The sequence below is a fragment of the Parabacteroides sp. PH5-46 genome (assembly GCF_029892785.1).
Classification (GTDB): domain Bacteria; phylum Bacteroidota; class Bacteroidia; order Bacteroidales; family Tannerellaceae; genus DFXE01.
On the sequence record NZ_JARXXA010000007.1, the window covers coordinates 115,343 to 173,013 of the forward strand.

The following is a 57,671-nucleotide window of genomic DNA, read 5'->3' on the forward strand; positions in this document are numbered from 1 at the left end:
GCAAACGGGGTAATCGTAATTACAACCAAAAGCGGTAAAGAATCCCAGGGATTAGGAGTAACATACAATACGAGCCTTATAGTACAACCCTGGCTGCTAAAAACCCCTGATTACCAATATCGCTACGGGGGAGGTGAAAACTTCGAATATGAATATGTAGACGGCGCCGGTGGAGGTAAATACGACGGATCGGGCTATTGCTGGGGGCCTCTGCTTAATCAAAGGGATCCATCAACGGCTAGTGGATACACAGAAATCGCACAATATAGCAGTCCCATCGACCCTGTTACCGGAAAGAGAATCCCTACCCCCTGGGTTGCCAATAAGAACTTTTTGAACGACTTTTTTGAAACCGGACGGATCTTCACCAATAATGTGTCCATCAGTGGAGGGAATGAAAAAGGGAACTTCAGATTATCATACACCAACCTGGACCAGAAAGGTATAGTACCCAACACAGATCTGGCCCGTAATACATTTGCCTTAAACGCAGGTTACAACCTGATGAAAAACCTTCGTGTGGATGCAAATGTGAATTATGTGATCAACAAAAGCGACAACATGCCTCAAACCTACTACTGGGACAAACCTATCATGTACACCTTCATGTGGTGGGGAATGAATGAAGATGTTAATGCCCTGAAAAACTATTGGAAAACAGGACGAGAAGGCGTAGAACAAAATACATTCAACATGTGGTTAGACAACCCTTATTTTACGCAATATGAAAACACACAAGGACAACTCAAAAACCGTATCTACGGAAACATTACCCTCAGCTACCAGATCATTCCGGGATTAACATTAGTAGGAAGAACAGGTACAGACTGGTATGATGACAACATTACCGTAAAACGTGCTTACAGCTCCCAAAACTACAAAAACGGGATGTATTCCGTAAGAAACAGAATCTATCAGGAAAGAAATACAGACTTCTTGCTAACTTGGGAACAGGCTTTAACTGATAAAATAAGCTATAAGGTATCTGCCGGAGGAAACCGGATGAGCCGTAAAACCCGTTATACGATTTCAACAGCTCCCGAACTAAGTATCCCCGGACTATATAATCTGGGTAACTCCAAGTCTACGCCTTATGTAGAAGAAACAAACACAGAAAAAGCCGTAAACAGCATTTACGGTATGGGACAGATATCATACGCTAATATGTTATTCTTAGATGTTACAGCTCGTAACGACTGGGCAAGCACATTACCTTCAAATGATAATTCATTCTTCTACCCATCTGTTTCTCTGAGTGGTATCATCACGGAAATGGTTAAACTACCTGAAGCAATTTCATTCTTCAAAGTAAGAGGCTCCTGGGCACAGGTAGGTAATGACACCGATCCCTATCAGCTACAGCAAATCTATAGCTACGGAACCAAATGGGGAACTCTCTTTACAGCTTTTGAAGAAGGAAAACTATATAATAGCTCCTTAAAACCGGAAAAGATAAACAGTTATGAAGTAGGCCTTGATTTCAGAATGTTCAACAACCGTCTCGGCTTTGATTTTGCTTATTATAATACGGTTGCTACCAACCAGATTCTATCTATGGAGATAGCGCCTACGTCAGGTTATTCGTCACGCAACATCAATGCTGGGAAAATTGAAAGCCGAGGATTTGAAGTTGTTATGAATGCCACACCAATAAAGCTGAAAGATTTTACATGGAATGTGGCTCTCAACTGGTCTACCAACCGTGCGTATGTACGTGAGTTGGCAGAAAGAATCACCACTTACGATATGGGATGGCCGGCACAGGCACGTGTAGGACAGCGGATGGGAGACCTCTACGGATGGGGTTTCAAACATGCTCCCGACGGACAGATCATTTATCAGGACGGTTTACCTGTATGGGAAGATGAAATCAAACATTACGGCAACTACAATCCCGATTGGATGGCCGGGATGAAAAACTCGTTCTCTTATAAAGGTTTCACACTTTCTGGCTTGCTGGATTACCGTAAAGGTGGAAGAATCTATTCCGGAACATTGGCTAAAGGTATGGAAGGAGGCGTATTGGCCGAGTCGGCTATCGGCAACCAACGAGAAGAAGGTGTCATTGGCGAAGGCGTCATGGAAGTATATGACGCCTCCGGCAACGTTTCGTATGTGCCGAACGACGTAAAGGTAAGTCTTCGCGACTGGATCGGGCGTTATCACAGTCGGGATGCTTTTGAAACCAACAGTTATGATGCATCTTATATAAAACTGCGTGAACTGTCTTTGTCTTATACGATCCCACGGATAAAGCTAAGTTCGTCTTACGCTTTGCGCAATGTCATGGTATCTGTTGTAGGACGTAATCTGTGGATGTGGGCAAAAGCCAGACACATTGATCCGGAAACAGGAACTAACGGAGCTGAAGACGTACAAATCCCTACTCCTAAAAGTGTTGGGATTAACCTGAGCGTATCTTTCTAACCATTTAATTTATACGTATATGAAAGCAAAAATATATTTATCCGTACTATTCGCATTATTCGTCATTCTGTGCTCTTGCACAAAGGATTTTGAGGATATCAATACAAATGAAAACCAACCGGAATCAGTTGTTCCGGACATGATATTGCCATACATCATTTATCAAGGTGTGGATGTAGGCCCAAACAATAGCGTAGTAGTACAGCATATGGCTGTGCGTGACTGGTTAGTTTCTTTAGGTCGTTACGACTGGTGGTCTACTCCCTATTGGGATTATTCCTTACTCCGGAACGTGAATAACCTGATTGTAGAGGCCGAAAAGCTTGAGCATGATAATTTCAAAGGTATAGGATTGATATTCAAATCATATCTATTCTCTCGGACGACTGATGCAGTGGGTGACATCCCATACTCCGAAGCCCTTAAAGGCAAGGAAGGTGAATATACTCCCACCTACGACACACAGGATGTTGTCTATCAAGGATTATTGAGCGATCTGGAAGAAGCCAATGCCTTATTAGACCCACAGGGAACAGCAATCGGAGGTGATATCCTCTATGACGGAGATATTCTTAAATGGAAGAAGTTCGCCAATTCCCTTCACCTTCGTCTGCTGATGCGTGTTTCAGACAAAATGCCGGATGCTCGTGCTAAAATAAAGTCTATCGTGGATAATCCGTCTAAGTATCCTATCTTTGAAAGCAACGACGACATGGCTGCTCTTACTTATCTACCTGACGCCCCGAACCGTTACCCGAATTATAATGCAATAGGGTATGATGCAGGAGAGGTAATCATGGGAAAACCCCTGGTTGATATTATGCTTAAATACAATGACCCTCGTATCCATATCTTTGCACGCCCCACAGCAGCCTCGGTTGAAGCCGGAACTCCTGAGTACGTAGGCGTACCATGCGGAATGAGTAAGGAAGAGGCTATTGCCTATAATGGAGGTATTGAAAACCAGTCTCTGATCAGCCAGCGCTATAACCGCGAACCCAATACGGAAAAAGGTATTTATATGGCTTATTCCGAGCTGCAATTCATTTTGGCCGAAGCAGCGATGAAAGGATGGATCAGCGGTAGTGCGGAAACATACTATAAAAATGGAATCAGAGGTTCTTTTGAATACTATGGTGTTTCCGGAGAATACGATGCGTATATCACAGAAGCGGAAGTTGCCTTTAAATCACAAAACGGTTTGTCACAGATCGGTATACAGAAATGGATCGCTTTCTTCTTCAACAATGGATATGAAGGATTCTTCGACTGGAGAAGAACAGGCATTCCTGCATTGGAGCCGGGCACAGGAAATCTGAATGGAGGTAAAATACCTGTCCGCTGGAAATATCCCGACTCTGAACAGAACTTCAATAATGATAATTATAAAGCTGCATTAGCCAGACAAGGGGAAGATAACATAAACACTCCGATATGGTTAACTAAATAATTTAAAGCCCGTTAATGTTTTATTGGATAATATATTAACGGGCTATAAAAACGCACGCATACGTTTCATAAATCGCACGCATGCGTTTTTTAAATTGCAGCCATGCGTTTTTTAGATCGCATGGCTGCAATTTTTGCATCACAAAATATATTGTCAGATATGTATGTTTTTGATTCCTCTCTCCTCTCCTATTTGTTTATAAGACAGCAGGTCTTCTTTGGTAAGAGGGGTGATATGTGGATACGGGTAGGCAAGGCCCATCTGACGGTATTTATCCGTCCCCAGTGTATGGTACGGGAGAAGATGAACCGTTTGGATGCCGGTTTCAAGCGCCAGATCGAACAAGGATTGCATGAATGAAATATCGTTATTAAAGCTGGGGATTACAGGGGTCCGGAGAATGATCTTTTCCGGTGAATGGGAAGCTATATAGTGCAGATTCCGAAGAATCAGATCCATATCAGCTCCGGTGAATTGCTTTAGCTTTGTTTTATCGGTATGTTTGATATCAAACAGGAAGAGGTCTACCCATGGTAGCGCGCGTCGGATTTGTTGTGGTGGCACATGTCCGCAGGTTTCAACAGCCGTATGGAGGCCTTCCGCGCGGCAGTTTTCAAGCAAGGCGATAAGGGCATCTGCTTGCATGAAGGCTTCGCCGCCCGAAAAGGTAACGCCTCCGCCGGAGGTCTGGTAATACTCCTTGTCGCGACGCACGACATCCATAATGGCTGCAACAGACATTTGTTTTCCGGCAAACCTGATCGCATTTTGCAAACAGGAAGCAGAGCAGGTTTGGCAACCTACACACTGCAGGCGATTGAAGACAGGCCGTCCCTCTTCCCATCGGATAGCTCCATGGGGACATACGTTGAAACAATTCCCACAAGCAGTACAACGGTTTTCAAGATAAAGAAGCTGGGTCTTTTGTTGCTGTGATTCGGGGTTGGAACACCACGAACAACGCAGCGGGCAACCCTGAAGGAAAACGACTGTCCGGATACCCGGCCCATCGTGTATGGCAAAGCGTTCGATCTCAAGGATGGTCACCATCATACAATACGCGACTTAATAGTTCTTCCTGTATATTAGGTGATAAATCCACAAAAACGGCAGAGAAACCACTTACACGTACGATCAGATCGGGATAGTTTTCCGGGTGTTGCATGGCATCTTCCAACACACCTTTATCAACAACTGTCACCATCAGATGGCAGCCGCCTTTGTTGAAATAGGTGTGGAATAGCTGCTTGATCAACGCTCGGTTCTCATTGAACATCGCCGGAGTGAATTTGATATTCTGCACCGAGCCTCCATGATAGCGGGGATCAAACGTTGTCAGGGAATTCAACAAGGCTGTCGGGCCGGAGACATTAGCTCCTCCCTGCGGATTGTTGGCCGGATTCATATACATGCCACTGAGGCGCCCGTCGGGAGAGGCTGCTGTGCGATTCCCCCATTCGGTATTCAGTTGGTTATTACTAATTACAATCAGGAAATATTGCATGCCGATCCGTATGCCCCGGTCGCGTACTCCTTTAGCTACGAATTCGTACAGGTCATTAGCCATGCCATCGGCTGTATCCAGATCATTTCCATACTTATCGCAGGAAAGACAATCTTTCCGCAGCGCGTCATAACCTACAAAGTCTGCCAACATGGCGTCATGCAACTGACGAAGCGTATATTTCTTCCGCTCAAATACCAAATCTTTGATAACCCAAAGCGAATCGGAGGTGTTGATATTTCCGTAGGTTTCATTGGTTCCGCCCAAATATCGTACCCCTCCGTCTAACAGTGTTTTTCCACGGGCAATACAATCATCTGTCAGCAGACTGTTGAACAGGAAACCTACCTCCTTATTCATCAACTGATAAGAATAGTATTGTGTTTCTACCGAAAGGTCCAGATAATGATCGAGCAGGGCCTTGTAGCCATTGTAGAAGTCCTCAAAGCTATGGTATTCTTCCGGTTTCTTTACGCTTGCTTTGCCTGCTTTGTACTTACCGTCTACCGGGTCTATTCCCTCGTTCATAAAGATGGTGAGAAGCTTCAGCAGGTTGATGCATATGTTAGGTGTTCCCGTGCTCTGCCCTTGAATAACAAATTCGGTACATCCAAAGGGGACATATTGCTCCGCTGTTTGCTCGTCGATACGCATCCCGAATGCAACAGCCGGCACGTTTACATCATCATTATATAAGGTAGGATAGGTAGCTCCTGCACCTAAGGCATCCAGAGCTGCATCCCAGATTTCTTCGGAAGTGTCTTTATCAAAACGGAGTGTAAACTGAGGTTCCACATAGCGGCAATTACGAGCTACACGCATAGCGTAATGCAGGAATACATCGGCTTCTTTCGGATGCTTACGTCCCTTTCCGCCAACGATCACACGTCCATTAACCGTTGTACGCCGGTTTTCTATTAATGTCCAAAGGGAATGGACATAGCTATACGCCTCTTCGTCCGTCAGTCGCCCGGTTTCCAGATCAGCAGCCAGGTAAGGGCCCAAATAGTCGTCCAGCCGTCCGTAATTGATTACACCCGCCAGCAAAGCATAGAGCCAGATCAACTGCAAGGCTTCATGGAATGTTTCGGGGCGATCTTCCTTTATATTTTCCAATCCGTCGTAGATCGTCTGCAACTCTTTCCGGCGTTTATCATCGGCTGTTTTCATCTGCTGCAGAGCGTCTTGTTGCAAATGCGTTGCACAAGCGACAAAAAGATCCAGACAGGCCAAACCAGCTTCATAAAAACTATTTCCGGGTTGTTCAAGCAAGCCTTTTTCTATTTCCCGTCGTAAGCCGCCAATGCCTTTGCCCAGCAACTTCGGGTAATCAAGCATCATACCGGAGAGGCGGGCCGTTGCAATCATCGGATATTCGCAATCGATAAACATGCCTATGGTATCATCCGTAAGGATATCTTTATTGAATAAGGTCTTTACGTCATGATCCAGCCAGTAATCGTATAAAACATCCACCCGTTTGCGGTCGGCTGCTTCCAGTTTGTCCCGGAAAGCCGCCAGTTTCTTAAACACACAATAATGGCCTACCCCTCCTTCTGATGTTACTGAACCGAAACCAATCGGGAGAAAATCAATCCGCCCGGCAATCCGGTCATTGGACATAATGGAGCGAAATAATGCGGGGTACAAAACGCGCAAGCAGGCTATTTCACGTAGTTCTTTGGGCATACCCGTACAGGAACAATGCACGGCTGTGTATTGTTCCATAACTTCCAACTGCCTGTCGGGTGATTTCTCGCAAGGAAATTTCTTACTAACCTCTACATTCTGCGTATGTTCCACATTAAATCGCGCCATAGCCTTTGGTCTAAAATAATACAATTGAGATATTAATGCTTTTTTCTTTCTTCCGATCGCCAGTCGTTTTGATACCCGCTCAACAGGTCTGTAAATCGTTTTGTTATCAGGTGCGGACGTGTAATAGCACTCCCCACTACCACAGAATGCGCGCCAAGGTACAGGCATTTCATGGCTTCTTCCGGCGTATAGATATGCCCTTCCATAATCATGCAGGCTTTATCGCCAAAGTCACGACACATCCGGGCAAACTCGCGCAGATCAGGTTGTTCGATGTGTTTGGTCTCCGCTGTATAGCCATAAAGCGTAGGTCCTACGATATCTGCCCCCATCTCCACGGCTCGCCGGCATTCTTCATAATTAGCTACATCGGCAAAGACAAGCGCTTCGGGTAATTCCCTCTTCAGCAGTGGTAGCAACTCATAAGCCGGACGACCTTCATGGGTAATCTGGCTGGTACAGTCTATAGCAATGATCTCTGCCCCGGCTTCCCAAACAGCAACAGCCGCTTCCAATGTAGGAGTGATAAAGACGTCTGTATCATCGTGCCAGATCTTCCACAAACCGATCAGGGGAAGATCTACTTCTCTCTTAATGGCTTTGATTTGCTCCGGCATATTCGCCCGAAGCCCCACGGCACCACCCCATTGGGCGGCTTGTGCCATTTTAACGACAAACTCTTCTGAATAGACCGGATCGTCCGGTTGCACCTGACAAGAGACAATCAAGCCGTTTTTGAAAGAGTCTAGTATAGCTTTGTTCTTTTGTTTCATTTTTGCATTGTTTTTTCAAGGAAAGCGGCACCTATGATCCCGGCATCATTACCCAACTCGGCACAAATCACACGGGGGATTCCTATTTCTTCAGCCGCAAACGTACTGGTATATAATTGCTGGTTCAATGGCTCAAGCAAGAGATCTTCCGCTTGCGCCATACCTCCGCCCAGGATAATCACTTCCGGACGGAAAATGGTAATGAAGGTTGAGATTCCGGCTGCCAGATGACAGATATATTCATCTATGATTTCAACCGCAAGCGGGTCTTTCCGGCGAGCTGCCTCAAATACAATTTCCCCGTTGATGCCTTCTTTGTCTTGTCCACATAGTTGTAATATTAATGTATCAGGACGCGTATCGACAGCCTCTTTTGTCTTGCGGATCAAAGCGGTAGACGAACAATACGATTCCAGGCATCCTTTTTGCCCGCAAGTGCAACGGATTCCATTATAAACCAGCTTCGTATGCCCCAGTTCTGCTCCCATATTGTCGAAGCCTGCGTATATTTTCTTATTCATCACGATACCTCCTCCCACACCGGTTCCCAGCGTCAGCATCACAGCATCCGTATATTTACTGGCAGCCCCGGCCAATACTTCGCCGTAAGCCGCACAGTTGGCATCGTTCTCAATATAGATCGGCAGGGAAATGTGCCTGGACAGATGGTCGTAGACCGGTACATTTTTCCAACCGAAGTTATTGGCATGTACCAGTAAGTTGGTTTTCGGATTCACATAGCTCGGCATTCCTATCCCCCAGGAAGAAATATCGTCTAACGTAAGCCCTGCATTGTACAATGCTTTCTTACTAACTTCAGCCATATCGAAGGTAACCTCTTCGATGGGCCGTCCGGCTCGCGTAGGGATGCTTTCTTTATGGATGATGCGATAATCTGCATCAACCACCCCGGCTACCATATTGGTACCGCCCAAATCAAATCCCAGGTAGAATTTCTGATCTGCCATGTTTTTTTCTTTTTCCGACAAAAGTAACCGAGAGTGGCAGCGCGCGCAATGTTCTTTTATGGGGAAAAAGATGGATTATATTTGCAGAGGAGTTTGACTAACTATATAATGAGCAAATAATTCCGGCTCACGTCTTATTTTATTTCGCTCGTGAGCAAAAATATTTGGGACACATGCTATATTTTCGTACCTTTGCGCTCTCATTTGCAATTTAATAGGTATACATAATATGATTACTGTCAACAACCTGGACTTACAGTTTGGGAAACGCATTCTTTTTCAGGATGTCAATATGAAATTTACGCCGGGCAACTGCTATGGTATTATCGGAGCAAACGGTGCCGGCAAATCTACTTTTCTCAAAATCCTTAGCAAAGACATGGACCCCACCCGGGGAACCGTCAGCATGGGGCCGGGCGAACGTCTGTCCGTATTAAGCCAGGATCACTTTGCTTTCGACGAATATACGGTACTGGATACGGTACTGATGGGACATAGCAGCCTTTGGGAGGTTATGAACGAAAAAAACATGTTGTACGCAAAACCGGACTTCAGCGACGAAGATGGAATCAGAGTGTCTGAACTGGAAGAAAAGTTTGCCGAAATGGAAGGCTGGAACGCCGAAAGTGATGCCGCCAGTTTGCTAAGCGGATTGGGTATCAAGGAAAACCTGCATTACAGCATGATGAAGGACCTGAGCGGTAAGCAAAAGGTAAGGGTACTGCTGGCACGGGCGCTTTTCGGTAAGCCGGACAACCTGCTGCTGGATGAGCCTACCAACGACCTCGACCTGGAAACGGTAAGTTGGCTTGAGCAGTATCTTTCTAATTTTGAAAATACAGTATTGGTAGTAAGCCACGACAGGCACTTCCTCGACTCGGTTTGTACACATACGGTGGATATTGACTTTAATAAGCTGCAACTGTTTGCCGGTAACTACAGCTTCTGGTACGAATCGAGCCAGTTGGCCCTTCGCCAGCAACAGCAACAAAATAAGAAAGCGGAAGAAAAGAAGAAAGAACTGGAAGAATTTATCCGCCGCTTTAGTGCCAACGTAGCGAAGTCTAAACAGACTACGAGCCGCAAGAAGATGATTGAGAAGTTGAACATTGAGGAAATCCAACCTTCTTCACGCCGCTATCCGGGGATTCTTTTCACGCCTGCACGCGAACCGGGCAATCAGATACTGGAAGTAAAAGGCCTTACCAAAAGTATTGAAGGAGAAATACTGTTCCGCGACTTGAATTTTAATGTTGAGAAGAACGATAAAATTGTATTCATCAGTCGCGACCCTCGCTCTATGACAGCTCTTTTCCAGATCATTAACGGAGAAGAAAAGGCAGATGCAGGAACATTCCAATGGGGGCAGACAATTACAACGGCTTACCTTCCGCTGGATAATGCCAAATATTTCAATTCGGATTACAACCTGATCGAATGGCTCAGCCAGTTTGCCGCCGATACAAACGAAGTGTTCCTGAAAGGCTTCCTGGGCAGGATGTTATTCTCGGGCGAAGAATTGCTGAAAAAGGTAAACGTCCTTTCCGGAGGTGAAAAGATGCGTTGTATGATTTCACGCATGATGCTGAAAGATGCCAATACATTAATATTAGATACACCTACCAACCATTTGGATTTGGAGTCTATCCAGGCATTCAACAATACGCTGCAAGGGTACAAAGGAAATGTGCTGTTCTCCAGCCACGACCATGAGTTTATTCAAACGGTAGCGAACCGTGTGATAGAACTAACACCCAAAGGCATCATCGATAAGATGATAGAATACGACGATTATATCTCCGATCCGGCCATTGCCGAGCTTCGCGAGAAACTCTATGCCGAATAAAATCATATTCGTATGAAGAAAAGACTGCTTTTCGTCATAGCTGTATTTATAACCTGGCTGCCGGTTTTTGCTATTCAGAAACCGGTATTCATGCTTTATCACAGCAATCTGGCTACTGATTGTACCTGGATAGATTGGCTGAAAGTAGTTCTTCACGGATTAAAGCTGGATTGTACGATGGCTGGCTATCTTACAGTCATCCCCTTGCTTTGTACTCTTGTTTCCGTATGGATGCCCGGGGCATACCTGCGAAAAATACTGAACGTTTACTTTGCCGTCATGGCTACCCTGGTAGCAGCCATCTTTGCTGTAGACGTAGCTTTGTATGCTTTCTGGGGATTCCGCATAGATGCAACCGTTCTTTTTTATATGCAATCGCCGGCAGATGCCATGGCCAGTGTGCCGCTTGGCTTATTTATCCGGCAGATATTCCTCTTTCTGGTATATGCTTTTGGCATTTACTGGATATTCAGGAAGCTGATTGTTCCGATATTGCCCGAAGAGCCTGCCGGGAAAAGGATACTTCATACATGTATATTCCTGCTACTGGGAGGTATTCTCTTTTTACCGATCCGGGGAGGGGTTACTACCTCTACGGCCAATGTAGGGATGGTATATTTCAGCAACAAGCAGTTTTTGAATCACGCTGCGATCAATCCGGTATTCAGTCTGATCGCTTCACTTAGCAAACAGCAGGATTTTGCGGCTCAGTTCAACTTTTTCCCCGAAGACGAACGACAGGAATTATTCGAGCAACTGATCGTACCTGCGGACAGTCAGCTGTTGCCGGCTGAAAAGGCATCGCTATTAAATACCAAACAGCCGGACATCCTGTTGATCTTACTGGAAAGTTTTTCGGCCAATACAATAGAAGCACTGGGTGGAGAACCGGGTGTAACGCCTCATCTGAACCGCCTTTCGGAAGAAGGTATTTTATTCACCAACCTGTATTCCAATTCCTTTCGGACAGATCGCGGACTAGTGGCTATACTAAACGGCTATCCGGCTCAACCGACTACTTCTATCATGAAGTATCCGGCCAAAAGCCAAACGCTGCCTTCCATATCCCGCAGCCTGGTAGAAAAAGGATATACGGCAGATATGCTGTATGGCGGAGATATCAACTTCACCAATATGCAGAGCTATTTCTTCAGCGCCGGGTACAGTTCGATTGTGGCAGACCGTGACTTCCCGCTTTCCAGCCGTCTCAGCAAATGGGGAGCCAATGACGATATTACTTTTGCTCACCTGTACAAATCGTTGGTAAGCAAGGAAAAGAAAAGCCCTTGGCTCAGCACCTTCCTGACTCTCAGCAGCCATGAGCCGTTTGAGGTTCCTTATCATCGCCTGGAGCATCCGTACCTGAATTCCATCGCATTTACCGATAGTTGCCTGGGGGACTTTATCGACAAACTAAAGCAGACACCGACTTGGGAAAACCTGCTGGTTATCCTGATTGCTGACCATGGTTTCCGCTATCCCGATCAGTTAAAAGAAAACGAGCCACTAAGATTCCACATCCCCATGCTCTGGCTGGGAGGGGCCGTTAAGCAGGCGGAAAAGATAACCACCATAGGTGCCCAGACTGACTTGGCCGCCACATTACTCAGCCAGCTGGAGATACCACATCATGAGTTCACCTACAGTAAGAACTTACTCGACGAACATACGCCGCGTTTTGCCTTCTATACATTCAATAATGGTTTTGGATTTATAGACAGCAGCGGTATTTCCGTCTTTGACAATGAAAGTAATCGCCCGCTAATCATTGAGCCTGAGACAGGAAACGACCTCCGACTCGACAAAGGGAAAGCCTTCCTGCAAACACTATACGACGACCTGGGCAACCGCTAATACACGCTCCCTGCCTTTTATTGAACTTTTGCCTACCTGGATTGTTCTATTGATGAATTTTAATTAATAGGAGAATAGTTTATGAAAGTAGTGGTAGACAAGGCAAATACTCGGGGATACTTTAACCATGGTTGGTTGAAAACACGTCACACCTTCAGTTTTGCCGACTATTACAACCCGAAGCGTATGCACTTTGGTATGCTTCGGGTGCTGAATGATGACATTGTCGCGCCAAGCGAAGGCTTTGGTATGCACCCCCATAAGAATATGGAAGTGATTTCTATTCCGCTGGAAGGATATTTGCGCCACGGGGATAGTATCAAAAATAGCCATACAATCACTCCCGGAGACATACAGGTGATGAGTACAGGCACAGGTATATTCCACAGCGAGTATAACGACAGCGCCGAGGAAGACTTGAAATTCCTACAAATTTGGGTGTTTCCTAAAAAGGAAAATACGACTCCGAAATACGACAACTACGATATCCGTCCCACGCAGAAAAGGAACGAAATATCATTGATCATCTCTCCGGATGGAGACGCGCCCGCTTCTATCCTGCAAGATGCCTGGTTTTCTATGGGAACCCTGGATGCCGGACAAACCAAAGAGTACAAGCTGCATAAGAAAGATAGCGGCATCTACCTGTTTGTTATCGAAGGCGAAGTAAAAGTAGGCGACACAATCCTCTCCAAGAGAGACGGAGCCGGCTTCAGCGAAACCAACGAATTGAACATCGAAACCCTAAAAGAATCCACTATCCTGTTACTGGAAGTCCCGATGCATTAAACGTTATTTATCGGACAGGAAGTCTATCATACGAAGGATTGCGCGACTACAAGCCGGACAGAAAGGGGCATAGTCGCGCATCATACAATGATCCATCGGGCGATATATACCCTTCGCCAGATATCCTCCTCCTTCAAATACGCCGATATTATTCTTATGTGCATTGTCTAATGGCGTTGGAACCGGTATACCGGCGGGCAACAGGTCTTTCCATTTGCTGTCGAAATCTATTAATGTTGTGATATTAGGTTCCCAAGGCTCGCGCTTCAGGTTGTAAAATCCGTCATCATACGCCACTTCCGAAGAGAAGTATTCGTCGGCAAGGCCAGCAAAGCTATGTCCGAATTCATGTACGAAAACGACCGGAGTACGTGGATTATCCGATGTACCCATAGCGTAGAAATTATACATCCCGCCTCCGCCGTACATATCCGTATTTACGAGGATAAAGATAGCGTCACACGGCACATTCCATACGGCATCGCGTATGGATTTCATGTCGGGAGTCGTCAGATAACGGTCTACCCCAAATGTATAGTAGCCTGAGTTTAAAGCAGTATTCTTAAAGATTCCTTTTCCTGAAACGTCCGGTCCGGACTCTTCGGAAATCAATCCTACGGCCCAAACATTAAAGTCCTCCCGGCGCGTATCAAAAGGCGGAGTTTTGAACAATGACTCGGTGAATTTCCGGGCATCTGCTACAAACTTGTCTTGTTCTTCAGCTGTATAGCCTTCGCCCAGAAAGACCAGGTCTATCTTGTCTGCCAAATCTCCCTTGTTCTGAATATTGGTGGTCTTATTCTCTTTCAGCTTGCTTCTGTCTATAAAGATACTGGTTGGATCTATATCCAGCTTCAGTAAAGTGTGGAAGCGCATATCTTCCTTATCGCGTCCGGTAATCTCTAGAACAATTTCTTTTTTCGGGAATGGCACAGACACACTGTTTGTCCATGATTGTACTTCTTTCTTTGCCTGTTCAGTGCTTCGCCACTCCTCAAACAAGGTATTAAAGCCCCGGGAATATATCAATTGTCCGCTGGATTTATCATATACATTGGCGTAATATCCTCCGTAGTAGAAGTCGTCAATCAGGTTCTTTACAGGACCCGCCCAGACAGGTTCTTCCCGTAATTGCTGCAAAGCCGCCGCCTGATACTCCGAGTTTCCGCTAAGCGCAAAATCCACCCGCAAGCTTTTCTTTTCAAACCAATTGTCAAAACCAGCCTGAGCAAAAGTTGCTAAGACATAAAACAAAGCTAAAATAGTAAGAGATAGTTTATTTCCCATGGCATTTATGTATTTAATGTAGCTAAAACAATTACAAATATACGGGAAATGATCAATCACACAAGCCTATAAGAAATATTCTGGTCGAAAATCAGTACATTATTTTATCCATATTATCTACAAACTCCAGTTGCTTTGAGATAAAATCGAGAAGGATATTTTCACTGGCTCCCGAAATAAGAGTAGAATTCCTCATCAATGAGTCAATCCATTGTTTGTGGATGTTACAGATTTCTTTGTTGGTGATATGAATCGGATTAGCAGAATAGAGCCAGACGTTTGATTCTTCCTTTCCTTCATAAACAGAATAAATGGTGTTTGAAGTTACCTCCATTCCCGAAAGATAAAATTTGCTTTTCTTGAAAGGGGAATCATTAAATCCCGCCTGCATATATGTTTGCGTATATTTTATCGTAGCATGTAAGCTTTCCTTTAAATGGAGTAACTCCTTTTCTGTAATAAGCTTCCTTTGGTAAAAATACTGGATATCCCGTACAATATTTAGACATATATTCGGATCTATGATATACTCCTTACCATTCTTCGACATAAAAAGCGTATTAAATTCTCTGCTTGACGCACGTACGGTCTCAGGGATCGTAGTTTGGGAAAAAGGATGATTGACTGGTATCTCTCTCAACTGATACATCAGTTGATAATACAGAAAACGGAAAAGTGGCACTTCTTCTTTTATAAACAGGAATTGGAGACGATTTGACGTAATAATAAACAAACTGTCATTGGTGGGTATAAAATTGCTTAGTAATGCCTTGAAGTGAGCAAAAAGAGAGACAGTGCTACTCTCAGCCGTGATCTTATTAGCTTGGTTATTATGCAAACCGGATCGAAAGTCACTATTGACAGCTGATGCGATATCGTCTAACGAAAATCCCATTGCTGAAGATAGCTTCATTATTTCGTGAAAGGAAAAACTCTTTTCATATCTGAGCCTGCGATATACGGAATTTCGATTGAGACTGAGTATATCCATCAGATAATCCACGGGTTTTATATTATAGGGGATATACTCCAATATCCGCTCTATCAACAACATATCTATTGCGTTATTCTTCATTTTCCTTTACCATAAAGACAAATTATCTTACACCTCTAATTGGGAGCGAATATATGAAAGATATTATGAATCACAACATTCTAAATGAGGTAAAACATACAATATTGTTTACTTTTTACAAAACTTTAGCCAGTAATTATCCACTTTTTGATAATCCAAACTAAAACCATCCTATTTTTTACAAATTGATGTAATTATTTTTCCACAAATGGAAAAATAGACATAGACATTATAGCTTTTATTAGACCATTATTAATTTCTTTTGCATCAAGAAAAGACAATATTCTACAAAACAAATAATAACAGAAAAAAGTTTAACATTCTAGTTCCAAACAAAATGAGTATCAGGAAATTTGAGTTAATAACAGTAATGGCTATCTGCCTGCTAACCTCACATGCGCAAGTAACCATAGGATCAGGATCAGAACCTAGTGAAGCAACCTTGCTTCATTTAAAAGAAAATAATAATATTGGAGAAAATTCGAGTGCCGGTTTACTCCTCCCAAGAGTATATTTAGAGAATAAGCTTCAACTTTACCCAATGTTTAAGTCCAGTGATTATGATTATAATCAAACACAAAAAACGGTCCATGCAGGACTAATCGTCTATAACTTAACAGATGATAGCACAAAAGATCTCTGCCCCGGTCCTTATGTATGGAATGGGAACCAATGGGATAGGTTATGGGAAGCATGTGCACCACCAGCTCCCCCTGTAGAAATAAAATGTAGTGATATATATGTAACAGGATATCTGAATCAGAGTATGGAAAGTACTACGCCTAATGTACAGATTCCTTATACCCTTACTTCCGGTACTTCTTATAATTTACCGGCAGGTACAATCGGAACTTATGGAGGTGTAATTGCAAACGTTCGCGCTCAGACTCTCACAGCTTCCGGCAATATTGATGTTTATTTTACAGGCACTCCGACAACGACAATGAGCCAAGTAGCCTTCCCGATCGACGTTGCCGGCAGCACATGTATTATTTATCTTTCTGTTATGAAAGCACCAGTAGCCTGTCCTAATGGAGCAACTGCAAGAGCTTTTGTTTTCAAGCAAGACGATAAATGGTATGTGTTGACTAAGGAGGCTCAAACAATCGCGTGTAATACGGAAGAGGAAGCATTGAGACATCCGCAAGCTCTTCAATATTGTAATGATAGTCAAACAAGTGGCAGATGTATAGTTCTATTTAGTAGAGGCGGAGAAAACGAAGCCTTCATAAGTATGGGACAAGGAGCTAGTATAGTATATACCGGCGGCTGTTTTACCTCACTTATATTCTATGCAGGATCTGAGATAACAGATACACAAAATAATTACAAGAAACTAGGTGCAGTAAATGTATCAGGTGGAGTTGGACAATTTGGACACATATCCAGTAGCAAAACAGCAATAATGACAAACAAGCAATTAAGATAAATTAATTAGATTAATATATATATGAAACAGATGAAATTAGCAAAAACAATTGTTTTCAGTTTAGCTTTCCTATTTGCCCTGGCTTTAGGTACAGGTGTTAATGCTCAAGTAACTATCGGAGCGGGATTAGAGCCAAACAAAGGTGCATTGCTGGATCTGAAAGAAAGAAATCCGGCAAATCCGAGCATAGACAACTCTACCTCGAATAAGGGCTTGGGAATGCCAAGAGTTAAGCTTACAACTCTAACTTCGCTATCGGACATTAACGAAGCGACTGGTAAAGCCACAGAATTGATTGGCCTATTTGTGTATAATATAAATACAAACCACAGTCTTGGTATCAAACCGGGATTGTATGTCTGGGATGGGACAAGATGGCGTCCTCTTATTACATCATAAAGAAAACGCAAGAAAACATTTCCAGTAATTTTATCCTGTAGTTCAATGAGCTACAGGATATTTTGTTTTGCAGCTGAAAGGTTGATTAAGCCTCACCTTTAATACCTCCGATAGGGGGGATAAATCCATCTAGACCGGATGTGTTACCTCCCTGCTGTTCAAACTTGGCAATATTATCCTGTAAAGCATATAATAGGCGCTTGGCATTGTCGGGAGTCAGGATCACGCGGCTCTTCACCTTGGCTTTTGGTACCCCCGGCACTACACGAATAAAGTCAATGATAAACTCTGATGAAGAATGCGCTATGATCGCCAGATTAGCATAGGTTCCCTGAGCCATATCTTCAGCAAGTTCTACTTGTATTTCATTTGTCTGATTATTATTATTTTTGCTTTCCATGCCTTATCTTTATTAAAGAATTAATGATAAACAAAGATACCATAATTAAACAAAAGGAACAACTACCTCTTTGAAGATGCGTAAAAACAGGCCGTTCATGGGCAAAAACAGGTCGTGTGTGCGCAACAATAAGTCGTGAATGAGGACGAAGGACAAGTTGTATGGATTTCCCAGACAGCTGTTTATTAACGGTTTGACTATTTCTTATGTGTACCTTTGTGTACCCTTGTGTACCTTTTCCTATATGAGGTATAAAAAACATGTTCCTCGTTCCTCAAAATTATAATAGAGGAACAAGGAACATGTTTTCTATACTATATAGTAAAAGGGTACACTAAGGTACACAAGGGTACACATATCTATGCTTTTAAGATGCCAAAAATGGTCTTATAAAAAAACATAGTGGTTTGGTTTTCAATCCAATTGTCATACATTTAGGCTTTCTTTCTTTTTTCCTCTTCATATTAGCAATTGGAACTTCTATGATGCAAAAACACCCTTTTTGGAGCGTTTATCACACAAAAAAGCCCCCTATTTGAGCTAATTTTGTCCCTGACGGTTCCCTTAAAGTATCCCTAAAAAACACAGGTATAATAAAAGCGGCTACCTTCGCAGGCAACCGCTTTCCAGTTGTGTTTTTAATTCTCAATTCTTTAGACCAATGTAAAAAATATTTTTATTATTTAATTTAAATCACTATTACTTCTGGCATTTAAATTAAGGACATATAATTAAGTGCTAATTGTTATTATATGTTATCACAAATGTAGGAGGTTTCATAAGAACCACCAAATACTATTTACTCAATAAATGATACAAATTCGTCATTTTTTGCCTCAAAAGTTAATTTTTATATTTTGAAGCGGCTACGTGCGTACCTTTCCCGATATTCAGTTGGGGTTACCCCTTTCTTTTTTCTGAATATACGATTGAAATTAGACAGATTGTTAAATCCGCTTTTATAACAGATCTCAGAGATCGTATCACTAGTCTCAATCAATCGGCTAATTGAGCCGGATATACGGATCTCGTTCAGATTATCAATAAAGGTCTTCCCCGTCCACTTCTTCAAAAAACGAGTAACGGAAGATTCACTTGCATTTATCAGATTGGCTACATCTGCTAATGTAATCGAGCGCTGATAGTTTTCATGCAAAAACAACATGATCATACTCAAGCGGTCGTTATCCTGATCCTTAAAATTATTTACATTATTTAATGTATTCAGGCGTCGTGCGTTTGTATCTAAAGACAAAGATTTGAGTATATCCAACAAGCGCAATAGATTCCGGAAAGAATTGGTCTCATCATTATTGGACAACATCTTTAACTCCGGCTGGATACGATGAATTGTATCCTTACTGAAAACCAAGCCATGAGCAGCATTATCAAACATATTCCGTATGGTTTTAAAATGCCTCTTATTAATCAGGCTATCAAATAAAGAACGATGAAACTGAATCGTAATTTCTACCGTATTCTCAAATTTACATGTGTGATTGGAATATGCATGTGTTGTTCCGCCTCCGATAAGAAGTAAGTCTAAATCGCCGATTTCTTCTATCGAATCAGCAACCACACGAATCGCTCCTGAAGCATTTTCAAGATAGTTCAATTCAAATTCCGGATGTACATGAGGGGGATAAGCGAAACTTTGCTTATTCCGCTGCATCACCAGAAAGCAATCTTCCGGTGAAAGCGATGTAACTTCCTGTAATACGTCTATCTGACTCATAAAAACAAACCATAACCCACTCAAGGATTGATATAAACTACTTACAAATATAGTAAATGCTACGCTCTTTTCTATTACAACAGGATATAAAAAAGGCTGCCATTTTGAAATAGCAGCCTTTTATTTTATCTGAAAAAGGTATGATTAATCTTCCCTTTTATCAACTACTTTATCCATCATATTAAGTTCGACAACATTCTTGCGGTTTGCATAGATACGTTCGAACTCATCTTTAGCACCAACTACCAGCTTGTCGAAATCACGCTGACCGGTACCGGCAGGAATTAAGTGACCGCAAATAACGTTTTCTTTCAAACCTTCCAGACGGTCTACTTTTCCGTTGATTGCAGCTTCGTTCAGCACCTTCGTTGTTTCCTGGAAAGAAGCAGCCGACATAAAACTGTTCGTCTGCAAAGCGGCACGTGTAATACCTTGAAGTATCTGATTAGCAGTAGCAGGAACAGCGTCCCTCACTTCAACAGTCTTCAAGTCACGACGCTTCAACATACTGTTCTCATCCCTTAGTTTACGAGCCGTAACAATCTGTCCGGCCTGCAAGGTCTGAGAATCACCGCCATCTACAACAACTTTCTTGCCCCAGATACGGTCGTTTTCATCCATAACTTCCAGTTTGTCTACAATCTGTTGTTCCAGGAAGCGAGTATCACCCGGATCAACCACTTCTACCTTACGCATCATCTGGCGTACAATTACCTCAAAGTGTTTATCGTTGATCTTCACACCCTGCAAACGATATACGTCCTGTACTTCATTTACAATGTATTCCTGAACAGCTGTCGGACCTTTAATAGCCAGGATATCCGAAGGAGTGATAGCTCCATCTGACAACGGCATACCCGCACGGATATAGTCGTTTTCCTGAACCAAAAGTTGTTTTGACAAAGACACCATATACTTCTTCACTTCACCCAGTTTGGAAGTTACTGTGATTTCACGATTACCACGTTTGATCTTACCGAAACCAACCTCTCCATCGATTTCAGCTACTACCGCCGGATTAGACGGATTACGAGCTTCAAACAATTCGGTTACACGAGGAAGACCTCCGGTAATGTCACCCGTTTTACCAACGGCACGAGGCATTTTAACCAACACTTCCCCAGCTTTTACAGTATCGCCGTTTTCTTTCACAACGTGCGCACCTAAAGGTAGTGAGTAGTTCTTCAAATGGTTTCCTTCTCCATCTATAATATGAACAACCGGAGCTTTTGTTTTATCTTTCGGTTCGATGATAATTTTTTCCTTCAAACCTGTCGTTTCGTCACTTTCAACCTTGTAAGTAATACCTTCGATAACGCTTTCAAACTCTATCTTACCGGCTACTTCCGAAACAATTACAGCATTGAACGGGTCCCATTCGATAATCGTATCCCCTTTCTTTACTGTATCTCCGTTATTGAAATACAGCTTAGAACCATAAGGTACGTTATGAGTCAGCAATACAATTTTTGTATTCGGATCAACGATACGCATTTCAGCCAGACGGCTTACAACCACTTGGTGTAGCTTGCCTGTTACGTCTACAGTTTCAACAGAACGTAACTCATCAATTTCCAGGATACCATCGTATTTTGAAACAATACTACTTTCCGTAGCAATATTTGAAGCAATACCCCCAACGTGGAACGTACGCAATGTTAACTGTGTACCAGGCTCTCCAATGGACTGTGCAGCAATTACACCTACAACCTCACCTCTTTGAACCATCTGACCAGTAGCCAGATTACGACCATAACATTTTGCACAAACTCCCTTCTTGGATTCGCAAGTAAGTACCGAACGGATTTCTACGCTTTCTATTGGAGATTCTTGAATCTTCTTGGCTGCATCTTCACGTATTTCTTCACCTGATTCAACAATCAATTCGCCTGTAAGCGGGTGTTGAATATCATGAACAGAAACACGTCCCAGAATGCGTTCATACAGAGAAGCAATAACTTCTTCGTTGTTTTTTAACTCCGTACAAACCAATCCACGTAAAGTTCCACAGTCTTCTTCATTGATGATCACATCATGTGATACGTCAACCAAACGACGTGTTAAATACCCTGCATCGGCAGTTTTTAAAGCCGTATCAGCCAAGCCCTTACGAGCACCGTGAGTGGAGATAAAGTATTCCAATACCGACAGACCTTCCTTAAAGTTAGAAAGGATCGGGTTTTCAATAATCTGTCCACCTTCTGCACCACTCTTCTGAGGTTTTGCCATCAAACCACGCATACCGGAAAGCTGGCGGATCTGTTCTTTAGAACCACGAGCACCGGAATCCATCATCATGAACACAGAGTTGAATCCGTCATTATCAGCTGTAAGCTGCTTAATCAGAATTTCAGACAAACGGCTGTTAACGTGTGTCCATGTATCAATAATCTGGTTATAACGTTCATTAAACGTAATGAATCCCATACTGTAGTTATTCAGTATCTGATCCACTTCTTCATAACCTTCTTTTATTAATTTATCTTTTTCAGCCGGGATAAGTACGTCTGCCAAATTAAAGGACAAACCGCCTTTGAAGGCCATCTGATAACCCAGGTTCTTAATATCATCAAGGAATTGAGCTGTACGGGCAACCCCGCAAGATTTAATTACTTCGCCAATAATATCACGAAGCGATTTCTTCCCCAGAAGTTCATTAACAAAACCAACTTCTTCCGGAACGAACTCATTTACCATTATACGACCAACAGAAGTTTCTATCATTCGTTTAACGGATTCTCCATTTTCGAGAACTTCCACATATACTTTTATCGGAGCGTGGATATCTACTTTTCCTTCATTATAGGCTATAATAGCTTCTTCCACACCGTAGAACATCAAGCCTTCACCTTTCGTTCCCGAACGCAGCTTGGTGATATAATACAACCCAAGTACCATATCCTGAGAAGGAACAGTAATAGGAGCACCATTGGCCGGATTCAAAATGTTATGAGAAGCAAGCATCAACATCTGCGCTTCTAGGACAGCTTCATTCCCTAATGGCAAGTGAACAGCCATCTGGTCACCATCAAAGTCCGCATTAAATGCAGTACATGCCAATGGGTGTAACTGAATAGCCTTACCTTCTATCAATTTAGGCTGGAAAGCCTGGATACCTAAACGGTGCAATGTTGGGGCACGGTTAAGTAATACCGGATGACCCTTCATTACATATTCCAAAATATCCCAAACAACCGGCTCTTTACGATCTACAATTTTCTTCGCAGATTTAACCGTCTTGACAATACCGCGTTCAATCAACTTACGAATAATGAATGGTTTGTACAGTTCGGCTGCCATATCTTTAGGGATACCACACTCATGCATCTTCAATTCCGGTCCAACAACAATTACCGAACGAGCAGAATAGTCAACACGTTTACCCAGCAAATTCTGACGGAAACGTCCTTGCTTTCCTTTCAAACTATCTGATAGAGATTTCAATGGACGGTTTGCGTCTGTCTTCACGGCACTTGACTTGCGCGAGTTGTCAAACAATGAATCGACTGCTTCCTGAAGCATACGTTTTTCATTACGCAAAATTACTTCCGGAGCTTTAATATCTATAAGTCTTTTCAGACGGTTATTACGAATAATAACACGACGATACAAGTCATTTAAGTCTGATGTAGCAAAACGCCCACCATCTAAGGGTACTAACGGACGCAATTCCGGCGGAATAACCGGTACAACCTTGACAACCATCCATTCCGGCTTGTTGCGACCTCTGGACGCACGGAATGATTCTACTACCTGCAAACGTTTCAACGCCTCATTCTTACGTTGCTGGGAAGTATCTGTGCTAGCCCGATGACGTAAATCATAAGACAGAGTATCCAAATCCAAACGAGATAACAAGTCGTATACTGCCTCTGCACCAATCTTTGCAATAAATTTGTTAGGATCGGTATCTTCCAGCAGTTGGTTTTCTTTAGGCAGATTATCTAATATCTGTAAATATTCTTCTTCCGACAACAAGTCCAACTCAGCAACGGTGTCAATCGGCCCCGGTTGAATAACGACATATCGTTCGTAATAAATGATTGAGTCAAGTTTTTTTGTTGGTATTCCTAACAAATAACCAATTTTGTTGGGCAAAGAACGGAAATACCAAATATGAGCCACAGGAACAACCAAGTGGATATGCCCCATACGCTCCCGACGAACCTTTTTTTCCGTAACTTCTACACCGCAACGATCACACACAATCCCCTTATAGCGAATACGTTTATATTTACCGCAATGGCACTCATAGTCTTTAATAGGACCAAAAATGCGCTCGCAGAACAAACCATCCCGTTCTGGTTTATATGTACGATAGTTGATAGTCTCAGGCTTCAGAACTTCACCACTTGAATTCTCCAAGATTTCTTCCGGTGAAGCTAAGCCAATTGTAATTTTTGAAAAGTTACTCTTTATCTTATTTTCTTTTCTAAAAGCCATGTTGTTTGTTTATAAAGAGTTATTGAATTAATCCAGCGTAAAACTCAAGCCAAGACCTCTTAATTCATGCAGCAATACGTTCAGTGATTCCGGAATACCTGGATTCGGCATTGGTTCACCTTTTACTATTGCTTCGTAAGCCTTGGAACGTCCGATTACATCATCTGATTTAATCGTGAGAATTTCCTGCAAGATATGAGCTGCACCAAATGCTTCAAGAGCCCAAACCTCCATTTCTCCGAAACGCTGGCCCCCAAACTGTGCTTTACCTCCTAACGGCTGTTGAGTAATCAATGAATACGGTCCGATAGAACGGGCATGCATCTTATCATCAACCATGTGACCGAGTTTCAGGAAGTATGTCATACCAACAGTTGCCGGTTGGTCAAATCGCTCACCGGTACCACCGTCATACAAGTATGTTTTTCCGTAACGGGGAATTCCGGCTTTGTCCGTCCAGTTGTTCAGGTCGTCCATAGAAGCACCGTCAAAAATAGGCGTCGCAAACTTCACATCTAATGTCTTGCCTGCCCAACCTAATACAGCTTCAAATATCTGACCCAGGTTCATACGAGAAGGCACCCCTAAAGGATTTAAACAGATATCTACCGGAGTTCCATCTTCAAGGAACGGCATATCTTCCTGACGAACAATCTTGGAAACAATACCTTTATTTCCGTGACGTCCTGCCATTTTATCTCCGACCTGTATCTTACGCTTTTTAGCGATGTAGACTTTGGCCATCTGAACAATACCGGTTGGAAGCTCATCTCCAATTGTAAGGTCGAATTTCTTACGCTTCAAATCAGCATCCAGTTCTTTGTATTTCTTCAAATAGTTCAGGATGACTTCTTTTATCAAATCATTTTTAGACTGATCAGTAGTCCACTTGCTAACCTGAACAGAATTATAATCCAAACCTTCCAACTCCTTGCGGGTAAACTTCACTCCTTTAGGAATAACTTCCAGGTTCATATAATCTTTCACACCCTGAGAAACTTTTCCACTTGTCAATACCATTAACTTCTCAACAAGTACGTTCTTCAGGTCTGCCATTTTCTGTTCATACTCTTCATCCAGTTTTGGAAGAATAGCTTTATCTGTCAATCTTGATTTACGTTTCTTCACAGCTTTAGAGAAGAGGCTGGTTTCAATAACTACCCCTCTCAGTGAAGGTGTTGCTTTCAAGGATGCATCTTTCACATCACCAGCTTTATCCCCAAATATTGCACGTAACAATTTTTCTTCAGGGGAAGGATCTGATTCACCTTTCGGAGTAATCTTACCGATAAGGATATCACCTGGTTCGATACGAGCACCTACCCTAACAATACCTCTTTCATCCAAATCTTTGGTTGCTTCTTCACTCACGTTAGGTATATCAGATGTCAACTCTTCCATACCGCGCTTCGTTTCGCGAACCTCCAATATATATTCATCAACATGTACAGACGTGAAGAAGTCTTCACGTACCATACGTTCGTTCAAAACAATAGCATCTTCATAATTATATCCCTTCCATGGCATGTATGCAACCTTAACGTTACGCCCCAAAGCCAATTCTCCTTTTTGAGTAGAATAACCTTCCGTAAGCATCTGACCAGCTTTCACACGGTCACCACGTTCTACAACCGGACGCAAATCGACAGTTGTATTTTGGTTTGTTTTACGCCATTTAGGAATATTGTATGTTTCAACCGCATCTTCAAAACTTACAAAGTCTTCATTCTCTGTACGGTCATATTTAATCTTAATGCAAGTTGAATCAACAAAAACAACTTCGCCATCACCTTCGGCAAGAATCTGCGTGCGGGAATCTCTTGCAACCTGTCCTTCAATACCCGTACCCACAATAGGAGATTCCGGACGTAATAATGGAACAGCCTGGCGCATCATGTTAGATCCCATCAATGCACGGTTTGCATCATCATGCTCTAAGAAAGGAATTAAAGAAGCAGCAATAGACGCAATCTGAGTTGGAGAAACGTCCATCAAGTCTACTTCTGCCGGAGTAACCAGTGGAAAGTCTGCCTCCAATCTTGATTTTACTCTATCCCGTATAAATTTGCCATCCTCATCAAGTGGAGCATTTCCTTGGGCAATCATCAATTTTTCTTCTTCTTCCGCAGTATAATATTGCAGCCCTTCTTCCGAGAAATCAACTTTGCCACCCTCCATAACCCTACGATAAGGAGTAGCAATAAACCCTAAATCACTAATCTTTGCATACACACAAAGAGAAGATATCAAACCGATATTAGGTCCTTCAGGTGTTTCAATCGGACAAAGACGACCATAATGTGTGTAGTGTACGTCACGCACCTCGAAACCGGCACGCTCTCTGGACAAACCACCAGGTCCTAATGCAGACAAACGACGTTTATGAGTAATTTCAGCCAATGGATTCGTTTGATCCATAAACTGTGACAATGCGTTTGTACCAAAAAATGAATTAACAACAGAAGAAATTGTCTTCGCGTTAATCAAATCAATCGGAGTAAACACCTCATTATCGCGCACATTCATGCGTTCGCGCACTGTACGAGACATACGAGCCAAACCAATACCAAATTGATTATACAACTGCTCACCTACAGTACGTACACGTCGATTACTCAAGTGGTCAATATCATCAACAATAGCTTTAGAGTTAACCAACTCAATCAGATATTTGATAATCTCAATAATATCTTCTTTCGTCAGAACCTTAATCTCTTCACTTGTTGTAAGACCTAATTTTTTATTTATTCTGTAACGTCCAACTTCCCCAAGATCATATCTCTTTTCAGAGAAGAACAGATTCGTAATAATTTCACGGGCACTTGTTTCATCAGCAGGATCTGCATTTCTTAATTGCCTGTAAATATATAATACAGCTTCTTTCTCCGAGTTACTTGGGTCTTTTTGGAGTGTATTGTATATAATCGCATAGTCGGATAGATTTTGATCTTCACGATGTAATAAAATATTTTGCGTACCCGAGTCTAGGATCGCTTCAATATTATCTGTATCCAATACCGATTCACGGTCGATAATAACATCGTTACGTTCAATAGATACAACTTCACCTGTATCTTCGTCAACAAAGTCTTCAACCCACGTTTTCAAAACACGGGCAGCCAACTTTCGGCCTATTAGTTTTTTCAGATTTGTTTTGGTAACCTTTACCTCTTCAGCCAGGTTGAAAATTTCGAGAATATCCTTATCACTCTCAAAACCAATAGCTCTTAGCAAGGTAGTTACCGGTAATTTCTTTTTACGGTCGATATAAGCATACATTACATTGTTTATGTCTGTTGCAAATTCGATCCATGAGCCCTTGAACGGGATAATACGTGCTGAATACAATTTTGTCCCGTTAGCGTGTATACTCTGTCCGAAGAATACGCCCGGAGAACGGTGTAACTGAGAAACAACAACACGTTCCGCTCCATTTATAACGAAAGTACCTCTTTCTGTCATATATGGAATAGGACCCAAATACACATCCTGAACAACAGTATCAAAATCTTCATGATCAGGATCTGTACAATATAATTTCAATTTTGCCTTTAATGGCACACTATAAGTAAGTCCACGTGCAATACATTCTTCAATCGTATATCTGGGTGGATCTATGTAATAGTCCAAAAACTCCAATACGAAGTTATTACGGGTATCTGCTATTGGAAAATTTTCCGCAAATACCTTATATAGTCCCTCCTTTTTTCTCTTTTCGGGAGGCGTGTCAAGTTGAAGAAAGTCTTGGAATGACTTCAATTGTACTTCGAGAAAGTCCGGATAAGGGAGTAAATTCTTTATCGAAGCGAAATTAATTCTTTGGTTTCCAGTTGTTGAAGACATTTAGTTGGGAATTTATTGAACTTAATGAAAATATAGACACAAAAAGGTTAAGAATCACTTTTATAGATGATTCTTAACCAAATTTACCTGTAACAGGCTATAATACTATTTAAGCTCAACTTCTGCTCCAGCTTCTTCCAAACTTTTCTTTAATCCTTCAGCATCAGCCTTAGCAATACCTTCTTTAATATTGCTTGGAGCACCGTCTACTAAATCTTTAGCTTCTTTCAAGCCAAGACCTGTCAATTCTTTCACTAATTTAACGATTGCCAACTTATTAGCTCCCGGAGATTTCAAAACAACATCAAAAGAAGTTTTTTCTTCAGCAGCATCAGCAGCACCACCACCGGCAGCAGGACCAGCTACAGCAACAGCTGCAGCAGCAGGTTCGATACCATATTCTTCTTTCAGGATAGTAGCTAATTCGCTAACTTCTTTTACAGTCAAGTTTACTAATTGTTCAGCAAAAGCTTTTAAATCTGCCATTTTTGTATGATTTAAATATTTGTTTATCTTTTAATTTAATTTTATCTTTCTTCCAGAGTTTTCAAAACTCCAAGAATTGTTTGTCCTGATGATTGTAAAGCAGAAACCACATTTTTTGCCGGAGATTGCAACAAAGCAATAACATCGCCAATAAGTTCGTTTTTGCTCTTGATATTCACCAAAGCCTCCAGGTTTTCAGCTCCAATATAAAAGCTTTCCTGTACGTAAGCAGCTTTCAATTGAGGTTTAGCTTCTTCCTTTTTCTTTTCAGCTTTAGTAAAATCTTTAATCAGGCGGGCCGGTACATTTGCCACATGAGAAAACATAACAGCTGTATTACCTTTCAAAGCACTATCCAATTGAGAGAAATCCCCTTCAACATTTTCTAATGCTTTTTTAAGCAAGGTATTCTTTACAACTACCAGTTTCACTTCCTTTTTAAAACATTCCCGTCTCAACGCACTTGTTTTTTCGGCATTAAGAGCTTCTATGTTTGTCAAATAGAAGTTGGGATACTCCTGTATTGTGGCAGTAAGTTGTTCTATAATTTTGCTTTTATCTTCCTTTTTCATCGTTCAATTGTTTTATTAATTTTCCTCAACTGATTTCGGGTCAATTTTAATACCCGCACTCATTGTACTTGAAAGATAAATGCTCTTTATATATGCACCTTTTGCAGCAGTCGGTTTCAACTTAATCAAAGTAGAAATAAATTCCTTTGCATTTTCACGAATCTGGTCAGGAGTAAAAGACACCTTTCCTACTGATGTGTGAACAATACCGGTTTTGTCTACTTTAAAATCGATTTTACCTTGTTTTACTTCTTTGATAGCCTGTCCTACATCATTGGTAACAGTTCCACTCTTTGGATTCGGCATCAAACCACGTGGGCCTAATACTCTACCTAAAGCACCAATTTTACCCATGATAGAAGGCATCGTAATGATAACATCGATATCAGTCCAACCTCCTTTAATTTTGTCAATATATTCGTCCAATCCAACATAGTCAGCTCCAGCTTCATTCGCTTCAGCTTCTTTGTCGGGAGTACATAATGCAAGAACCCTGATCTGCTTACCTGTTCCGTGAGGCAATGATACCACACCTCTCACCATTTGATTGGCTTTACGGGGGTCAACACCTAAGCGAACATCAACATCAACAGAAGCATCAAATTTTGTAGTAGTAATTTCTTTTACTAATGCAGAAGCTTCTTTTAATGTATATGCTTTCCCAGGTTCAATTTTTCCTAAAGCCAATTTTTGATTTTTCGTAAGTTTAGTCATCGCAATTGATTTTTTTAATTATTACCCGGGAATGTCCCTTTAACAGTGATACCCATACTTCTAGCTGTTCCAGCTACCATTTTCATAGCAGCTTCAACAGTAAAGCAGTTCAAATCCACAAGTTTATCCTCTGCGATAGTCTTTACCTGATCCCAGGTTATTTCCGCAACTTTCTTACGGTTTGGCTCTGCAGAACCTCCTTTTAATTTAGCTACTTCCATTAATTGGATAGCTACAGGAGGAGTCTTAACTACAAAGTCAAAAGACTTATCAGCATAGTAAGTAATTATGACAGGTAATACTTTACCTGGCTTGTCTTGGGTCCTGGCATTGAATTGCTTGCAAAACTCCATAATATTAATACCCTTAGAACCTAAGGCAGGTCCTACTGGCGGAGAAGGGTTTGCAGCTCCTCCTTTAATCTGTAATTTGATTTGTCCAGCAACTTCTTTAGCCATTTTTCTAAAATTTATTGATTATAAAATCAAACTTAAAAGAACTCAATACTGCTCCGTAACAAGCAAATACTTATTCTTTTTCTACCTGTAAATAACCCAATTCAAGTGGGGTTTTCCGTCCGAAGATTTTAACCATCACTTTCAGTTTCTTTTTCTCAGCGTTAACCTCTTCAATCACTCCACTGAAGCCATTGAATGGGCCAAAAGTAACTTTTACGTTTTCACCAACGTAGTATTGGATATCCAAATCATCGTGTTGCTCCTGCAATTCATCAACCGTACCTAAAATACGGCTTACTTCTGCTGGGCGTAGAGGTATTGGATTTTCCGAACCGCCAAGAAAACCTATTACATTGGGAATGTTTCTTAACCGATGCGCTACTTCACCAACTAAATTAGCTTCTACTAATACATAACCCGGCAGGTAGGCTCTTTCTTTCATCACCTTCTTGCCGTTACGCATCGTAAAAGTTTTTTCAGTAGGAATCAACACCTGCGATACATATTCCCCCAAGTCTGTATTTTTTAATTCAGTCTCAAGATATTCTCTAACTTTATTCTCTTTGCCACTAATGGCTCGCAGAACATAAAATTTTTTATTATTGTCAGACATATACTACCTTAAAACACCAATTAAAATACTCGCTCGTAGACAAAACGCATAATGTTTTCAAAGCTTATATCAACCACAAAGATCAATGCCGCAATTATTAGGGAAGCAAACATGACAACCACAGCACTATTGGAAAGTTCAATCCTTGTAGGCCAAGAAACTTTATATACAAGTTCGTTATAAGATTCCTTAAAATAGTTAATTATTTTCTTCATTTGAATCTATAGATTTTCTTTTTTGCACGGAAGGAGAGGCTCGAACTCCCGACACCTGGTTTTGGAGACCAGTGCTCTACCGACTGAGCTACTTCCGTATGGGTAGTCGGACGTTTAAATCCGACTACTTAATTTATAGTAGAATTAGTCTATTAATTCTGTAATCTGACCAGCACCTACTGTACGACCACCTTCACGGATAGCGAAACGCAAACCTACGCTACAAGCTACCGGGTAGATCAATTCTACAGTAATAGTTACATTGTCACCTGGCATTACCATTTCAGTTCCTTCAGGAAGAGTGATCTCACCTGTTACGTCCAATGTACGGATGTAGAACTGAGGACGATATTTGTTATGGAATGGAGTATGACGACCACCTTCTTCTTTCTTCAAGATATAAACTTCAGCCTTAACTTTTGAGTGAGGTTGAACTTTACCCGGGTGAGTAATAACCATACCACGTTTGATTTCGTTTTTGTCGATACCACGAAGCAACAAACCTACGTTATCACCAGCCTGGCCTTCGTCAAGAATCTTACGGAACATTTCAACACCTGTAACAACAGATTTCATATTTTCAGCACCTAAACCGATAATAGAAACTTCTTCACTGGTTTTGATGATACCAGTTTCGATACGACCTGTAGCAACAGTACCACGACCTGTGATTGAGAATACGTCTTCAACAGGCATCAAGAATGGTTTGTCAACTTCACGAGGAGGAATTGGAATCCAATTATCACAAGCATCCATCAATTCCATTACTTTATCTTCCCACTGAGGATCACCGTTCAAACCACCTAAGGCAGATCCACGGATAACCGGAGTGTTATCGCCGTCGAAGTTATAGAATGAAAGAAGTTCTCTCATTTCCATTTCAACCAGTTCCAACATTTCTTCATCGTCAACCATGTCACATTTGTTCATGAAAACAACCAATCTAGGAACGTTTACCTGACGAGCCAAAAGGATGTGTTCACGTGTCTGAGGCATAGGACCATCAGTAGCAGCAACTACGATGATAGCACCGTCCATCTGAGCAGCACCAGTTACCATATTCTTAACATAGTCGGCGTGACCCGGACAGTCTACGTGAGCATAGTGACGGTTTGCAGTCTGATACTCTACGTGTGAAGTATTAATAGTAATACCTCTTTCTTTTTCTTCCGGAGCGTTGTCGATAGAGTCGAATGAGCGCAATTCAGAAAGACCTCTTTTTGCTAATACAGTAGTAATAGCGGCAGTCAAAGTTGTTTTACCGTGGTCAACGTGGCCGATTGTACCAATGTTAACGTGGGGTTTCGATCTGTCAAAATGTTCTTTTGCCATAACTTAATTTGTTCTTTATTTAATTAATGATCATATTCTTTTATGCAATCTTTCTTTTCAAAAAAAGAGCCGGTGCCGAGACTTGAACTCGGGACCTCTTCCTTACCAAGGAAGTGCTCTACCGCTGAGCTACACAGGCAATAAGAGCGGAAGACGGGGCTCAAACCCGCGACCCTCAGCTTGGAAGGCTAATGCTCTATCAACTGAGCTACTTCCGCAATTTACAAGTGACCCTTTCGCTTGTTGTGGGCAGTGATGGATTCGAACCACCGTAGGCGTAAGCCAGCTGAGTTACAGTCAGCCCCATTTGGCCACTCTGGTAACTGCCCTATTGTCACAAGCGGATTTACACTTGTTGAGCCTCTTGTCGGATTCGAACCAACGACCCCGAGATTACAAATCACGTGCTCTGGCCAACTGAGCTAAAGAGGCATTTTATTCACTACATAAAAGAACAACCGCTTCGTCACAAGGCGAAACGGCTGCAAATTTAGATATTATTTCTTAGTTACCAAAAATATTCTGGCTTTTTTTATTTAGTCCGAGCTTTTTCTTTGAATTTAAGTAATTGCTTGGATAATGCTTCCGCACACTCGTCTACTGCTTCTTCAAATGTGTCGCCAATCTTCTCTGCGAACAACTCTCCATTCTTGATTTTTAATTTTATAGACGCATTCTTATTTTGTGCTGTTTCAGGCTTCACAACTTTCAAAGTTACTTCTGCCAACAAAATACCGTCAAAGTATTGTTCAAGTTTTGCTACTTTCTTTTGAACAAATGCTTCCAACTTAGCGGTAGCATCAAAATGGATCGACTGAATTCTAATGTCCATAAAAACCTCCTTCTTTTTTAGCTCTGGGATGAGCATGATACACTTTTTTTAATTCCTCAAAGGTTGTATGCGTATAAACGCTGGTAGAAGCCAAACTGCTATGTCCCAATAATTCTTTCACAGCATTCAACTCTGCCCCGTTGTTCAGCATACTTGTTGCAAATGAGTGTCGCAACACATGCGGACTGCGCTTTGACAGTGTAGATATATCCGACAAACTCTTCTTCACTATATTATAAACAATCCCGGTGGAAAGTTGTTCGCCGTTTTTACGAACAAAAAACCATCCTCCGGATAAACCTACTTCTTCGTTCCGCACATTAATATATGTTTGCATCAAATCTTTCAACCTTTCTGCAAATGGAATTAATCGCTGCTTATTACGTTTACCGGTTACTTTCAACAAAGATGCATCAAAGTCAACATCCGTATCCTTGATACCGATCAACTCGGAGCGTCTCACGCCTGTATCATAAAGTAATTCAAGCAGTAGCCGGTTTCTCACCCCTTCAAAATCATCATCAAAGCTATTCCCATCCAGCAGAGAATCCAGTTCTCCTTCCCGAATGAAATAGGGTAACGCTTTTTTCTTCTTGGGGCCGTTTATGAGCCGCAAAGGATTGGCAGAAACAACTCTTTGCTTAATAAGAAATTTAAAAAATGATTTCAAAGAGCTCAACTTCCTGTTTACAGAAGAGGGGGACAGATTCTTATCCAACAAAAAAACGATCCAATTCCGAACAATGTCAGAATCAATCGTTTCCGGTTCAAATAATCCTTCATGATTCGCTTTTACATATTCCTCAAACTGTTCTAAATCTTTAGAATATGAAATTACAGTATAATCAGAATAATTCCGTTCATACCGAAGATAATTTATAAACGAATCAATCAACCTATTCACGTTGCATCAACTTTAATTCCCTGCAACGAATATAGGAAATAGAATTCAAAAATACAAACTCAGGAGGATATTTATTCTTCTGCTTGCTGCAATTGCTGAACATAAACAGCACGCATCATTTGTTTTCTCTTTGAAACTGATGGTTTGGCAAATGCCTGACGGCTTCTCAGCTCTTTAACAACACCTGTTTTCTCAAACTTTCTTTTAAATTTCTTAAGCGCTTTTTCAATATTCTCGCCTTCTTTCAATGGAACTACGATCATAAGTTTTTTTATTACTTTTTTATTTATTCTGAATTAATTACAAACTTTAAACGGGCAGCAAAATTACTGATTGTTTTGAGATAATCAAAACTTTTCGGAAAGAAATCAACCTTTAATCAAAAATATACACCCCTTTATGCGGATAAACAATTCCTTTTTCGGTAATGATTGCTGTTATCAGCGAATGAGGAGTTACATCAAAGGCGGGGTTAAACACCTTAACGTCAGCAGGTGCCATGCGATGCGCATACCACATCTCTGTTACCTCTTCCGGCTTCCTTTCTTCAATAACAATCGAACGACCATCGGGGCAAGAGCGATCCAAGGTAGTAGTCGGCCCCAATACATAAAAAGGTATATGATAGTAGTCCGCCAGAACGGCCAGGCCGGAAGTTCCCACTTTATTGGCTACATCACCGTTTGCGGCAATACAGTCGCAACCCACAAGGACAGCCTGCACCCAGCCTTTTTGCATAACCGAAGCGGCCATATTATCACAAATTAAAGTTACATCCACCCCGGCTTGTTGCAACTCATAAGCCGTCAGCCGGGCACCTTGTAATAAGGGACGTGTTTCATCTGCAAATACCTTAAATCCATAACCTCTCTCCTGCCCTAAATAAATGGGAGCCAAAGCTGTTCCATACTCCGACACAGCCAGATGTCCGGCATTACAATGCGTCAGAATACCCATATCCGGCTCAAGCAGCGACAATCCATACTCCCCTATTTGCCGACAGGCTTTTGCATCTTCTTCTCTGATATTTTCCGCCTCTACACGTAAGAGTTGCTTTATCTCCGGAATCGGCTTATTTACATGTAATAATACAACTTGCTCCATCCTATCAAGAGCCGCTATCAGATTTACAGCCGTTGGTCTCGAGCCTGCCAGATACGTTTTTATCTTTTGAAATTCTTTCAGAAAAACCTCATACGAAGCCGTCTCTATCTGCCTGCAACAAACATATATTCCATAAGCTGCTGCAATTCCAATAGCAGGCGCCCCTCTCACTTTCAACTGATAAATAGCATCCCATACCTCCTCCGGAGATGTAAGATACAGATACACTTCCTTTTCCGGAAGCTGCATCTGGTCCAATATAATCAATGTATCCGCATATTTATTTAAGGATACGGTCTTTAGCTTCAATAGATTTTGCATTGTTTATATTCTGTTAAAACAGCCTGATGCCTGATCTGCTAATAGCGCCTTGGCGAAGCGGCAGCATCTATAGCTACACCGGCTACGCCAATAGCTACTACCCCTGTAATGACAACAATGGTAGATACGCTTTCTTTTCGGATGTAGAAAAAGTCGCCCCGTTGTTCGTTATTGGCTCGGAAATAATTGGGTGGCGTATGGCCTGCTTTGATCAGTTGGGTAATGTAAAAGCTTTGTTCAAAGGGCATCGAGCGGCCTCTCTTCCCGTTTTCATCCACAGTATATAAGGTAAGGTAGCTTCTGAAACGCAAAGGTGAATCATCTTCCGTATAATGTATCGTTTTCAGTTTCTTCATCGAATTATTTTGAATTTCAAACGTTTCCTTGGCATACTGTTCGTTAGGAATATGTTCAAAGCCTAAATTAGAAAGGGTTACCGGCGTATTGTTAATAAAAGAATGTGGGGGGATAAAGGCTACACATTCGGGCAAGGAGGTTCTACCTGAAAAAGTACCGTTCGCCTCATTATAAGTGGCATCCGGAAATAAATAATCCCGGTAAGAATAGGTATCATTATAAACCTCTCCGGCTACCGAAAAATCACGACCTACATAGCTATTTGCCACATTTTCAACAATCAAAGCCGATTGTTGCCAATCCATAAAAAGAGGTTCATCCAGCTTATTATGAATGGTTATCTCGATAGGCAAACCCTCTCCATAAAAACAATAGGCAATAGAAACCGTATCATTCTCCTGCACAAAGTCACCATTCGTCTGCTTCACCACTTGTACATCATTGCTTCCAATCATCGAATAATAATAGGTAGTACAAGAGCAAAACCCTAACAAAGAAAATATGATGACACCAATCAAAATCTGCCTTTTCATAACATTACAATTTAGCATTATCAGCTTCGTACCAAAGATAACAAAAAAGTAATAAAAGTCTATACTTAAAGCTAAGATTTTAATGTTGCAGAAAGATTTACGGATTTCCCTTTTCTGAAGCGGCGTACAGGTTTCTGTATTCACGAGGCGTACAGCCGTTGGTTTTCAAAAATGTTGCATGGAAACGGTTCAATGAATTAAAACCACAGTCAAACGCAACGTCACTAATGCTCATATCAGATAATACGAGTTTTCTTTGAGCATGGGTGATACGCTCCTGAATGATATACTCATAGATAGAACAGCCAAATACTTTCTTAAATATGGCATTGGCATAATCAGGATGAAGACCAACAGCTTTTCCTATGTCGCCTACACGAATGGGATTCATATAATTTCGAGTAATATAGATTGCCATTTGTTCAATCAGACTCGGTTCATGCTCATATAATATGGTGAAATTATTCTCGGTATCAATACGTTTAGCCATTCTTAAAAGACGTGCTTGCATTTCAAGTAATATCAAGTAAACATTGTTGGATTGGTTAATATCCCTTAGCCAATTTGCGAGCATAAACTCATCATGCGGCGCAAACTGGCTCGAAGGATCTACTATGATTCTCCCTTTAAGAACATGATCTACAATCAAGGCAGGCAATTTCCATTCTAAAAAACAGGAAAGTGGTATCGTGCAGACGAAATAAGGGGAATTTTGCTCATAATCAACAATCTGATGGGGAATAAGCCCCCAGAATAATGTCAGCTTTTTAGGAGGAATCGTTATCTTGCGATCATGAAACAGGTAGGTTATACTACTCTCAGGAAAGTAGTTTATCTCTATTTCATTATGCCTGTCGGGTTTAGGCATAATATTAGTATGCCACAATTCGCAAGTCAACCCATAAGGCGTAAACTCTTTTCGCTCACTGTCAAAACTCTTTAATTTCTCGGAAAACGACATTTTTAAACTAAAATATTGACTGATTAATCTCAATAACTGGTCTAAATTTACACAAATTTTTAACATCCATAATCACCATGAAGAAAAAACACATATTATGCATCTGTTTGCAGATTATTCTCCTGCAATTAACGTACACTGCAACCGCACAAAAAACAGTTTTCGGATCTTCTTCGTTAAAACCTCGTATTGTGGTTCTGACAGACATCGCTCCAGCCGATTTGGAGCCAGACGATATGGAATCAATGGTTAGACTTTTTGTCCATGCCGACCTGTTCGAAATAGAGGCAGTGATCACATCGGGAGGATGGAACACCAGCGATCGCGTCTACCCGATAAGTTGGAAAGACAGCCTATCCACAGTTACGAATGCTTACGAAAAAGATTTGCCGAATTTAATAAAACGTTCTGGTCAACATTCTTTTTTGCCCTTAAAGAAAGAGTCTGGGAAACAGAAGATTGGATATTGGCCCAGTGTGGAGTATTTGAAAAGTCGCTCTTTTATGGGTAGTCTTGAATTAGGACAAGCAAAAATAGGGAAAGAAAACAATTCGGCGGGTAGTGATTTTATTATTCAGTTGCTTGACGAAGCGGACGACCGTCCTTTGTGGGTATTGGCATGGGGTGGAGCCAATACGCTTGCACAAGCCCTCTGGAAAGTAAAAGAAGAACGTAGTGAGAAGGAATTGAAAACTATTTTGCATAAACTCCGTGTCTACACCATTACCGACCAAGATGTTTCCATTAATGATGCTAAGAATTTCGCATTCAGTTCACACCAGTGGATGCGGAAAGAATTTGGTAAAGACCTCTATTTTATTTGGGACGAAAGCGCATGGCTTGCTCAAAACGCCATAGGATCAAAGAATTGGGAGGATTACGCCAAGCACATACAAACGCATGGCAACTTAGGGGCTGTTTATCCTACTTATAAATGGGGTGTGGAGGGAGATACTCCATCATTTCTCCACGTTTTGCCCAACGGCCTGAACGACCCCAATACAGAACGACAAACCGGTTGGGGTGGTTATTTTGAGTGGGGAATGAGTAGAGACGGCATTACTTCTTGTTATACCAATTTCGTTCAACCTGCTAAGGGCATTTCCGAGAAATACGAGAACTATTTCTATCCGGCCACCTTTGCCAATTTTGCTGCGCGAATGGATTGGGCTCATAAAGGAATGGGAAACCGTAATCCTGTTGTTATCGTGAATAAGAAAAAGGGAATGAATAATATACGAATCAACACTCAAACGGGTAAAACTATCAAATTAGATGCTTCCAAATCATTCGACCCAGATAATAACCGGCTTTCATTCCATTGGTGGATTATGCCGGAATCAGGAACATATACCGGTACTATTAAGATAGATAACAGCGATCATAATTACACAACAATTAAAATACCGACTGATGCAGCCGGGAAATCATTCCATGTGATTTGTGAAGTAACAGACGATGGGGAGCATCAGTTGAAAAGCTACCGAAGAATTATTGTTGAGGTTGGAAAATAATTTTGCAGAAATATAGTCCCACAACTGTAGAACATGTGTTCAACATATATAGAACATGCGTTCAACAGTTGTTGAACACATGTTCTACAACTGTGGGATTTCAATTTTGTTGATACAGACAGGAAGTACGCCTGTCTTTTTTAAGTATGTTTGGTCTGTCTACAATAACTATTTATTAACTTTGCGACTTGATGACATAATTATTATTGACATGAAAACAAGCATACAAGAACGCCTCATGGCATTACGGGAAGCCATGAAAAAGCATCGGATTGATGCGTATATCATACCCAGTTCAGACCCTCACTTAAGCGAGTATGTACCTGCCCGATGGAAATCACGCGAATGGATATCCGGTTTTACAGGCTCTGCGGGGACAGTAGTAGTAACAGCTACCAAAGCTGGCTTGTGGACAGACTCTCGCTATTTCCTGCAGGCTGCCGAACAATTGAAAGATACGGGGATTGACCTTTACAAACTGATGCTTCCGGAAACACCGTCTATTAACGACTTTCTGCTGCACGAACTGGCAGAAGGGCAGACTGTAGGAGTCGACGGACAGTCGTACAACGTTTCCGACAGCCGTAACCTGAACAAATTCCTGTCGAAAAAAGATATTAAGCTGAATACCTCTGTAGACCTGATAGACGAGATATGGAGCGACCGCCCGGCCATTCCTGACAACAAGGTGTTCGAACTTCCGGTAGAAATGACCGGCCAGTCTGTTCACGACAAGCTGGATGCCATCAACAACCAACTGCACAAAGCAGGTGCCGATTGCCTGATATTATGTGCCTTGGACGAAATAGCCTGGACATTCAACATCCGGGGTAATGATGTGATCTACAATCCGGTAGTGGTGAGCTATGCCTTTGTTTCCGAGAACGAAACCGTATTGTTTATCCAGCCGTCAAAGCTGACTCCTGAAATAGCCGGACACCTAAAGGAAGAAGGAGTTGTGTTAGCCGACTACGACAAGATAGTGCCTTATCTGAGCAAATTGCAAGGAAAGAAAACGGTATTTATTGACCCGGCCCGCACCAATGTAGCCTTGTATCATGCCATACCCAAAGAGTGTGGAATTATAGAAGGTATTACACCTGCCAATCACCTGAAAAGCATCAAGAACAAGACAGAGATTGACGGATTTCGCAACGCATTGGTGAAAGACGGTATAGCGCTGACCCGTTTCTACATCTGGCTTGAAAAGCAACTGGCTGCGGGCAATAAAGTAACAGAGATAAGCGCCACAGAAAAGCTATCTGCCCTGCGTGCCGAACAGCCGCTACACATATCCGACAGCTTTAATGCCATTTGCGGATACGGCCCTCACGGAGCCATCGTTCATTACAGCGCGACTCCCGAGACCGATGCGGAAATCAAACCCGAAGGCATCCTGCTGATGGACTCAGGCGGCCAATACTTGGATGGCACGACAGATATCACACGTACGGTCGCCTTGGGAGAGCCTACAGAGCAGATGAAGAAAGACTTCACCCGTGTGCTGAAGGGTACGATAGGCATTGCCAAGTGTAAATTCCCGGCCGGGATACGCGGTTGCCTGATAGACGCCTTTGCACGGAAAGCGCTCTGGGATGCCGGCATACAGTATCTGCACGGAACCTGCCACGGCATAGGTCATTGCCTAAACGTTCACGAGGGGCCACAAAGCATCCGCATGGAAGAAAATCCCGTTATACTGGAGTCGGGCATGGTAATGAGCGACGAGCCGGCCATGTACCGCGAAGGCCAGTACGGCATACGTACGGAAAACATGGTGTTGATTATCGAAGACAGCGTTACCGAATTTGGCAAGTTCCTGACCTTTGAAACATTAACCTTGTGTTATATCGACACCAAGCTGGTTATTCCCTCCATGCTCTCCGTTCGCGAACATGCCTGGCTAAACAAATATCACCAGTTAGTCTACGACAAACTAAGCCCGCACCTGAACGAAGAAGAAAAAGCGTGGCTGAGAGAGAAAACGAAAGAAATCTAAATCAATGGTTAATGGTTAATTATTAATTATCAACAATTAACCATTAATAATTAACAATTAATAAAGTGGCTTTAATTAAATCAGTAAGGGGTTTTACTCCTGTAATTGGGAAGGATACGTATCTGGCAGATAATGCCGTTATTATCGGGGATGTTGAGATTGGGGAAGGATGCAGTATCTGGTTTGGAACGGTTTTGCGCGGGGATGTAAATTCGATCCGGATCGGGAATGGTGTAAATATACAGGATGGCTCTGTGCTTCATACCTTGTACGAAAAATCAATCATCGAGATTGGCGATAATGTGTCCGTGGGGCATAATGTTACCATTCATGGGGCAAAGATTTGCGATGGGGCATTGATCGGTATGGGGTCGGTAGTGCTGGATCATGCAGTCATTGGCGAAGGAGCAATTGTTGCTGCGGGATCTGTTGTTCTCAGCAATACAATTGTTGAACCGGGCAGTATCTATGCCGGCGTGCCCGCCAAATTCGTAAAAAAGGTAGACCCCGAACAATCCAAAGAAATCAACCAAAAAATAGCCAAGAACTACCATATGTATTCTTCCTGGTATAAAGAAGACTAATTAAACCCATAAAGCGCCCATGAAGAAGAAAGCTGGGATTATTGTAACAGTAGTTATTTGTCTGGCGGTTGGCTTTTTAATGTTGCCGTCTAACTACTATTTGAGAAAAGCACTGGTACATCTGCTTCCTCAAATAGACCAATATGAAATCTTTGAGAATCGCGTAATAAAAGCGGGTGACCCGAAGGCTTGGGAGACGTCGGAAGAGTACAATAAGCTGGCTTTGCCGGAGGAACTCCTGCCTTCGTTTGAAGCCTATGAGACGGTTGCCTTTGTTGTTGTTAAAGACAGCTTATTATTGTTTGAGGAGTACTGGGATGATTATTCGGCTCAGTCGCACAGCAACTCTTTTTCAATGGCAAAAAGCATTGTTTCACTGGCGATTGGCTGCGCTATTGATGATGGATTCATCAAGAGTGTAGACCAGCCGGTGAGCGACTTTTATCCTGCGTTCAAGGGGTATAATGGAAAGGCTTTGACTATTCGCCATCTGCTCACGATGAGTGCTGGGGTGGATTTCCAGGAAGCCTATTCTTCTCCCTTCTCGCCTACTACTAAGTTGTATTACGGGAATGATTTGTCTAAGATCGCTTTCGGCATGAAGGAGATCGAAGAACCGGGCATAAACTTTGTCTACCAGAGCGGAGTCACGCAATTACTGGCTTTCATCGTAGAAAAAGCTACCGGAGAGTATCTCAGCCACTACGTATCCCGTAAGCTATGGACACCCATGCATGCCGAGGAAAACGCCCTCTGGAGCCTGGACAGAAAAGATGGGATGGAGAAAGCCTACTGCTGCTTCAACAGCAATGCACGCGACTTCGCCCGCTTCGGACAACTCATGTTAAACAAAGGGAGTTGGGACGGACAGCAATTAGTTTCCGAGTCGTACCTGACTGAAGCGCTTACGCCCGACACCAACCTCAGGTATGCCGAACATAACGAGCCGAACCATTGCTACGGATTCCAGTTCTGGCAACTTATATATAAAGGTATGACGGTTCATTATATGCGAGGTATTTTAGGCCAATACGTATTTGCAATTCCCGAGAAAAATGCCGTTATTGTGCGCTTGGGAAGTAAGCGTAGTGACAGCTATACCGCCCAACATTACCCGGACGATATTGATATCTGGCTGGAAGCCGGATTAAAATTAATAGACTAGACACCATAAACACAATTCACATGAAAACACATTCCAAAGGTATGATCGGAATTGCCTGCTTATTGTTAACCGCCTGCAATCCAAAAGAAGAAAAGAAGGAAATAGACTATTTCCCGCCCGTATCGTATGATCCGCCCTCATACGTGTGCTATAAAGCGCCCACTACTATTACGATTGACGGGGTACTGTCTGCCGAAGAATGGGACATGGTCCCCTGGACAGCCGACTTTGTAGATATTGAAGGAGACAAGCAACCTAAGCCTTATCTGCAAACAAGAGCTAAAATGGCGTACGACGATGCAGGCCTCTACATTGCCGCCCTATTGGAAGAACCTCACATCTGGGCAGACATTACCGAGCATGATGCCGTTATTTTCCAGAATAACAATTTTGAATTCTTCATTGACCCGACAAATGACACCCATAACTACGTGGAATACGAAGTGAATGCTTTGGGCACGGAATGGGACTTATTCCTGAGCAAACCCTACCGGGACGAAGGTTGCCTTGTATTCAGCAACTGGGAGTTCATGGGCATGCAGTCTGCCGTTCACATAGACGGAACAATCAATAAGCCCAACGACACGGATAAGTCCTGGAGCATAGAGATTTTCCTACCCTGGAAATCTGTTTACCAGTTGGTGCCCGGAAAGAGAAAACCGGAGCCAGGAGACCAGATACGTATGAACTTCTCGCGCGTAGAATGGGAAACCAAAGTAGAAGACGGAAAATACATAAAGGTACCTTTCAAAGGAGAAGAGAAAATACGCGAGCACAATTGGGTATGGGCTCCCACCGGAGTGATCGACATCCACCGGCCGGAGCTCTGGGGCTTCGTTCAGTTTTCTGAGAAACCAGCCGGAACCGGAGAAGAGACCTTTGTGGCAAGCGGCGATGAAGATACGAAATGGATGCTTCGCAACCTGTATCACAGGCAACGGCAATACCTTCGCAAGTTCGGACAGTATGCCACATCCATAGCCGATCTGAAACCGGAAGAAGTTTGTCCGGAAGAGATCGTTCCTCAACTGACATTAGACAATACCCCTTCGATGTACGAGATGAGCCTCCCCTCTCCTAACGGCAGGATATGGCGCATCCGTCAAGACGGATTAGTGTGGAGCCGCTAAGCCATCTCAGCTCTCCAACTTCGTATTGATCTCAGCATACAGCCGCTCTAAGTCTTCGGGCTTGGAGCGGTTTATTATTACGGGGTCGTTTGTTGTTGAGTGGATAATCAAATAAGGTCCCTCGTAAGAATGGAGGAAAAGCATTACCTTCCCCAATTCATCAGTGCGGAAGTATCCTTTGCGGTATTTCCACAAACTGAATCCGTTGGTGCGCAAAGTTATATCCGGCATAGTCTCCCGATATTCCATTTGCGTGATATTTTCAAAGGGGATGTTTACTCCATAGCTTCCGGTTATTTGCACACGATCCTCATACACGACCACTTTGTCGGACATTCCGCTGTAAACGATATAGATCATAAATCCAATAAGAAACGCAAAAACGAGCAGATTTTTATACCTGCTAAACCTGGAAATAGTAAGCGCTTTCGTATATCTTTGCCGGGCAACTACAGTAATCCCTACCCCTCCGAAAATAACGATCGGTGACAATATATCCATCAAGGAGATATCTCCTGTTTTGCTCAGTATGAATGTACCGAGAATCAGGCAAAGCCCCATCCCGATAAAGACGGAACGCACCATGCGGGAAAGCCCGGCAATATCTACTTTTTCCCTTTCTTCTTTCGGCATGGTATTATAGCCCGACAGCAGCATAGGAAAGCGCACAACCAAGAATCCCAATACAATTAAAAAAAGTCCTGCAATATAAGTAGCCATAATCATCTTAAATTATATGATTAACGTTTCAACAACCAGTCGGCTATATCCTTTAGCACTTCAGGGTTGATGGTTTCTTCTATTTGCGCATATTCGGCGGGTAAGCCGGAGTTAGAGGTTTGAAACAGGTGGTTTAAGCCAAAATAGGGCTTAGTAGTTACCTCTTTATTGGTAGAGAGCCCTTCCAGTATGGCAGACAGGTTTTCACTACAAGGCACCTGTAAATCATTCATTCCGTTCAGAGCCAGTATCGGACAGCTAATCTTTTTAAAATACGGGGATGGGTCGTATTTCAGAAAGCTCACGATTTCGGGAGAAGAAAGTTGCTTTACAGCCGGATCGATCTGCTTTTCCATATACGTTCCGGTAAAGAGCTGAGTGATGCCGTCGCGCAACTGGAAAAAGCTGGTTGCTTCTACGGCCAAACGCTGAGCCTGATCCATGTAGTCGTTGTACTGGTTGATATATTCTTCAGGTATATTCGAGGCTGTAAAGAGTGCCTTGCGTTGCATCCTCAGCAAGGAAAAACCATCTACTCCCACGCCTGCCATCGTTACGATAAAGGCTGGGACTTTCTCTGATGCCAGCTTAAACGCAATTCCGCCCCCTTCGCTATGCCCTACAATCCCTATCTTTTCTTTATTGATCTCTTTGCGGGTTTTCAGATACTCGACTGCTGCCTGGGCGTCGGAGGCAAAATCATCCAGTGTTGCCTTCGCATAATCTCCTTCCGACTGGCCAACTCCCCGGTCGTCGTAACGTAAAACAGCTATCCCCCTTTGCGTTAAATAATCGGCCAATACCAAAAACGGTTTGTGCCCCATGATTTCCTCGTCCCTGTTTTGCGGACCACTACCGGACACCAGTACTACAGCCGTAAAACTGGTCGAAGATTTTGGCAGCGTCAGGGTACCGGCCAGCCGGATACCGGCTTTTTCATTCATAAAGCTTACCTCTTCTGTATGGTAAGCATCTGTCTGTCCCGGCGTCTGCGAGCGTTCTATGGGCTCCGGTTCCCGGCGAGACAAATCAAGTGTGAAAGTTTGCCCTCCTTGCGTAAAGGAGCCTTTTATGATACCTTCTTTATTTAATTCGCCTTTGTAAGCAAAATCAATGGGTGCTATCTGAATATTCACAGCATTATTCTCAAATGTAACAGATGTAACAGGTATTTTTTCTGCCGTCTGATCTGGGCTCTCCATGGTGGCGGTGTAGCCATTGTCCGACTGGCTGATATCAAATGTCAGTCGCATACTAAAACCGCCCACATCCGGACGGCCATACCATTTGCCGGTAATATCCGGCTGCGCCGAACAGGATGTTACCAACAAGATCAGCAACAAAAATAAAAAGGAAAGCTGTTTCATATCTATAGGTCTTTAATACACAAATATAGCCCGTTTGCCAATTGAAATAGTACAGGAGCAAATAAAAATCACTCACATGCTATTTTTTTTCGCTCGTTAGCGAAAAACGAAGCAAAAGTTTACCTTTGCAATATAACTTCTAAACAAATTATATCATGAGGAGAAATTTATTCTTAACGCTAATCGCTATTTTTACTGTCTCACTATCCGTAAGTGCGCAGCAAACAAAGGGAGGAATCTCGAACGAGATGCTTAAACAAATCAAAGAAGCCTATCAGGGAAGCCAAACGGACAAAGCACTGCAAAATGCCATCGCAAATAATGACATTAACAAGCTATCCGTCAACCTGGACAATAAAAACAATTTCGATACCTATTTTTCACACCGGGTAAACAGCAAAGGAATTACCAATCAAAAGTCGTCAGGCCGCTGTTGGCTCTTCACCGGATTGAATGTCTTCCGGTCTAAAATTATCGCGAAACACAATCTGAGCGACTTCCAGTTCTCGCACAATTATCCCTTCTTCTGGGATCAATTGGAGAAAGCCAATCTCTTTCTGCAAGGTATTGTAGATATCCGCGAGAAGCCTATGGATGACAAAATGGTGGAGTGGTTGTTCAAAAACCCGCTGAGCGACGGAGGGCAGTTTACGGGTGTTGCCGATATTCTCAGCAAGTATGGCGTTGTACCTGCCGACGTAATGGCCGAAACCTATAGTAGCGAAAATACGCGCATGATGGCCAACCTGATTTCGTTGAAACTAAAAGAATTCGGCCTGCAACTAAGGGAGCTGTCGGCTAAAGGCTCAAAACCTGCCGATCTGGAGAAAAAGAAAACCGAAATGCTGGGAACAGTGTACCGCATGCTGGCATTAAGCCTTGGCGAACCTCCCGCAAGCTTCTCGTGGACATTGAAAGATGCCAAAGGTAACCCGGTATCTACCAAAGAATACACGCCGCTATCTTTCTATCAGGAATTTATTGGCGCCGACCTGAAGAACAATTATGTAATGCTCATGAACGACCCTAGCCGGGAGTACTACAAACTGTACGAGATAGACTTCGACCGCCACGCCTACGACGGCAAAAACTGGACGTACGTGAACCTGCCGGCAGAAGACATTAAAGAAATGGCGATCCGCTCGATCAAAGACAGCACAATGATGTACTTTTCCTGCGATGTGGGTAAGTTTTTCGACCGGGAACGTGGCCTGCTCGACGTAAACTACTACGACTACGGCTCCTTGATGGGTACCACTTTCGGCATGGACAAGAAGCAGCGGATACAGACCTTCAGCAGTGGATCTTCACACGCTATGACCTTAATGGCCGTAGACCTGGACGCAAACAGCAAACCTAAGAAATGGATGGTAGAAAACAGCTGGGGGCCGGGCGCTAACAACGGACACCTCATCATGACCGACGAATGGTTCAACGAATACATGTTCCGCCTGGTAATAGAAAACAAATATGCCAGCGACAAGGTAAAAGAAATTCTCAAACAAAAACCAACTCGCCTTCCCGCATGGGATCCAATGTTTATGGAGGAAGATTAACTTCCTCCATAAACATTATTTGTTATACGCTTCGTACAATAAAAGCAAGTGTGCTGCGCTCCAACTGAAATGGGGAGCTTTTAAGCGGGCTCCGTTATGGGTATCATAGTTTTCATGGATGGGAGCGTCTTCTGTCAGGCCTTGAAGGCGGGTAAATATTTGGTCGGTAAATGTATCTGCTTCTTTATGATAGCCATATTTGCGTATACCTGAGATACCAAAGTATACCTGATCCAGCCAGATGGGACCCCGCCAATAACCGGCCGGCATAAACTTAGGATTGTCGGCTGCTATGGTGGGGAAAGGTATGTAGGTAGCAAACTTGGTGGTATCCGTAAACAAACGAACAACAGCATCGGCCTGTTCCTGCGAGGCAATGCCCGCCCATAGCGGGATGCAAGCTTCCGTACCTTCTTCCAAGACAAAGGTGCCGTCTAAACGCTTGTCGAAAAAGAAACCTCTATCCTCTACAAAGAAGTAGTCGGCTGTAGAAGCAGAACGGTTCGGTTCGTCAAAAGTGCAGCCGGCAATGGGTGCCAGTTGGCTCAGCAACTGATGCTCCAAAGCCAGAAAGGCATTCAGGTCTACTGACTCCTGATTAAAGCTCCAGGCGCCTTCGCTGTTTTTTACCATCTTAGCCTCATCGAAGCGGATGGCATTGTCCATACCACTCTCCCAGGCCGCTGCTTCCAAGGTACCGTCGCAGGAGCCAAACTCACATATGCCATTCCGGTTATGGTCGCGATGCGTAAACCACCACTGGTAATAAGATAGTAATTTCGGGTATATCTCTTTTACAAAAGCGCTGTCTCCTGTATGTTTGTATATCTCGCTGACAGCCCAGGCTGCTAATGGAGGTTTGCTATCCCGTGCATTGTTTTCCGCAGCATCGCTGTAAATGCAATCGATCACCATTCCTTCGGGCGTTTGGTAGTCAAACATTGCGCGTACCTGGTTCTTCGCCAGTTCGGGGGCAAAACGGGATAAGGCTACCGCATGTTTCCAGGAATCCCATCCCCAAAAGCCCATAAAATAGCCTACGGCATGACTGGGCACTACTCCGTCGTGATATAAATCGCCCCGGGCACTCTTCCAGTTCGACATAAGGGTAACCACAGCTTTGGCTGCTATCCGGTTATATCCGGCAGGCATATCTTCACGAAGAACATGCGTCAGATAACTATCCCAGCGGTTAGCCGCCTGCTCTTTGTATAGTTCCGGCAAAGCCTGGACAGTTGTTGCCTTTTGCAGAGTAGGCAGTTGCGACAGCTTGTTCTCGAAGAAAGAGATCACTACATGCGTCTCTCCGCTTACAGCAGACAACACCTCATATTTATTACCGTCCATCAGGATACCGGCTTCGGGACTAAACGTCAGCGCCAGCCCTTCTCCGTCCGGCCAGGTCAATACCAGGCGATTCTTCTCTACCGAGCAGGTGATATCTCCCGCCAATACCTCGCCATGAAAATGCAAGCTATTGTTTAAACCGGAGCGACACGAAAGTATCGCTGTAGACTTATCTATAAATACCAGGCGCTGAATAATCTGCCCCATGGAAGAAGAGGCCGCCATGTAAAGCTCTCCCGGAAAATAGGAAGTGGAGTCGGGTATATAAACAGCCGACTTATCTTCGTTGGCAAAGTTCACTTTCAATAAAGCTTCCGAGGCCCATTGCCGCTTATCCAAATGGAATGGACCGCAGAAGCCATTTATCCATTTGTCTTTCTGAGGAATGGTAAAACCATACCAACTCCCGGCATCGGAGAACCATCCCCGGCATCTTGTCTGCTTATCCGGCGTATAGGAAATGTCCAGGATATTGTCAAACTCATAAGCCTTGCGGTTCGGTGTCTGCTGGGTGATCTGGCATGCCGTTACCAATCCCAGACAAAACAATATGAATAATTTAAAAGTGTGTTTCATTTTTTACTTATCGTACTTGTTTGGCAGCTTTAGACAAACCTGTTGTATGATCAACAGGAATCAAATAGAATTCATAGCAGCGTGCAACAGGCGTGATGGTGTACTCGGGATGCGTTTGTGCGCCCCAGGTATTGTCACCCCCTACTCCCATCTGCTTGTTGTCGATGTTCAGCCATACCATATCTTTCTTTTCGATACTTCCTCCGTGTATCCGTTGCACTGTAGACGGTATGTAGCGGATATCCTCCATAGAGAAATTCCAAGCGCTTACGCTTAAGGGTTCTGTAGCTGCTTTCACCAGTATCCCCTCTCCTGAGGTATTCTGCAAGGCAGTCCAGCGCACATCCGTTTTGTTGGCTGTTTCCTGAGCACGTACGTAGGGATGATATTGTTCCCACACGCTTGCTTTATACACGTCAATGTCTGCTCCGGTCTTTCTGTCCCAGTAGTTTTCATGCGGGCCGCGACCCAACCAGGTCATCTGGTCGAACGCACCATCCAGCACGAGATACATACCAAAACGAGGCATTTCCGGCAGTGCTTTCTCCCCGGGCGTAAAACTGAAAGTCGTTTTCATTGCCCCATCGGGATACACGGTATATTCTACCGAACAGTCCGACTCCTGTTCTTCCATACGGTAAGCTACGATTATCCTGATAGCTCCGTTGGCAGACAAAGGTTCTGTCGTAAAGGAGCGAAGCTGCAAATTATTTCCGGCCTCCTCCCAAGTGCCACTTCTTTGTTGCAAACCATTCGGTACGTCATTATCTACCAGCGGGCGCCAGAAGTTCGGGCGTAATCCGCTCTGCAGGTATTCCTTCCCTTTTACCTGATAACTGATAAGTTCTCCACTACCTTTTGAAAAAGAAAGGGATACAGAGGTCGTTTTCAAGGTTAAGCGATCTACACTTTCTTCCTTGGTAATTGTACCACTAAACGTGGAAGGAGAAAGCGCCGGAGTCTGCACTGGTAATTGCCACTGTTCCGAAGCAGCCAGATGCCCTTTGGGAACTAGCGGCTGCTCGTCTTTTGTCCGAGCTGTAATCTGCAGGAAGTATTCTGTTCCCGCCTCACCTTTAATGTTTGGCATATCAATCGAAACTTCTGCCGACTGCTGAGCCCGGATGAGCGGAACATTCAAGATTCCCTGATATAACACCTTTCCGTCGGCCTTGACTGTCCAGGTATAATCATAGACGTCTGACGAAAGGAAGTCGTGGCGATTTGTAATCTTAAGCTTGTTCAGAGAGAAAGGGACACCTTCAAAATGTATATACTGGTACACCTTCTTTACTTCCCATATATGCGGATGCAAACTGCGGTTGGCTGCTATAAGCCCGTTTGCGCAGAAATTGGAATCGTTCACTACGCCTACAAAACCCATATCGCCTCCGTAGGCCCATATATCGTTTCCTTTTTTGTCTTTTATGGAAAATGTCTGATCTACCCAGTCCCAGATAAAGCCACCTTGTAAGTTATCGTATTTGTATATCAACTCCCAGTAATCTTTCAGGTTACCAACACTGTTACCCATCGCATGTGCATATTCGCACAAGATCATCGGTCTGTCCTGGCGCAGGTTTGTCCATTGGCGGAGTGCCCATACGCGAGCATACATCGGGCAATAGATATCCGAAAGTCCTTTGACACCTCCTCCTTCATACTGAACGGGACGGCTCGGGTCGCGCTTCTTCGTCCAGTGGTAAAGCGTTTCAAAGTGCTTTCCGTAGCCCGACTCATTTCCCATACTCCAGGTAATAATAGAGGTATAGTTCTTGTCGCGCTCGATCATGCGCTCCATGCGTTCCATATAGGGGATATCCCAGCCATCCCAGTTGGCAAGTGTTCTTACTTCCGGATGATCGGTCATTCCATGTGACTCAATGTTTGCCTCATCCACCAGATAGAGTCCGTATTCGTCACACAATTCATACCATTCTTCATAATTAGGATAGTGCGAACAACGAACTGCATTTATGTTGAATTGCTTCATCAGGCGGATGTCCTCTATCATGCTTTCTACAGTAATCGTACGTCCTTTGTGCATGTCATGTTCATGGCGATTCACTCCCTTTATCAAGATAGGCGTGCCATTTACGAGTAGCATTCCATTCTTAATTTCTACTTTCCGAAAGCCAAAGCGTTGCACGAACGACTCAGTAAGTTTTCCTTTCTTGTCTAAGGTATTTATCACTAAGGTGTATAAGTCCGGCGTTTCGGCTGTCCAACGTTTTACATCCGGAAAAGCTTTTGAGAAGGTAAGAATAGTATCCGACTTGCTTTTCGCCGTTAGACGAGTAGAGGCTATCTCCTTGTTTCCGTCTAAGACCTTCAACTGAACGCTTGTGCCGTTAACGGCCTGGCGATTGTCTAATGTTACCTTTATATCTAATGCCCCGGAGACATAATTATTTGTCAGGTCAGCCTTCACTTCAAAGTCTTTGATGCGAACTTTCGGACGGGCAATCAGCATGACATTCCGTTCGATACCACTATACCGCCAGTAGTCTTGTGCTTCCAGATACGAGCCGTCGCTATAGCGGTATACCTCTACTGCCAGTTTGTTCTCACCCGGCTTCAGGTACTTGCTGATCAGGAACTCGGCAGGCAGACGACTGTCTTCACTGTAACCGACAAACTGCCCGTTTATCCAACAGTAGAATGCAGATTCTACTCCTCCGAAATACAAAATGATATCCTGCCCTGTAAAACCTTCCGGAACCGTAAACGTTGTTACGTACGAGCCAACCGGATTATACTCCGCCGGAACATAGGGCGGATTAGCCGGAAAAGGATATCGGGTGTCTGTATAGATAGGTGCGTCGAAGCCTTGCAATTCCCAACTGCCGGGTACCTCTATATTCTTCCAGTCGGATACGTCGAAACCCTCTTTATAGAAAGTAAGCGGGCGGGAAGCCGAATTCTTGGCAAAATGGAACTTCCAAGTGCCGTTCAGGGAGTGGCGGCGTTCTGCTTGTGTGTCTTTAAGCAGTGCCGCCTTCTCTGAACTATATGGGATAAAGTGTGCATGAGCCGGTTCGCGATTTATCTGGTTTACCCGCTGGTCTTCCCATTCTTTGTTTTGGGCAAAAGCGGTGGCCGCCAGTAGTAATCCACAGGCTATTAATGTAAATTGTCTCATCCTAAAATATTATAATTATCATTCATGTAGAGACAAGGCGATGCCTTGTCTCTACGGTGGGCTCATGCCCCTGTCAATCTATCGCGTTATTAGTATTTACTTCCTGGATAGGTATCGGATAGAAATTATGTTTTGCAGGATCAAAGGTGCTGCGATTCACAGCATCTAATGCAGCTTTGGTTTTTCCCCAACGGCGTAAGTCGTAGAAACGGAAGTTCTCCAAGGGAAATTCTATGATACGTTCGTGCTCTATCTGAGCGCGTACCTGCTCCTGGCTTGTACCTGTCATAGCCGGCATATCAGCCCGTGCGCGTACTTCGTTGATCAAAGGAATCGCTTCTGCAGTCTTTCCTAACTCGTTCAAAGCCTCAGCCTTCATCAATAACACGTTTGCATAGCGCATCAACACGATATTCGGAGCAAAGTAGTTCATATCCAAGCCCTCAAAATCAACTGGCATATATTTACGGAAGGCCGGTTTATCTGCCCCATCAAACCAATAATCGTATGTATGACTGTATACGCGTGCGGCGTCCGAGTCGTTAAAGTAGTCATCTTTAAAGAAGATGGTTTCATACAGGCGGCTGTCGTAACGTCCGGTAGTAGCTGTTTTTCCTTCCTTCTTAAACTCGTCCATTAGGCGTTGACTGGGGAGTATCTCGTCCCAGCCCCATAATTCGGAAACACCAATCCAGCGGTGAAGCTGCGTACGGTAACGAGCTCCGTTGTCTGTATTCAGCGTCAACTGCAGTTCGAAGATTCCTTCGCTTGAATTCCGGTTTGTCCCGTCGAACATCGATTTGAAGTCTTTTACCAACGAATAGCCTGTTACATTGTTAAGAGCCGCTACAGCTGCGTTTAGATCTGCATCTTTAGACGAACCTTCATAGGCTCTTGTCAGATGTGCCCAACCTAAGAAAGCATAAGCCGCCCCACGTGTGGCACGTCCCATTGCTTCAGATGTACGTGTTGCCGGCAAAGCCGTTGCTTTAGTCAAGTCACCGATAATAAAATCCCAAGCTTCTTCACGAGAAGACAAGGCTTTATCCAACTGATCAGCTGAAGATATATAAGTATCTCTTACTACTATCCTTTCCCAGTTCAATAAGAGCTTCATGTGATAATAGGCACGAAGGAAATAAGCTTCGTTTTGAATCATCGCCCGGTCTTCTTCTGAAATCCCTTCGGCAGGTATTTCCGCCACATTCTCTATCACCTGATTACTAAAGTTGATGCCATAATAGTTATCACGCCAATAAGCCGAAAACTGAGAGTTACCATTCGTATAAGTAAAATTAGCCAACTCTACCCAGTTTTGATAGTTCAAAGCGTCAGATCCTAAGTCTACAATATCTTCACGATACGCTTCTACCGGCCATTTAACTTCGGCAAATTCCCAGGTGTCCGTAGAAGCTTCCAGTTTGGAGTAAGCGGCAGCCAGTCCGGCTTCGGCATCGTCTTTATCTCTCCAGAATGAATCAGACGTCAATTCGTCGGGCGAACTTACCGTCAGGAAATCTTCGCAGCTTGTAGTTGCTCCCATCAACAGAAGGGCAAAGGCTATATATTTTAGTTGTTTCATCATTTTTCTGTATTAAGTAATGAATAATATTAGAATGTAAGTTGTAAGCCTACCACATACGAGCGGGTAAACGGATAGACAAATTTATCAACTCCTGCATTCAACACAGCAGAAGTCTGGTCACTTGAACTCTTTCTTGAGAACTCAGGGTCTGTACCGGAGTAACCTGTGATAGTAAACAGGTTCTCGGCGCTTACATATACACGCAGTCTGTCGATAAAAGCTTTCTTCATCAAGGCAGAAGGCAAGGTGTAACCTAGCTGCATCTGACGCATGCGTACGAAATCACCTTTTTCAAGGAAACGATCCGACTCACGGGAGTTGTTGTTCGGGTCTTGCAAAATCGCACGTGGAATATCTGTATTGGTATTCTGAGGCGTCCATGCATCCAATGTGGAAGTAAGGAAGTTGGAACCGGAGTTCATTCCTTCATAGAAGTAACGGTTGGCATTATATATCTTAGCACCGAAAGCTCCTCCAAGTAGGAATGAGAAATCGAATCCCTTATAGGATGCTCCGAATGAAAGGTTTGCTTCTACCTTCGGAATACCCGATCCGCAATATTCTTTATCATCTTCATTGATTGAGCCATCACCGTCTGTATCAAGGAAACGGATGTCGCCCGGTTTTGCATTGGGTTGAAGCAATTGACCATTCGCATTTTTATGAGCCGCCACTTCCGCATCGCTCTGGAAAATACCGTCGGCACGGTATAAATAGAATCCGGCAATCGGATTGCCTACACGCGTTTGTGTGGGGAAATGTTCTGAGCCATACTTTAAACCTTCACCATATAAGGCTTGCTTTGGGTCTGATAATTCAAGCACTTTATTACTTGTAGTGGTGAAGTTCAGTCCGATATTGTAATCAAAATCGCCTTTCTTGTCGGCCCAGTTGATTTCTACTTCCACACCGGTATTGCGTATCTTACCTACGTTCATTACCGGGTTCCAAAGACCAACAGAAGGAGCCAGTTTCTTGGTAATCAACATATCTTCTGTCTTGTTATAGTAGTAGTTGATTGCTCCGGACAATTTACCATTCAGGAAACCATAGTCAAAACCAATGTTCTTGGTGTCAGTTGTTTCCCATTGCAGGTTACGGTTGGCCAATCCCATGGCGATACTTCCCGGCCAAGGGGTGGAACCTGTACCTTGTACATAGCCCCCATATAGGTTGTTGTACGTTGAGATTAAGGCTTGGAAGTCATAATAACCTAATGCCTGCTCATTCCCTAAACGTCCCCAACTGGCACGTAGTTTCAGATTGCTCACTAATCCGTCTTGCGGGAAGAAACCTTCTTCCGAAATTCTCCAGCCCAAAGCTACCGACGGGAAGAATCCCCAACGGCTGTCGCTACCGAACTTAGACGATCCGTCACGACGGAAGGTTGCCTGAACCATGTATTTACCGGCATACACATAGTTTAAACGTCCAAACAAAGAAACACGGCGATACTCATACAAAGAGCCTTCACCCGTATAGGTTCCTCCTTTACCGGCATTGATGGTAGCAAAGTTGGGGTCTAAGAAGCCGCCTGGTTTTTCCGTTGTTACCAATTTTCCGTCTTTTACCTCATACACGGTTGTTTTTCCTTCTACAGCTACACTGTTCCAGTTATAATCCTGCATGGTTACAGAATTACCAACCATTACATTCAGGGAATGTTCTCCGAAGCGTTTGTCAAATGTCAGGATATTGTCTATTACTTGCTCCTGCCAGTAAGAAGAGCTTTCACTATGATAAGGATATTCTTGTTTAGCTTTAATGTCGGCGATGTAGGGAGGTGTATGATAGCTGGAGCGGCTATGAGCGCCACGATACGAATAGGCCGTCTTGAAGCTCAGCCAATCGGTAATATGTGCTGTTACAGCCGCGTTAGCGTCTATATAATAACTTTTGCTCTTTGAGTCCCTGAAGTGATTGTCGGCTATTACGTTACGGTTACTTGGCAAACCATTGGTGTCGGTCAGACCATAGCCGTATTCTTTTGAATCATCATAAACGGAAACCAGCGGAGAAATCATATATACCTCTTTTAAAGAGTACTGAGGTTGCTTGCTATCGGTAGCTCGGAAAGAAAGATTGGCGTCCAGGTCAAATATATTTTTGGTAACCGATAACTTCATACGCGCATTATCCTGGCGATAATTGTTACCGATCAGGATACCTTTTTCGTCGGCATGGTTATAAGAGACAGAGTAACGTGCATTTTCCGATCCTCCGCGTACGCTTAACATATAATTCTGTGTAAAGCCACTGCGGAATACTTCATCCTGCCAGTTGGTATTCGCACTTCCCGGATTGGTAATATATCCCGGTAGCTCAACTTGCTTATTCGGATATTGCAGGTTATAATTGTCATACATTTGTTTATGTACCTGTACATAGCCGTTTGCATCCAGCAATTCCAACTGGTTAGCCACTTCCGTATAGCTCAGGAAGCTGGTAAGGTCTACTTTCAATTCACCTTTCTTACCATTCTTTGTGGTTACGATAATTACCCCATTGGCGGCTACCGAGCCGTAAATAGCAGCAGCTGCACCGTCTTTCAAGACCTCCATAGCGGCAATATCCTGAGGGTTTACATTATTAATGCTTCCGGGGAAACCATCAATGATATATAAGGGCTCGTTATCACCAAATGATTTTACACCACGAATCTTTACTTCCACTCCGGCGCCTGCATTACCTCCTACCTTCTGGATATTTACACCGGAAACTTTTCCTTGCAAAGCTTCAGCAGGGTTAGTAGTAGCGCGACTAGCCAGTTCGTCTACGTTTACAGAAGATATGGCGCCCGTAAGGTCACTTTTCTTCATGGTTCCGTAGCCAACTACGATTACTTCGTCCAGACGTTCTGAATCTTCTGCCAGTCTGACATCTAGTTTGGCTTGTCCGTTATAGGTAATTTCCTGTTTAGAATAACCAATATAAGAGAATACCAGTACGTCGCCTTTTTTAGCGGAAATCTCAAAATTTCCATCCCAATCAGTGATCGTACCTTCTGCAGTACCTTTCTTCACGATGTTTACACCTACGGCAGGCGTACCTGTTTCGTCATAAACAGTACCTTTCACATTCACATTTTGTGCAAAACCAAAATAAGGAATAAGGGAAAGTAATGCCAATAAGGTCGTTGTCCTTAATAAAGAACCGGCATGCAACCGGATTTTACTTTTTAATAATCCCATAATGTTTTTCTATATTAGATAAAATGATTAAAAAATTCACAACAAGGATAAAGGTTCTTATCCATCTTGTCAATCATTTCAAAGCCTATCTGATATCTACATTTTCAAGAAAATTAAGAAGATTTATATCTACATTTTAACAAATACTATATTTGATAATCAACAGTTTAATTACATCACAAATACTACATTTACATTTTTTTATAGATAATACATATACACATAAAAATACAATCTTTTACACATAGTAAAAATCGCACGCATGCGTTTTACAGATCGCATGCATGCGTTTTCAAAATTACAGCCATGCGTTTTGTAAAAAGTATGCATGCGATTTTGAAACCACAATAATC

At 43.0% G+C, this 57,671-nt stretch carries 42 protein-coding genes and 5 tRNA genes (1 of these 47 cut by a window edge); 13 read left to right on the forward strand and 34 right to left on the reverse strand.

Annotated features, from left to right (window positions below; all coding sequences use genetic code 11):
• Both M2470_RS09385 and M2470_RS09390 read left to right on the forward strand, forming a co-directional pair.
• Positions 1-2,427: the 3' portion of a SusC/RagA family TonB-linked outer membrane protein gene (locus M2470_RS09385; protein ID WP_280744752.1), read on the forward strand. The gene continues 777 nt to the left of window position 1, outside the view; the window shows 2,427 of its 3,204 coding nt (coding positions 778-3,204); the start codon falls outside the window, past its left edge; its stop codon occupies positions 2,425-2,427.
• Positions 2,428-2,446: 19 nt separating this feature from the next.
• Entirely contained in the window at positions 2,447-3,877 is a 1,431-nt protein-coding gene (locus tag M2470_RS09390; protein ID WP_280744751.1) for a SusD/RagB family nutrient-binding outer membrane lipoprotein, read from the forward strand.
• A 153-nt stretch (positions 3,878-4,030) separates the two neighbouring features.
• Here the strand turns inward: M2470_RS09390 and M2470_RS09395 are convergent, their stop codons facing one another.
• Genes M2470_RS09395 through M2470_RS09410 form a run of 4 tightly spaced genes read right to left on the reverse strand, consistent with a single transcriptional unit; the run spans position 4,031 to position 8,940 of the window.
• A complete protein-coding gene (locus M2470_RS09395; RefSeq protein WP_280744750.1) occupies positions 4,031-4,930 on the reverse strand; it encodes a glycyl-radical enzyme activating protein in 900 nt (299 codons plus the stop codon).
• Positions 4,911-7,199 (reverse strand): pyruvate formate lyase family protein, encoded by a 2,289-nt coding sequence (locus tag M2470_RS09400; RefSeq protein WP_280744749.1) that lies wholly within the window; start codon positions 7,197-7,199, stop codon positions 4,911-4,913. The genes M2470_RS09395 and M2470_RS09400 overlap by 20 nt, the downstream gene beginning before the upstream one ends.
• A gap of 32 nt (positions 7,200-7,231) precedes the next feature.
• Complete coding sequence (locus tag M2470_RS09405) at positions 7,232-7,972, reverse strand: N-acetylmannosamine-6-phosphate 2-epimerase (RefSeq protein ID WP_280744748.1); 741 nt, start codon at positions 7,970-7,972, stop codon at positions 7,232-7,234.
• Positions 7,969-8,940 carry an ROK family protein gene (locus M2470_RS09410; protein WP_280744747.1) on the reverse strand — a complete coding sequence of 324 codons (972 nt, stop codon included), beginning with the start codon at positions 8,938-8,940 and terminating at the stop codon, positions 7,969-7,971. Before M2470_RS09410 ends, M2470_RS09405 begins: the two co-directional genes overlap by 4 nt.
• Before the next feature lie 229 nt (positions 8,941-9,169).
• Between M2470_RS09410 and M2470_RS09415 the strand changes: the two genes are divergently transcribed.
• The 3 genes from M2470_RS09415 (at position 9,170) to M2470_RS09425 (ending at position 13,429) form a co-directional block, all read left to right on the forward strand.
• Entirely contained in the window at positions 9,170-10,786 is a 1,617-nt protein-coding gene (locus M2470_RS09415) for an ATP-binding cassette domain-containing protein (protein ID WP_280744746.1), read from the forward strand.
• Positions 10,787-10,798: 12 nt separating this feature from the next.
• Positions 10,799-12,640: an alkaline phosphatase family protein gene (locus tag M2470_RS09420; RefSeq protein ID WP_280744745.1), complete on the forward strand. Its 1,842-nt coding sequence runs from the start codon at positions 10,799-10,801 to the stop codon at positions 12,638-12,640.
• 81 nt (positions 12,641-12,721) lie between these two features.
• Positions 12,722-13,429: a pirin family protein gene (locus M2470_RS09425; protein WP_280744744.1), complete on the forward strand. Its 708-nt coding sequence runs from the start codon at positions 12,722-12,724 to the stop codon at positions 13,427-13,429.
• Positions 13,430-13,432: 3 nt separating this feature from the next.
• Here the strand turns inward: M2470_RS09425 and M2470_RS09430 are convergent, their stop codons facing one another.
• Positions 13,433-14,716 (reverse strand): M64 family metallopeptidase, encoded by a 1,284-nt coding sequence (locus M2470_RS09430; RefSeq protein ID WP_280744743.1) that lies wholly within the window; start codon positions 14,714-14,716, stop codon positions 13,433-13,435.
• Between the two features lie 91 nt (positions 14,717-14,807).
• Entirely contained in the window at positions 14,808-15,791 is a 984-nt protein-coding gene (locus tag M2470_RS09435; RefSeq protein ID WP_280744742.1) for a hypothetical protein, read from the reverse strand.
• Between the two features lie 541 nt (positions 15,792-16,332).
• Here M2470_RS09435 and M2470_RS09440 point away from each other — a divergent pair.
• Positions 16,333-17,220 carry a hypothetical protein gene (locus M2470_RS09440; RefSeq protein WP_280744741.1) on the forward strand — a complete coding sequence of 296 codons (888 nt, stop codon included), beginning with the start codon at positions 16,333-16,335 and terminating at the stop codon, positions 17,218-17,220.
• Between the two features lie 21 nt (positions 17,221-17,241).
• Positions 17,242-17,619, forward strand: a complete 378-nt coding sequence (locus M2470_RS09445) for a hypothetical protein (protein WP_280744740.1) — start codon at positions 17,242-17,244, stop codon at positions 17,617-17,619.
• A gap of 85 nt (positions 17,620-17,704) precedes the next feature.
• On the opposite strand, the gene M2470_RS09450 is transcribed toward M2470_RS09445, so the two are convergent.
• The 22 genes from M2470_RS09450 to M2470_RS09555 all read right to left on the reverse strand — a co-directional run bounded on the left by M2470_RS09450 (position 17,705) and on the right by M2470_RS09555 (position 37,349).
• On the reverse strand, positions 17,705-18,019 hold the full coding sequence (locus M2470_RS09450; RefSeq protein ID WP_280744739.1) for a DUF3467 domain-containing protein: 315 nt from the start codon (positions 18,017-18,019) through the stop codon (positions 17,705-17,707).
• An 850-nt stretch (positions 18,020-18,869) separates the two neighbouring features.
• On the reverse strand, positions 18,870-19,754 hold the full coding sequence (locus M2470_RS09455) for an AraC family transcriptional regulator (protein ID WP_280744738.1): 885 nt from the start codon (positions 19,752-19,754) through the stop codon (positions 18,870-18,872).
• 144 nt (positions 19,755-19,898) lie between these two features.
• Positions 19,899-24,197 (reverse strand): DNA-directed RNA polymerase subunit beta', encoded by a 4,299-nt coding sequence (rpoC, locus tag M2470_RS09460; protein WP_280744737.1) that lies wholly within the window; start codon positions 24,195-24,197, stop codon positions 19,899-19,901.
• A gap of 27 nt (positions 24,198-24,224) precedes the next feature.
• On the reverse strand, positions 24,225-28,040 hold the full coding sequence (gene rpoB / locus M2470_RS09465; protein WP_280744736.1) for a DNA-directed RNA polymerase subunit beta: 3,816 nt from the start codon (positions 28,038-28,040) through the stop codon (positions 24,225-24,227).
• A gap of 105 nt (positions 28,041-28,145) precedes the next feature.
• A complete protein-coding gene (rplL, locus tag M2470_RS09470) occupies positions 28,146-28,526 on the reverse strand; it encodes a 50S ribosomal protein L7/L12 (RefSeq protein ID WP_280744735.1) in 381 nt (126 codons plus the stop codon).
• A 41-nt stretch (positions 28,527-28,567) separates the two neighbouring features.
• Positions 28,568-29,098: a 50S ribosomal protein L10 gene (rplJ, locus tag M2470_RS09475; RefSeq protein WP_280744734.1), complete on the reverse strand. Its 531-nt coding sequence runs from the start codon at positions 29,096-29,098 to the stop codon at positions 28,568-28,570.
• Positions 29,099-29,113: 15 nt separating this feature from the next.
• Entirely contained in the window at positions 29,114-29,812 is a 699-nt protein-coding gene (gene rplA / locus M2470_RS09480) for a 50S ribosomal protein L1 (protein ID WP_280744733.1), read from the reverse strand.
• A 14-nt stretch (positions 29,813-29,826) separates the two neighbouring features.
• The gene (gene rplK, locus M2470_RS09485; RefSeq protein ID WP_280744732.1) at positions 29,827-30,270 is read right to left on the reverse strand and encodes a 50S ribosomal protein L11; all 444 of its coding nucleotides are present in this window, start codon (positions 30,268-30,270) and stop codon (positions 29,827-29,829) included.
• Between the two features lie 70 nt (positions 30,271-30,340).
• Positions 30,341-30,883, reverse strand: a complete 543-nt coding sequence (nusG, locus tag M2470_RS09490; RefSeq protein ID WP_280744731.1) for a transcription termination/antitermination protein NusG — start codon at positions 30,881-30,883, stop codon at positions 30,341-30,343.
• Positions 30,884-30,903: 20 nt separating this feature from the next.
• Positions 30,904-31,098: a preprotein translocase subunit SecE gene (gene secE / locus M2470_RS09495; protein ID WP_280744730.1), complete on the reverse strand. Its 195-nt coding sequence runs from the start codon at positions 31,096-31,098 to the stop codon at positions 30,904-30,906.
• 25 nt (positions 31,099-31,123) lie between these two features.
• Positions 31,124-31,196: transfer RNA gene (locus tag M2470_RS09500), tRNA-Trp, on the reverse strand.
• A 46-nt stretch (positions 31,197-31,242) separates the two neighbouring features.
• A complete protein-coding gene (gene tuf, locus M2470_RS09505; protein WP_280744729.1) occupies positions 31,243-32,430 on the reverse strand; it encodes an elongation factor Tu in 1,188 nt (395 codons plus the stop codon).
• A gap of 67 nt (positions 32,431-32,497) precedes the next feature.
• Positions 32,498-32,569, reverse strand: a tRNA-Thr gene (locus M2470_RS09510).
• Positions 32,570-32,575: 6 nt separating this feature from the next.
• A tRNA-Gly gene (locus M2470_RS09515) sits at positions 32,576-32,648 on the reverse strand.
• A 28-nt stretch (positions 32,649-32,676) separates the two neighbouring features.
• Positions 32,677-32,759, reverse strand: a tRNA-Tyr gene (locus tag M2470_RS09520).
• 29 nt (positions 32,760-32,788) lie between these two features.
• Positions 32,789-32,862 (reverse strand) — tRNA-Thr (locus M2470_RS09525).
• 100 nt (positions 32,863-32,962) lie between these two features.
• A complete protein-coding gene (gene raiA / locus M2470_RS09530) occupies positions 32,963-33,262 on the reverse strand; it encodes a ribosome-associated translation inhibitor RaiA (RefSeq protein WP_280744728.1) in 300 nt (99 codons plus the stop codon).
• Positions 33,252-34,166: a tyrosine recombinase XerC gene (locus M2470_RS09535; protein ID WP_280744727.1), complete on the reverse strand. Its 915-nt coding sequence runs from the start codon at positions 34,164-34,166 to the stop codon at positions 33,252-33,254. Before M2470_RS09535 ends, raiA begins: the two co-directional genes overlap by 11 nt.
• A 71-nt stretch (positions 34,167-34,237) precedes the next feature.
• Positions 34,238-34,429 carry a 30S ribosomal protein S21 gene (gene rpsU, locus M2470_RS09540; protein ID WP_280744726.1) on the reverse strand — a complete coding sequence of 64 codons (192 nt, stop codon included), beginning with the start codon at positions 34,427-34,429 and terminating at the stop codon, positions 34,238-34,240.
• 112 nt (positions 34,430-34,541) lie between these two features.
• Positions 34,542-35,591, reverse strand: a complete 1,050-nt coding sequence (gene mtnA, locus M2470_RS09545) for an S-methyl-5-thioribose-1-phosphate isomerase (RefSeq protein WP_280744725.1) — start codon at positions 35,589-35,591, stop codon at positions 34,542-34,544.
• A gap of 38 nt (positions 35,592-35,629) precedes the next feature.
• Positions 35,630-36,481, reverse strand: a complete 852-nt coding sequence (locus M2470_RS09550) for a hypothetical protein (protein WP_280744724.1) — start codon at positions 36,479-36,481, stop codon at positions 35,630-35,632.
• 97 nt (positions 36,482-36,578) lie between these two features.
• Positions 36,579-37,349 (reverse strand): helix-turn-helix domain-containing protein, encoded by a 771-nt coding sequence (locus M2470_RS09555; RefSeq protein WP_280744723.1) that lies wholly within the window; start codon positions 37,347-37,349, stop codon positions 36,579-36,581.
• Positions 37,350-37,519: 170 nt separating this feature from the next.
• Between M2470_RS09555 and M2470_RS09560 the strand changes: the two genes are divergently transcribed.
• The 5 genes from M2470_RS09560 to M2470_RS09580 all read left to right on the forward strand — a co-directional run bounded on the left by M2470_RS09560 (position 37,520) and on the right by M2470_RS09580 (position 43,834).
• Entirely contained in the window at positions 37,520-38,956 is a 1,437-nt protein-coding gene (locus M2470_RS09560) for a DUF1593 domain-containing protein (protein ID WP_280744722.1), read from the forward strand.
• Between the two features lie 211 nt (positions 38,957-39,167).
• The gene (locus M2470_RS09565; RefSeq protein WP_280744721.1) at positions 39,168-40,955 is read left to right on the forward strand and encodes an aminopeptidase P family protein; all 1,788 of its coding nucleotides are present in this window, start codon (positions 39,168-39,170) and stop codon (positions 40,953-40,955) included.
• A gap of 65 nt (positions 40,956-41,020) precedes the next feature.
• A complete protein-coding gene (locus M2470_RS09570; RefSeq protein ID WP_280744720.1) occupies positions 41,021-41,539 on the forward strand; it encodes a gamma carbonic anhydrase family protein in 519 nt (172 codons plus the stop codon).
• A gap of 19 nt (positions 41,540-41,558) precedes the next feature.
• Positions 41,559-42,704, forward strand: coding sequence for a serine hydrolase (locus tag M2470_RS09575; protein ID WP_280744719.1), 1,146 nt, complete (start codon positions 41,559-41,561; stop codon positions 42,702-42,704).
• 20 nt (positions 42,705-42,724) lie between these two features.
• Positions 42,725-43,834: a carbohydrate-binding family 9-like protein gene (locus M2470_RS09580; RefSeq protein ID WP_280744718.1), complete on the forward strand. Its 1,110-nt coding sequence runs from the start codon at positions 42,725-42,727 to the stop codon at positions 43,832-43,834.
• A gap of 6 nt (positions 43,835-43,840) precedes the next feature.
• Here M2470_RS09580 and M2470_RS09585 read toward each other — a convergent pair whose 3' ends face one another.
• Both M2470_RS09585 and M2470_RS09590 read right to left on the reverse strand, forming a co-directional pair.
• Positions 43,841-44,554: a DUF3784 domain-containing protein gene (locus tag M2470_RS09585; RefSeq protein ID WP_280744717.1), complete on the reverse strand. Its 714-nt coding sequence runs from the start codon at positions 44,552-44,554 to the stop codon at positions 43,841-43,843.
• Between the two features lie 20 nt (positions 44,555-44,574).
• Positions 44,575-45,921 (reverse strand): alpha/beta fold hydrolase, encoded by a 1,347-nt coding sequence (locus M2470_RS09590; protein ID WP_280744716.1) that lies wholly within the window; start codon positions 45,919-45,921, stop codon positions 44,575-44,577.
• A 155-nt stretch (positions 45,922-46,076) separates the two neighbouring features.
• Between M2470_RS09590 and M2470_RS09595 the strand changes: the two genes are divergently transcribed.
• Positions 46,077-47,477, forward strand: coding sequence for a C1 family peptidase (locus M2470_RS09595; protein WP_280744715.1), 1,401 nt, complete (start codon positions 46,077-46,079; stop codon positions 47,475-47,477).
• Between the two features lie 15 nt (positions 47,478-47,492).
• On the opposite strand, the gene M2470_RS09600 is transcribed toward M2470_RS09595, so the two are convergent.
• The 4 genes from M2470_RS09600 to M2470_RS09615 all read right to left on the reverse strand — a co-directional run bounded on the left by M2470_RS09600 (position 47,493) and on the right by M2470_RS09615 (position 57,318).
• Positions 47,493-49,400, reverse strand: coding sequence for a trehalase family glycosidase (locus M2470_RS09600; protein WP_280744714.1), 1,908 nt, complete (start codon positions 49,398-49,400; stop codon positions 47,493-47,495).
• 7 nt (positions 49,401-49,407) lie between these two features.
• Positions 49,408-52,542: a glycoside hydrolase family 2 TIM barrel-domain containing protein gene (locus M2470_RS09605; protein WP_280744713.1), complete on the reverse strand. Its 3,135-nt coding sequence runs from the start codon at positions 52,540-52,542 to the stop codon at positions 49,408-49,410.
• A gap of 73 nt (positions 52,543-52,615) precedes the next feature.
• Positions 52,616-54,124, reverse strand: coding sequence for a RagB/SusD family nutrient uptake outer membrane protein (locus M2470_RS09610; RefSeq protein WP_280744843.1), 1,509 nt, complete (start codon positions 54,122-54,124; stop codon positions 52,616-52,618).
• A 29-nt stretch (positions 54,125-54,153) separates the two neighbouring features.
• Complete coding sequence (locus M2470_RS09615; RefSeq protein ID WP_280744712.1) at positions 54,154-57,318, reverse strand: TonB-dependent receptor; 3,165 nt, start codon at positions 57,316-57,318, stop codon at positions 54,154-54,156.
• Positions 57,319-57,671 lie beyond the last annotated feature (353 nt).

Bases quoted from the DNA above. Each gene is read 5' to 3' on its own strand.
- rplA (WP_280744733.1), bottom strand. From the start codon at position 29,812: ATGACTAAACTTACGAAAAATCAAAAATTGGCTTTAGGAAAAATTGAA.
- M2470_RS09410 (WP_280744747.1), bottom strand. From the start codon at position 8,940: ATGGCAGATCAGAAATTCTACCTGGGATTTGATTTGGGCGGTACCAAT.
- M2470_RS09610 (WP_280744843.1), bottom strand. From the start codon at position 54,124: ATGAAACAACTAAAATATATAGCCTTTGCCCTTCTGTTGATGGGAGCA.
- secE (WP_280744730.1), bottom strand. From the start codon at position 31,098: ATGAAGAAAATAATTAACTATTTTAAGGAATCTTATAACGAACTTGTA.
- M2470_RS09425 (WP_280744744.1), top strand. From the start codon at position 12,722: ATGAAAGTAGTGGTAGACAAGGCAAATACTCGGGGATACTTTAACCAT.
- M2470_RS09395 (WP_280744750.1), bottom strand. From the start codon at position 4,930: ATGATGGTGACCATCCTTGAGATCGAACGCTTTGCCATACACGATGGG.
- rpoC (WP_280744737.1), bottom strand. From the start codon at position 24,197: ATGGCTTTTAGAAAAGAAAATAAGATAAAGAGTAACTTTTCAAAAATT.
- M2470_RS09595 (WP_280744715.1), top strand. From the start codon at position 46,077: ATGAGGAGAAATTTATTCTTAACGCTAATCGCTATTTTTACTGTCTCA.
- rpoB (WP_280744736.1), bottom strand. From the start codon at position 28,040: ATGTCTTCAACAACTGGAAACCAAAGAATTAATTTCGCTTCGATAAAG.
- M2470_RS09420 (WP_280744745.1), top strand. From the start codon at position 10,799: ATGAAGAAAAGACTGCTTTTCGTCATAGCTGTATTTATAACCTGGCTG.
- M2470_RS09565 (WP_280744721.1), top strand. From the start codon at position 39,168: ATGAAAACAAGCATACAAGAACGCCTCATGGCATTACGGGAAGCCATG.
- rplK (WP_280744732.1), bottom strand. From the start codon at position 30,270: ATGGCTAAAGAAGTTGCTGGACAAATCAAATTACAGATTAAAGGAGGA.
- M2470_RS09590 (WP_280744716.1), bottom strand. From the start codon at position 45,921: ATGAAACAGCTTTCCTTTTTATTTTTGTTGCTGATCTTGTTGGTAACA.
- M2470_RS09580 (WP_280744718.1), top strand. From the start codon at position 42,725: ATGAAAACACATTCCAAAGGTATGATCGGAATTGCCTGCTTATTGTTA.
- M2470_RS09600 (WP_280744714.1), bottom strand. From the start codon at position 49,400: ATGAAACACACTTTTAAATTATTCATATTGTTTTGTCTGGGATTGGTA.
- M2470_RS09440 (WP_280744741.1), top strand. From the start codon at position 16,333: ATGTTTAAGTCCAGTGATTATGATTATAATCAAACACAAAAAACGGTC.
- rpsU (WP_280744726.1), bottom strand. From the start codon at position 34,429: ATGATCGTAGTTCCATTGAAAGAAGGCGAGAATATTGAAAAAGCGCTT.
- tuf (WP_280744729.1), bottom strand. From the start codon at position 32,430: ATGGCAAAAGAACATTTTGACAGATCGAAACCCCACGTTAACATTGGT.
- M2470_RS09560 (WP_280744722.1), top strand. From the start codon at position 37,520: ATGAAGAAAAAACACATATTATGCATCTGTTTGCAGATTATTCTCCTG.
- M2470_RS09445 (WP_280744740.1), top strand. From the start codon at position 17,242: ATGAAACAGATGAAATTAGCAAAAACAATTGTTTTCAGTTTAGCTTTC.
- M2470_RS09405 (WP_280744748.1), bottom strand. From the start codon at position 7,972: ATGAAACAAAAGAACAAAGCTATACTAGACTCTTTCAAAAACGGCTTG.
- M2470_RS09605 (WP_280744713.1), bottom strand. From the start codon at position 52,542: ATGAGACAATTTACATTAATAGCCTGTGGATTACTACTGGCGGCCACC.
- M2470_RS09435 (WP_280744742.1), bottom strand. From the start codon at position 15,791: ATGAAGAATAACGCAATAGATATGTTGTTGATAGAGCGGATATTGGAG.
- M2470_RS09400 (WP_280744749.1), bottom strand. From the start codon at position 7,199: ATGGCGCGATTTAATGTGGAACATACGCAGAATGTAGAGGTTAGTAAG.
- M2470_RS09575 (WP_280744719.1), top strand. From the start codon at position 41,559: ATGAAGAAGAAAGCTGGGATTATTGTAACAGTAGTTATTTGTCTGGCG.
- M2470_RS09555 (WP_280744723.1), bottom strand. From the start codon at position 37,349: ATGCCTAAACCCGACAGGCATAATGAAATAGAGATAAACTACTTTCCT.
- M2470_RS09390 (WP_280744751.1), top strand. From the start codon at position 2,447: ATGAAAGCAAAAATATATTTATCCGTACTATTCGCATTATTCGTCATT.
- M2470_RS09450 (WP_280744739.1), bottom strand. From the start codon at position 18,019: ATGGAAAGCAAAAATAATAATAATCAGACAAATGAAATACAAGTAGAA.
- rplL (WP_280744735.1), bottom strand. From the start codon at position 28,526: ATGGCAGATTTAAAAGCTTTTGCTGAACAATTAGTAAACTTGACTGTA.
- rplJ (WP_280744734.1), bottom strand. From the start codon at position 29,098: ATGAAAAAGGAAGATAAAAGCAAAATTATAGAACAACTTACTGCCACA.
- M2470_RS09585 (WP_280744717.1), bottom strand. From the start codon at position 44,554: ATGGCTACTTATATTGCAGGACTTTTTTTAATTGTATTGGGATTCTTG.
- M2470_RS09615 (WP_280744712.1), bottom strand. From the start codon at position 57,318: ATGGGATTATTAAAAAGTAAAATCCGGTTGCATGCCGGTTCTTTATTA.
- raiA (WP_280744728.1), bottom strand. From the start codon at position 33,262: ATGGACATTAGAATTCAGTCGATCCATTTTGATGCTACCGCTAAGTTG.
- M2470_RS09455 (WP_280744738.1), bottom strand. From the start codon at position 19,754: ATGAGTCAGATAGACGTATTACAGGAAGTTACATCGCTTTCACCGGAA.
- nusG (WP_280744731.1), bottom strand. From the start codon at position 30,883: ATGTCTGACAATAATAAAAAATTTTATGTTCTGCGAGCCATTAGTGGC.
- mtnA (WP_280744725.1), bottom strand. From the start codon at position 35,591: ATGCAAAATCTATTGAAGCTAAAGACCGTATCCTTAAATAAATATGCG.
- M2470_RS09430 (WP_280744743.1), bottom strand. From the start codon at position 14,716: ATGGGAAATAAACTATCTCTTACTATTTTAGCTTTGTTTTATGTCTTA.
- M2470_RS09550 (WP_280744724.1), bottom strand. From the start codon at position 36,481: ATGAAAAGGCAGATTTTGATTGGTGTCATCATATTTTCTTTGTTAGGG.
- M2470_RS09415 (WP_280744746.1), top strand. From the start codon at position 9,170: ATGATTACTGTCAACAACCTGGACTTACAGTTTGGGAAACGCATTCTT.